General features: G+C 56.6%; 49 protein-coding genes, 1 tRNA gene, 1 pseudogene and 1 riboswitch (2 of these 52 running past the window's edge). Of the genes and pseudogenes, 20 read left to right on the forward strand and 31 right to left on the reverse strand.

Translation table 11 applies throughout. The annotated features are described in order from the left end of the window. From O4G22_RS09550 to O4G22_RS09565, 5 genes and pseudogenes are all read right to left on the reverse strand, one after another. Positions 1–739: the 5' portion of a class II aldolase/adducin family protein gene (locus O4G22_RS09550; RefSeq protein ID WP_306701640.1), read on the reverse strand. Its footprint begins 77 nt before the window's first position; the window shows 739 of its 816 coding nt (coding positions 1–739); its start codon is at positions 737–739; its stop codon lies beyond the left edge, outside the window. A gap of 19 nt (positions 740–758) precedes the next feature. Then, complete coding sequence (fucK, locus tag O4G22_RS09555) at positions 759–2,183, reverse strand: L-fuculokinase (protein WP_306701641.1); 1,425 nt, start codon at positions 2,181–2,183, stop codon at positions 759–761. A gap of 24 nt (positions 2,184–2,207) precedes the next feature. Further along, entirely contained in the window at positions 2,208–2,468 is a 261-nt protein-coding gene (locus O4G22_RS11575; RefSeq protein WP_430538344.1) for a four helix bundle protein, read from the reverse strand. Positions 2,469–2,612: 144 nt separating this feature from the next. Further along, complete coding sequence (locus tag O4G22_RS09560; RefSeq protein ID WP_094137113.1) at positions 2,613–4,391, reverse strand: L-fucose isomerase; 1,779 nt, start codon at positions 4,389–4,391, stop codon at positions 2,613–2,615. Positions 4,392–4,969: 578 nt separating this feature from the next. Beyond that, positions 4,970–6,346: pseudogene (locus O4G22_RS09565) on the reverse strand (sugar MFS transporter); the annotation flags it as partial. Positions 6,347–6,535: 189 nt separating this feature from the next. Between O4G22_RS09565 and O4G22_RS09570 the strand changes: the two are divergent. Together O4G22_RS09570 and O4G22_RS09575 are read left to right on the forward strand one after the other, a co-directional pair. Further along, the gene (locus O4G22_RS09570) at positions 6,536–7,048 is read left to right on the forward strand and encodes a hypothetical protein (RefSeq protein WP_306701643.1); all 513 of its coding nucleotides are present in this window, start codon (positions 6,536–6,538) and stop codon (positions 7,046–7,048) included. 146 nt (positions 7,049–7,194) lie between these two features. Then, a complete protein-coding gene (locus tag O4G22_RS09575) occupies positions 7,195–9,243 on the forward strand; it encodes a sialidase family protein (protein ID WP_306701644.1) in 2,049 nt (682 codons plus the stop codon). Between the two features lie 208 nt (positions 9,244–9,451). On the opposite strand, the gene O4G22_RS09580 is transcribed toward O4G22_RS09575, so the two are convergent. Then, on the reverse strand, positions 9,452–10,045 hold the full coding sequence (locus tag O4G22_RS09580; protein WP_290488754.1) for an RNA polymerase sigma factor: 594 nt from the start codon (positions 10,043–10,045) through the stop codon (positions 9,452–9,454). Positions 10,046–10,493: 448 nt separating this feature from the next. Then, positions 10,494–10,613: riboswitch (TPP riboswitch) on the forward strand. A gap of 65 nt (positions 10,614–10,678) precedes the next feature. On the opposite strand from O4G22_RS09580, the gene thiC reads away from it, so the two are divergent. The 5 genes from thiC to O4G22_RS09605 all read left to right on the forward strand — a co-directional run bounded on the left by thiC (position 10,679) and on the right by O4G22_RS09605 (position 16,131). Continuing rightward, on the forward strand, positions 10,679–12,502 hold the full coding sequence (gene thiC, locus O4G22_RS09585) for a phosphomethylpyrimidine synthase ThiC (protein ID WP_306701645.1): 1,824 nt from the start codon (positions 10,679–10,681) through the stop codon (positions 12,500–12,502). 86 nt (positions 12,503–12,588) lie between these two features. Continuing rightward, a complete protein-coding gene (locus O4G22_RS09590; RefSeq protein WP_306701646.1) occupies positions 12,589–13,533 on the forward strand; it encodes a thioredoxin family protein in 945 nt (314 codons plus the stop codon). A gap of 91 nt (positions 13,534–13,624) precedes the next feature. Further along, on the forward strand, positions 13,625–14,236 hold the full coding sequence (locus O4G22_RS09595; RefSeq protein WP_295979581.1) for an RNA polymerase sigma factor: 612 nt from the start codon (positions 13,625–13,627) through the stop codon (positions 14,234–14,236). A 15-nt stretch (positions 14,237–14,251) separates the two neighbouring features. Beyond that, a complete protein-coding gene (locus tag O4G22_RS09600) occupies positions 14,252–14,923 on the forward strand; it encodes a hypothetical protein (RefSeq protein ID WP_306701647.1) in 672 nt (223 codons plus the stop codon). 254 nt (positions 14,924–15,177) lie between these two features. Beyond that, on the forward strand, positions 15,178–16,131 hold the full coding sequence (locus O4G22_RS09605) for a PDZ domain-containing protein (protein WP_295979586.1): 954 nt from the start codon (positions 15,178–15,180) through the stop codon (positions 16,129–16,131). 133 nt (positions 16,132–16,264) lie between these two features. On the opposite strand, the gene dgt is transcribed toward O4G22_RS09605, so the two are convergent. The 3 genes from dgt to O4G22_RS09620 all read right to left on the reverse strand — a co-directional run bounded on the left by dgt (position 16,265) and on the right by O4G22_RS09620 (position 19,081). Continuing rightward, positions 16,265–17,593 (reverse strand): dGTP triphosphohydrolase, encoded by a 1,329-nt coding sequence (gene dgt, locus O4G22_RS09610; RefSeq protein WP_128155186.1) that lies wholly within the window; start codon positions 17,591–17,593, stop codon positions 16,265–16,267. 399 nt (positions 17,594–17,992) lie between these two features. Next, entirely contained in the window at positions 17,993–18,850 is an 858-nt protein-coding gene (locus O4G22_RS09615) for an EamA family transporter (protein WP_306701648.1), read from the reverse strand. Positions 18,851–19,006: 156 nt separating this feature from the next. After that, positions 19,007–19,081: transfer RNA gene (locus O4G22_RS09620), tRNA-Val, on the reverse strand. A 209-nt stretch (positions 19,082–19,290) separates the two neighbouring features. On the opposite strand from O4G22_RS09620, the gene alr reads away from it, so the two are divergent. Further along, entirely contained in the window at positions 19,291–20,394 is a 1,104-nt protein-coding gene (gene alr / locus O4G22_RS09625) for an alanine racemase (RefSeq protein ID WP_094137102.1), read from the forward strand. 138 nt (positions 20,395–20,532) lie between these two features. Here the strand turns inward: alr and O4G22_RS09630 are convergent, their stop codons facing one another. The 13 genes from O4G22_RS09630 to O4G22_RS09690 form a co-directional block, all read right to left on the reverse strand. Beyond that, positions 20,533–21,540 (reverse strand): ABC transporter ATP-binding protein, encoded by a 1,008-nt coding sequence (locus tag O4G22_RS09630; protein WP_306701649.1) that lies wholly within the window; start codon positions 21,538–21,540, stop codon positions 20,533–20,535. A gap of 19 nt (positions 21,541–21,559) precedes the next feature. Then, the gene (locus O4G22_RS09635) at positions 21,560–22,537 is read right to left on the reverse strand and encodes an ABC transporter ATP-binding protein (protein WP_306701650.1); all 978 of its coding nucleotides are present in this window, start codon (positions 22,535–22,537) and stop codon (positions 21,560–21,562) included. A gap of 3 nt (positions 22,538–22,540) precedes the next feature. Next, positions 22,541–24,790, reverse strand: a complete 2,250-nt coding sequence (locus O4G22_RS09640; protein WP_306701651.1) for an extracellular solute-binding protein — start codon at positions 24,788–24,790, stop codon at positions 22,541–22,543. Between the two features lie 24 nt (positions 24,791–24,814). Further along, complete coding sequence (locus tag O4G22_RS09645) at positions 24,815–25,807, reverse strand: ABC transporter permease subunit (RefSeq protein ID WP_306713980.1); 993 nt, start codon at positions 25,805–25,807, stop codon at positions 24,815–24,817. Next, positions 25,807–26,421 (reverse strand): hypothetical protein, encoded by a 615-nt coding sequence (locus O4G22_RS09650; RefSeq protein WP_306713878.1) that lies wholly within the window; start codon positions 26,419–26,421, stop codon positions 25,807–25,809. Before O4G22_RS09650 ends, O4G22_RS09645 begins: the two co-directional genes overlap by 1 nt. Before the next feature lie 5 nt (positions 26,422–26,426). After that, positions 26,427–27,815 (reverse strand): ABC transporter permease, encoded by a 1,389-nt coding sequence (locus O4G22_RS09655; RefSeq protein ID WP_306701653.1) that lies wholly within the window; start codon positions 27,813–27,815, stop codon positions 26,427–26,429. A 173-nt stretch (positions 27,816–27,988) separates the two neighbouring features. Continuing rightward, positions 27,989–28,726: a metallophosphoesterase family protein gene (locus O4G22_RS09660; protein WP_094137133.1), complete on the reverse strand. Its 738-nt coding sequence runs from the start codon at positions 28,724–28,726 to the stop codon at positions 27,989–27,991. Between the two features lie 124 nt (positions 28,727–28,850). After that, positions 28,851–29,726 carry a hypothetical protein gene (locus O4G22_RS09665; RefSeq protein WP_306701654.1) on the reverse strand — a complete coding sequence of 292 codons (876 nt, stop codon included), beginning with the start codon at positions 29,724–29,726 and terminating at the stop codon, positions 28,851–28,853. Between the two features lie 19 nt (positions 29,727–29,745). Further along, positions 29,746–30,663, reverse strand: coding sequence for a 2-dehydropantoate 2-reductase (locus O4G22_RS09670; protein ID WP_102735849.1), 918 nt, complete (start codon positions 30,661–30,663; stop codon positions 29,746–29,748). A 26-nt stretch (positions 30,664–30,689) separates the two neighbouring features. Beyond that, positions 30,690–32,312 (reverse strand): formate--tetrahydrofolate ligase, encoded by a 1,623-nt coding sequence (locus O4G22_RS09675; protein WP_306701655.1) that lies wholly within the window; start codon positions 32,310–32,312, stop codon positions 30,690–30,692. A 188-nt stretch (positions 32,313–32,500) separates the two neighbouring features. Further along, positions 32,501–33,100, reverse strand: a complete 600-nt coding sequence (locus O4G22_RS09680) for a DUF1287 domain-containing protein (protein ID WP_306701656.1) — start codon at positions 33,098–33,100, stop codon at positions 32,501–32,503. Positions 33,101–33,130: 30 nt separating this feature from the next. Further along, entirely contained in the window at positions 33,131–34,387 is a 1,257-nt protein-coding gene (gene purD / locus O4G22_RS09685; RefSeq protein ID WP_094137130.1) for a phosphoribosylamine--glycine ligase, read from the reverse strand. A gap of 232 nt (positions 34,388–34,619) precedes the next feature. Continuing rightward, on the reverse strand, positions 34,620–35,123 hold the full coding sequence (locus tag O4G22_RS09690; RefSeq protein ID WP_290488718.1) for a single-stranded DNA-binding protein: 504 nt from the start codon (positions 35,121–35,123) through the stop codon (positions 34,620–34,622). 191 nt (positions 35,124–35,314) lie between these two features. Between O4G22_RS09690 and O4G22_RS09695 the strand changes: the two genes are divergently transcribed. Genes O4G22_RS09695 through def form a run of 4 tightly spaced genes read left to right on the forward strand, consistent with a single transcriptional unit; the run spans position 35,315 to position 38,219 of the window. Beyond that, positions 35,315–36,532, forward strand: coding sequence for a hypothetical protein (locus O4G22_RS09695; protein ID WP_306701657.1), 1,218 nt, complete (start codon positions 35,315–35,317; stop codon positions 36,530–36,532). A 38-nt stretch (positions 36,533–36,570) separates the two neighbouring features. Beyond that, positions 36,571–37,203, forward strand: a complete 633-nt coding sequence (locus O4G22_RS09700; RefSeq protein WP_094137089.1) for a MotA/TolQ/ExbB proton channel family protein — start codon at positions 36,571–36,573, stop codon at positions 37,201–37,203. 7 nt (positions 37,204–37,210) lie between these two features. After that, positions 37,211–37,639 (forward strand): ExbD/TolR family protein, encoded by a 429-nt coding sequence (locus tag O4G22_RS09705; protein ID WP_306701658.1) that lies wholly within the window; start codon positions 37,211–37,213, stop codon positions 37,637–37,639. A gap of 31 nt (positions 37,640–37,670) precedes the next feature. Beyond that, complete coding sequence (def, locus tag O4G22_RS09710) at positions 37,671–38,219, forward strand: peptide deformylase (protein WP_094137087.1); 549 nt, start codon at positions 37,671–37,673, stop codon at positions 38,217–38,219. A 162-nt stretch (positions 38,220–38,381) separates the two neighbouring features. Here the strand turns inward: def and O4G22_RS09715 are convergent, their stop codons facing one another. Together O4G22_RS09715 and O4G22_RS09720 are read right to left on the reverse strand one after the other, a co-directional pair. After that, positions 38,382–39,569 (reverse strand): glycoside hydrolase family 57 protein, encoded by a 1,188-nt coding sequence (locus O4G22_RS09715; protein WP_094137085.1) that lies wholly within the window; start codon positions 39,567–39,569, stop codon positions 38,382–38,384. Positions 39,570–39,621: 52 nt separating this feature from the next. Next, positions 39,622–40,920, reverse strand: coding sequence for a glycosyltransferase (locus tag O4G22_RS09720; RefSeq protein WP_290488711.1), 1,299 nt, complete (start codon positions 40,918–40,920; stop codon positions 39,622–39,624). 229 nt (positions 40,921–41,149) lie between these two features. Here O4G22_RS09720 and O4G22_RS09725 point away from each other — a divergent pair, with 229 nt between their 5' ends. Next, on the forward strand, positions 41,150–43,537 hold the full coding sequence (locus O4G22_RS09725; RefSeq protein WP_306701659.1) for a glycoside hydrolase family 31 protein: 2,388 nt from the start codon (positions 41,150–41,152) through the stop codon (positions 43,535–43,537). Positions 43,538–43,577: 40 nt separating this feature from the next. Here O4G22_RS09725 and O4G22_RS09730 read toward each other — a convergent pair whose 3' ends face one another. Further along, positions 43,578–44,591 (reverse strand): chorismate-binding protein, encoded by a 1,014-nt coding sequence (locus O4G22_RS09730; RefSeq protein ID WP_306701660.1) that lies wholly within the window; start codon positions 44,589–44,591, stop codon positions 43,578–43,580. 260 nt (positions 44,592–44,851) lie between these two features. Here O4G22_RS09730 and nrfD point away from each other — a divergent pair, with 260 nt between their 5' ends. The 5 genes from nrfD to O4G22_RS09755 are packed head-to-tail and all read left to right on the forward strand — an operon-like array spanning position 44,852 to position 50,961. Then, the gene (gene nrfD / locus O4G22_RS09735; protein ID WP_306701661.1) at positions 44,852–46,192 is read left to right on the forward strand and encodes an NrfD/PsrC family molybdoenzyme membrane anchor subunit; all 1,341 of its coding nucleotides are present in this window, start codon (positions 44,852–44,854) and stop codon (positions 46,190–46,192) included. Next, positions 46,189–46,749: a quinol:electron acceptor oxidoreductase subunit ActD gene (locus O4G22_RS09740; protein WP_306701662.1), complete on the forward strand. Its 561-nt coding sequence runs from the start codon at positions 46,189–46,191 to the stop codon at positions 46,747–46,749. The genes nrfD and O4G22_RS09740 overlap by 4 nt, the downstream gene beginning before the upstream one ends. Continuing rightward, complete coding sequence (locus tag O4G22_RS09745; protein WP_306701663.1) at positions 46,746–47,408, forward strand: c-type cytochrome; 663 nt, start codon at positions 46,746–46,748, stop codon at positions 47,406–47,408. Before O4G22_RS09740 ends, O4G22_RS09745 begins: the two co-directional genes overlap by 4 nt. Beyond that, a complete protein-coding gene (locus O4G22_RS09750) occupies positions 47,405–48,637 on the forward strand; it encodes a hypothetical protein (RefSeq protein ID WP_306701664.1) in 1,233 nt (410 codons plus the stop codon). Before O4G22_RS09745 ends, O4G22_RS09750 begins: the two co-directional genes overlap by 4 nt. Continuing rightward, a complete protein-coding gene (locus tag O4G22_RS09755; protein WP_306701665.1) occupies positions 48,634–50,961 on the forward strand; it encodes a c-type cytochrome in 2,328 nt (775 codons plus the stop codon). The genes O4G22_RS09750 and O4G22_RS09755 overlap by 4 nt, the downstream gene beginning before the upstream one ends. Positions 50,962–51,105: 144 nt before the next feature. On the opposite strand, the gene icd is transcribed toward O4G22_RS09755, so the two are convergent. The 3 genes from icd to O4G22_RS09770 all read right to left on the reverse strand — a co-directional run bounded on the left by icd (position 51,106) and on the right by O4G22_RS09770 (position 53,494). Beyond that, positions 51,106–52,353 (reverse strand): NADP-dependent isocitrate dehydrogenase, encoded by a 1,248-nt coding sequence (gene icd, locus O4G22_RS09760; RefSeq protein ID WP_288926924.1) that lies wholly within the window; start codon positions 52,351–52,353, stop codon positions 51,106–51,108. 138 nt (positions 52,354–52,491) lie between these two features. Further along, positions 52,492–53,226, reverse strand: coding sequence for a DUF4230 domain-containing protein (locus O4G22_RS09765; protein WP_306701666.1), 735 nt, complete (start codon positions 53,224–53,226; stop codon positions 52,492–52,494). Then, entirely contained in the window at positions 53,207–53,494 is a 288-nt protein-coding gene (locus tag O4G22_RS09770; protein WP_297404192.1) for a YkvA family protein, read from the reverse strand. The genes O4G22_RS09765 and O4G22_RS09770 overlap by 20 nt, the downstream gene beginning before the upstream one ends. Before the next feature lie 413 nt (positions 53,495–53,907). Between O4G22_RS09770 and O4G22_RS09775 the strand changes: the two genes are divergently transcribed. Beyond that, positions 53,908–55,278, forward strand: a complete 1,371-nt coding sequence (locus O4G22_RS09775; RefSeq protein WP_306701667.1) for an MBL fold metallo-hydrolase — start codon at positions 53,908–53,910, stop codon at positions 55,276–55,278. Next, positions 55,275–55,895, forward strand: a complete 621-nt coding sequence (gene tmk, locus O4G22_RS09780) for a dTMP kinase (RefSeq protein ID WP_297406338.1) — start codon at positions 55,275–55,277, stop codon at positions 55,893–55,895. Before O4G22_RS09775 ends, tmk begins: the two co-directional genes overlap by 4 nt. Positions 55,896–55,958: 63 nt before the next feature. Here tmk and queC read toward each other — a convergent pair whose 3' ends face one another. The 3 genes in view from queC to O4G22_RS09795 are tightly spaced (at most 27 nt apart) and all read right to left on the reverse strand, a layout consistent with a single transcriptional unit that may run on beyond the window. Further along, complete coding sequence (gene queC / locus O4G22_RS09785) at positions 55,959–56,630, reverse strand: 7-cyano-7-deazaguanine synthase QueC (RefSeq protein WP_306701668.1); 672 nt, start codon at positions 56,628–56,630, stop codon at positions 55,959–55,961. Between the two features lie 8 nt (positions 56,631–56,638). After that, positions 56,639–57,049: a preQ(1) synthase gene (gene queF / locus O4G22_RS09790; protein ID WP_290488690.1), complete on the reverse strand. Its 411-nt coding sequence runs from the start codon at positions 57,047–57,049 to the stop codon at positions 56,639–56,641. A gap of 27 nt (positions 57,050–57,076) precedes the next feature. Continuing rightward, positions 57,077–57,671, reverse strand: partial view of a mechanosensitive ion channel domain-containing protein gene (locus O4G22_RS09795; RefSeq protein WP_306713879.1) — the 3' end only. 1,862 nt of this gene lie beyond the right edge of the window; the window shows 595 of its 2,457 coding nt (coding positions 1,863–2,457); its start codon lies off the right edge, out of view; its stop codon occupies positions 57,077–57,079.

Consider the following 57,671-nt stretch of genomic DNA (forward strand, 5'->3'; position numbering starts at 1 on the left):
AGCCGATGGATTTGCGAATAGCGAGGAAGTCCGCCACGCCTTCCGGCCCCACCTGGTTCAAAGGCGCTTTGTGCAGGCCGGCCATCAGCACCATGCGGCAGTAGGTGTCCGCATTTTCCATGAACCATTCCGCTTCTTCCACGTCACGTGCTCCGGTAATGACTCCGTGGTTTTCCATGAAAACGACGGTGGACTGTTTGGCAGCTTCCGCCACAGCCCGGGCCGTTTCCAGAGAACCGGGCGTTCCGTAAGGGGCCAGCGGGATATGTCCCAGGAAGATATCCGCTTCCGGATTAATTCCGGAGGGGGGAACCTGTCCGGCAAACAGGAAAGCATTGCAGTGTGGGGGGTGGGCATGAATGCAGGCATTGACTCCCACGGATTTCATCATGGCAATGTGCGTTTTCACCTCGCTGGTGGAGGGGCGTATGCCCGCCTTCTGGCGCGCGTCCATGTCCACCATGCAGATGTCTTCCACAGTCATGAAGCCTTTGGAGCACAGGGTAGGGGAGCAGAGCAGCAGGTTCTGGGCCACGCGCACGGAGATATTGCCCCCGTTGCCGTCCACATATTCCCGGTTCCACAGGCGGCGCCCTATGTCGCACATGCGTTCCTTGATGACCAGAATTTCCGGGGAATGGAAGAATTCATTCACTTCCTCCCGCGTGACGGGGTTGTATTTTTCCCATGGGAACACTTTGTCCGGAAGGGGGGGGGAGATTGACCAGTCTTCTGACATATTGAGATGTAATAGCGTGTTATTGATTGAGATTTTCGTAGGCGGCTTCCTGGGAACCCGGCATGTATGTCCGGTAGGTAATGCCGAAGGCGTCCCGGGCCTGCTCCGGCGTAGAGTACACCCCGGCGCCCGCAAAAGCAAACATGGATGCTCCCAATACCGTACTTTCTGAAACTTCAGAGACTTTTACGGGAATCCGGAGAATGTCCGCCCTTATCTGGGTCCAGACGCTGTTTCTGGCGCCTCCGCCCACCAGGATAAGGAATTCGCTTTTGAACCCGCCCACGGATTCCAAACGGCGCAGACGGGATTTCAGCCGCCAGGTGAGCGCTTCCATGGCGGCGCGGTAGATATGGCCGCGTGTTCTTCCCAGAACTAGGCCGTTGATGGAGCCTTTCCGGTCTCCGGAGGCCAGGAAGTCCGGAATCATGGTTACGCCGTCGCAACCGGGAGGGACGACGGCCGCTTCCGCGTCCATGGCGTCATAGGATTCCCCGTGAAAGCAGGCTGCTTTCACCCATTCGATAATGCCGGAACCCAGCCATTGAAGCCCGGGGTTGAGCAGGCTGGATTCCGCGTCGAATTCCGCTGTGGCGCCGTCCTCATAATCTTCCCGGGTCAGCGTGGCCTGCGCGGAGCGCGCCATCAGGATTTCCCATGTGCCGGAGGAAAGGACGGGCTGGTCCTTTGCCGCGCCGGATCCGAAAATGGCGAACTGGGTGTCATGCCCGGCGGAAATGACGGGAATACCCTCCAGGGCTGGGAGATTCATCGCGTCTGCCGCTTCCGGCGTAAGGTGGCCGATAGTTTCCCCTGCATTCACGATGGCAGGAAAGAGGCTGCGTCTCAGGCCGAGGCGGTTCAAAATAAGTTCGGAAAAATCTCCCGTTTCCAGATCCGTGAGCTGGGAGGTCCCTGCCATGGTCCGGTCTGTCGCCATGATGCCGGTGAGCCTGTACGCCAGCAGGTTGGAGATGAAGAGCCACGCATGGGCTTTTTTCAGAAGTTCCGGGCGGTTTTCCTTGAGCCAGATGAGTTTGTAAATGGTATTGAAGGCAAAGGCCCCCACGCCGGAGATACGGTTAAGTTCCTCTTGCGGGATATATTTGCCGATGTTTTTCATGACCTCCGCTGTGCGGGGGCATTTCCAGGAGATGACTGGATAGAGCAGATTGCCGGCGTCATCCACAAGCGCCCCGTCCACGCCAAAGGTGGTAACCGTGGCGGCCACCACCTGTTTGACATCCAGGCCTTCCAGGGCTTTCACGGCACATTCGGAGAGCTGTTTGAAAATCCGGTCGGCGTCCCAGATATGAAATTCGGGATTTTCCTCACCGGGCAGCGTGGCGTTCGGCTGTGCGGCTTTCCCCACAATGACGCCTTGTTCATTCACAACCATGGCGCGCACGTTAGTCGCGCCGCAGTCCAAGCAAAGGGAGTACATGAGTTAAGAGTTAATCGTGAAAAGTTAATAGGAATCCGGTTGAGCTGTTTTGTTAATAGAAATGAGCATGTTAAGGATTTCTGTGCAGTCCTGGTCGATAAAGAATACTTCCTTTTTCGTCAGGCTTCCGGCGGCATGCGGCAGTTTAAGCCATGTATGCGTCTCGGAACATTCCTTCAGGATATGCGGGTTTTGGGAAAGAAATCCCTTCTGCTGCTTCCATAGACAGCTTCGGATAAATTGGCGGCAATGCCCGTACCGGAACGTATGAGCCGGATGGGCAATTCCCGCTTGCCTCCTGCTTTTTCAAGCGCCTGCATCATTGAATGATGCGGCCCGAGAAAGAAAAGCTTTTAGAGGAAACGAGACTTTCTGCCATGTTTTATCCGAAGCTGTTAACTATTACCTATTAACTGTTGCCTTTCGTTTTCAGTATTTCCCGTACAGCGGGCCGTAGTTGGCGCAGGCGCGGAAATCAGCCCCTTCCGGATCCGCAGTGCCGTGGAGACCCCAGGCGGAGGGGCGGTAGATTTGGTCATCCGGAATGTTATGGGCGTATACGGGAATGCGCAGCATGGAGGCCATCGTCAGGATGTCCGCGCCGATGTGGCCGTAAGTAAAGGCTCCGTGGTTGGCTCCCATGTTGGCCATGACGCTGTACACGTCCGTAAAGGCTCCCTTGCCGGTCAGGCGCGGGGCGAACCAGGTGGTCGGCCAGCCCGGATCGGTGCGTTCGTCCAGGGTTTTGTGCACCTCGGCAGGCAGCTCCACGGACCAGCCTTCCGCCACGATCAGAACGGGGCCGAGCCCCTTGACGATGTTCAGGCGCATCATGGTGACGGGGGCGCCGCCCCTGGTGACGTAATGGACGGAGTAGCCGCCGCCGCGGAAGTATTCCCGGTTGGCCGGGCACCAGACGGCTTGCTCCATCATGGTTTTCGCATCGTCCGGGGTGACGTCCCAGTGTTTTTTCATGACGGGCTGTCCGTCCTTGTCCGTGCAGGCCATGCAGCCGTCCAGGGCGGCGGAGCCGGAATTGATGAGGTGGATGATGCCGTCCTTGGCATGGCCTTCCAGCGTATAACCCGTGACGCGCTTCACGGCTTCCGGGCTCCAGTAGGTGCGAACGTCCGCGAAGACGTTGGCTTGTCCGGTCAGCAGATAGCCGAAGAGGAGGCAGGCGCCGTTGAGAGAGTCATTTTCCGTGGCGAAGGGAAGCGGGGCGCGCGGGCCGTTCCAGTCAAAGGTGGAGTTAAGCAAGGTTTCCGCAATGTCTCCGTTCGGGTAAAAGTCCGTCCAGTGGCGCTGGCCCTGGAAACCGCCGGCAATGGCCTGGTAACCCAGGGATTCTTCTTCGCGGTCGATTTTCTTGAGTTTGGGATTGCCCTGCATCATATCGCGGAAGATCATGGCCATCAGCACGCTTTCCCTGAAGGTTTTGCGGCGTCCGGCTTCGTCCAGCTTCAGGTCCGGGCGGTTTTTGTCCTCGGCGAATTTAAAGACGGAGTCCGCCCATTGCATGGCGAGGTCGAATTCCGCTTCGTCATAAATCTTCTGGTCCATGCGGCGGCGCACTTCCGTCATATCCACGGCCTGTACGCGGATGCCCAGGTAATTTTCCCAGAAAGACTGGTCCACGATGGAACCGGCAATGCCCATGGAGCAGCCGCCGATGGAGAGATAGCCTTTTCCGCGGAGGGTGGCTACGGCGAGGCCGGCGCGGCAGAAGCGCAGGATTTTTTCAGCTACGTCTTCCGGAATGGAAGTGTCCGTGGCGTCCTGCACGTCTTTTCCATAAATGGAGAAAGCCGGGAACCCTTTCTGGTTCAGTCCGGCCAGCGCGGCGGCCAGGTACACGGCGCCGGGCCGTTCCGTGCCGTTGAAGCCCCAGATGGCCTTGGGAGTGAACGGATCCATGTCAAATGTTTCACTGCCGTAGCACCAGCAGGGCGTGACGGCCAGGGAGACGCCGACGTTGTTGGCCTTGAACTTGTCCGCGCAGGCGGCGGCTTCCGCCGGGCCGCCGATACAGGTGTCCGCGATTACGCATTTAACGGGTTCGCCGGAGGCGTGACGGATGTTGGCCTCAATGAGGGCCGCCGCCGCCCTGGCCATGTTCATGGTTTGATCTTCCAGGGATTCCCGAACGCCGAGGCGGCGCCCGTCAATCGTGGGGCGGATTCCGATGGTTGGTAATGCTGTTTTCATATTTTGCGTAGGTGATGTGAAGCTGGTCATGCCCGGGCAGGCTCTTCTTCTTTTTTCAGATGAGTGTTGCGGAAGAAGAAGCCGTAGATTAGTACCACGGCAAAGCAGATGATGGGAATAAAGAAGGATGACCGTACCGCTTTTTCCACAAAGTTTTCCTGGGCCGTCTGGAATTGCTTCATATCCAGGGGGCGGGCAATGAGGTTGTCCAGCACTTCCGCCTGGTTCCCGGAGAGCGTGGAGAGAGCGGGAATCAGGGAGAATTGCTGAATTTGCTGTTCTCTTCCGGCAGGAGCGGGGAGGCGTTCCAGATTGGCTTTGAAAACGGCCAGTTCCTCGGGCTTGAGGGAGGAACAGCCGGGCAGGGATTGGGCCGCCTGCTCAAAAGCTGCCCCTTCCAGGGAGGGAAGGGAAAGGAAAGTTGCCAGGTTTTTCTGGAATTTGCCGGCGGCCCTGGCCTGTTCTTCTCCGTCCGCAGGGTTGGCTTCAGACATCCTGTACAGCGCCAGCATGGCTCCGGATAAGGATTTGCGGGCGTCTGCCGCTTCCGCCTGCGCGATCAGGGGCCGGTTGATGGATTCAAAATAGGCCACCTGGTTTTTTACTGTGGTGTTGTCTATCCAGGACCCCATGTACGGGGTAATGACTGCACCGCCCAGAATGGCCATGATAAGGCCCGCCGCTCCCAGTTTCACTTCAGACCCCAGTCCGCGCAGGGCGATGCCGTAAATAGTGGGGAACATCAGGGACATGCAGCCGGAGATGCCGACCAGCGTCCAGACGGAGATTTCCCTGGGCAGATAGATGGTGCCCAGGCAGCAGAAAATGCCGGCGACGGCGAAAAGGGACATCATGTTGGCCGGGTTAAATTTTTTCATCAGGGCCGTAGTGATGGCGCGGCAGACGATAAACAGGATGATGGAAAAGATATAGTAGTTGGAGGCTGCCGCTTCCTGCATTCCGGGGAAGACAGACATGATGTATTTAATCGTCCACGTCCACACGGCGATCTGCACGCCTACATAGAAAAACTGGGCAGCCACGCCGCAGAAGTAGCGCGGAAGCTTCACCAGCTTCATAAGCTGGCAGCGGTAGTCCGGCATGATGAGCAGGAAGGCGATGGGGCCGATCATCATAATCAGAATTTGCTGCACCATGCTGAATTCGAAAGAGGAATAGTACTGGAACAGGAAGGGGATGAGAATCAGGGCGATGCAGAGGCCCAGGCGGCCTAGTTTGGAGGAAAGGGGCTGCGTGTTTTCCCGGGTGGGCACGTTTTTATCGTCGGATTGGTAACGGCAGAAGAAAAACCAGATTACGGCGGCGATGGCTACCAGGCCCACATAAGGAACGCACACCCAGAAGAGTTCATCGCTGACAATGGCGTTCAGCTGTTCCGGGTCCATAGCTTTGCGGGTGTCCATGTCCGCATCGTTCAAGTGCGCCAAAATGAAATATTTGGCCAGGAAAATACCCGTCAGGGAGCCTATGGGATTGAAGGCCTGGGCGAAGTTCAGACGGCGGACACTCGTTTCCTGGGCCCCCATGGAGAGAACGAAGGGGTTGCAGGTGGTCTCCAAAATGGAGAGGCCTCCGGCCAGCACGAAGATGGCTGCCAGATAGATATCGAAACTTTGCCCGATGGCGGCGGGAATATAGCACAGCGCGCCTATCATGTAGAGCCCCAGTCCGATGAGGACGCCCGCCTTGTAGGAAAATTCCTCCAGAAGGATGGAGGCGAAAATGGCAAGCACCGCGTATGCCCCATAAAAGGAAATTTGAACTCCGGCGGATTCCGAAGCATTGATCATGAATATTTTGCTGAATGCCGGGACCAGGTTGTCCGTCATGTTGTTCAGGAGGCCCCACAGCGCAAAACAGGAGACCAGCATGAAGAACGGCAACCGGTACCGTTGGGGAACGATCGGCACGGTAGAGGTACGGTTGTTATCCATATTGCTTTTGCCAATTTCTCATAAGGACGGCGGTGCGTCAATCTGGAAACCTGAAAGAGTCCAGAAATTATCCAACCTGTTGATAGAAAAAATAAAAGGATGTTTTTTTCGTGGTGATGCCCCGTCAGTGTCCGCAGCAGAAGCTCTTTCTTCTTGACTTGTGTTTTTGCGGCGGCTAGGGACAGAAAGATGAAAAAGAGCATTCTGGCAGTCTGTCTGGGCCTGGCGGGATTCTGGAGCGTTCAGGCTGAAGATTCCCCCATTGCGGATCCGGAAAGGGTAAATGAACAAAGCGATGCGAAACTGCTTTCAGGGGAATTGTTGTCGGATCATGTGGCGGAAGCGGAGTTTACGGGAATGATTCACCGGAAATGCATGTTTCTTACTTCCCTGTGTCCGGACAAGTGCGACCACGCCAAGGATTTCGCCGTTTTCCGGATCGTCAAGTACCTGGATTACCGGAAGCCGGGCAAGTACGGCGATGAAAAGCAGGAGCAGCTGATGGTGGACGTTAATCCGGCACACAAGCCCCTTCTGCAGGGCGCGGATGTTTTGAAGAAGATATCCGCCCTCAAACCGGGGGACAAGGTGGTTCTTCACTGGGCCCATTACTATATGCACCGGAACTCCAGTTCTTTCCCGGAACGCCCCGTGATTTCCGTGGAGCCGGCGGCTCTTTCCGAAGGAAAAACGGGAAAATAAGGACTGGTCTTTCTTCAGGCTGTTCAAGCGGGGCTGGACGCAACGGAAAGCCGTGTGTTAGAAAACGGACCGGCAAATGGCGCTGCTCCGGGCAAGATTGGCCTGATGAGCGGCGTATATATCCAGCGAAACACACCATAAATACGATGCGTTTATCTTTGAATACATTAACGGGGGTAGCCCTTTTGTGCGCCTTGGGGCTGTCTGTTCCCGCTGCTCTTGGTACGGAAAGCTTTGAGCAGGCCAAACAAGGCAGGTTCACGTCTCTTCCCACCAAATACGGCCCCATGTCCTGCGGGGACGGCGTGGCGGAAATCGGGAGAGGAGGAAAATCCGGGAAATCTTCCCTGCGAATGTTCGGCGGGCAGGATACCGAATTGAAACTGGACTTGAAGGATATTCCTTCCAGAGAAGTCCGGTTGTCTGCTTGGGCGGAGCGATGGACCGGACAGGCCCCTTTTGAATTTTCCATTGTGGCCATAGGGCCGAAGGGAGAGAAGAAGATTTATGACGGCAAGGATATCAGGACGGGCGGGTTTCATACCAAGATAAAAGCCAGTGTTCCCGCCGGAACGCGTTCCCTGCTGTTCAGGCTTACTTCTCCGGAGAATAAGGGAATGAAGCTGGACGATTTGTTCATCGTTCCCTGTATTCCCATGAAGGTGAATCCTCAGGTGGAGATGGCCTCTTCCGCCTATCCGGTGATGGTGCGCATCCCGTGCAACCCTGTTCTTTCCCTGAATGTCCGGACGGACGGCTGCCTTAATCCCCAGTTCCTGACAGCCGTCAATCTGGATTTTACGGGTACGACGAAGCTTTCCGACATTGCATCCGTGACCGTCATACGGGGGGAAGAGGAGCCCCACGTTCATCATGGGGAAGAGCCGTTTCCGAAAGACTCTTCCCAGGTTCTTGGCACGGTAAAGCTTGCCGGTTCCACGAGACCCCAGATTTCTGTGAAGGGGAACATGGAGCTGGAGCCCGGAGACAATTACCTGTGGGCTTGCGTGACGATGAAAGAAGGTGCCTCCTTGGACGGCAGGGTGGTGGTGCGTCCGGCCAGCCTTGTGGCGGGCAATAAACTGGTGAAGGTTGCCAATGCGGCTCCCGTAGCGCAGCGCATCGGCGCGGCCGTAGTCAGGCATGGGGATTTCAACTCCAAATTTTACCGTATTCCCGGGCTGGCCCGTTCCAAGAAGGGAACTCTGCTGGCCGTGTACGATATCCGGTACAATCATGCCGGAGACCTGCCTGCCAACATTGACGTGGGCGTAAGCCGTTCCGCGGACGGAGGCCGTACCTGGTCTGACGTCAAGATCGCCATTGATGATTCCAGGATTGACCCTTCTCTGGGGGCTACCAAAGGCGTAGGGGATCCGGCCATTCTGGTGGATGAAAAGACGGGGCGCATCTGGGTGGCCGCCATATGGAGCCACAGGCATTCCATCTGGGGCAGCAAGTCCGGAGACAATTCCCCGGAGGCCTGCGGACAGCTGGTGCTGGCCTACAGCGATGACGATGGCCTGACCTGGTCCAAGCCGATTAATATTACGGAACAGACCAAGAACAAGGATTGGCGCATTTTGTTCAATGGCCCCGGCAACGGCATTTGCATGAAAGACGGCACGCTGGTTTTCGCCGCCCAGTATTGGGACGGCAAGGGGGTGCCGTGGTCCACCATTGTTTATTCCAAAGACCGGGGGAAAACCTGGCACTGCGGCACGGGCGTCAACCAGCAGACGACGGAAGCCCAGGTGATTGAGCTGGAAGACGGTTCCATCATGATCAACGCCCGGTGCAACTGGGGCGGTTCCCGCGTAGTGGGCGTTACGAAGGACCTGGGCCAGACCTGGGAAAAACACCCCACCAACCGCACTTCCCAGCTGAAGGAGCCGGTCTGTCAGGGCAGCCTGCTTGCCGTGGACGGCGTGCCGGGGGCGGGCAGAGTGGTTCTGTTTTCCAATCCCAATACCACATCCGGTCGTTCCCACATGACGCTGAAAGCCTCTACGGATGACGCCGGTTCATGGCCGGAAGACAAGTGGCTCCTTTACGATGCCCGCAAAGGCTGGGGGTATTCCTGCCTGGCGCCGGTGGACAAGAACCATGTGGGCGTGCTGTACGAATCCCAGGGAGCGCTGAATTTCCTGAAAATTCCCTACAAGGATGTTCTTAACGCCAAAAATGCGCGCTGATTCCGTTTCCCGGTAACATGTTGAACGGGCCGTTTCCTCTGGAGAACGGCCCGTTTTTTGTTCCGGGTGTGTTTTTGTGAAAGGAGCTGGCCGCCGGGCTCCGGGAGATTATTTGCCGCTAAAGGCGGAAAACCGTGCAGGAAACGGCTCATCTCCCTCTGACGGGAAAGCTGGCAGTGCATTGTTAATTTTTTGAAAGACGAAATTGTCAGGATAAAAAGGAAGCAAGAGCTTCCTTCAGCATGTTTCTGGCGCGGAACAGCAGGCTTTTGGTAGCGGGAACCGTCATATCCAGCACTCTGGCTATTTCCTCATAGGGCATGTTTTCGAAACGGCGCAATTGAACGGCCAGCCGCGCCTTTTCCGGCAGGGCTGCGATTGCCGCGTCCACGGCTTGCCGGAGTTCCGTATGCTCCAGCGCTTCGTCCGGGGCCTGGGAAGGTTCCAGAAATACGGCCATTCCTCCTTCCTCCTCCATGGCGTCTGCGGAGGTGGTAGGCTTGCGTTTCTGGCGGCGCACTTCATTGAACACCAGATTGCGCAGGATGGTGAACATCCAGGTGGTAAACCGTGCGGAAGGTTCGTAATTCCCGGCTCCCTTCCAGATGCGGATGAATACCTGCTGGGCGATGTCCTCTGTCTCCGGACCGTTGTTCAACATGCGGGCCACAGCCGCATATACGGAATTCTGGTGTTTGCGGACCAGCATTTCCATGGCGGAAGCGTCGCCATTCCTGACCCTCAGCATCAGCTTGGCATCTTCGTCTGGTTCCGCAGGCGGCATGTCTTGTGCTTCGTCCATGAAATACCCTTCTATAAACCCCGTGTCCGGTGAAAGGTTGCGGCCGGCAGGGCGTATTCCAGAAAAAAGTTTATCCTGTCTTTACATGGCTGACGAGATGAAAACAGGTCTTTCTTTTTTCGCACAGGGGTCTGGTAAAACTTTTGCTCTTTTCGAAGCCCGGAAAATATTCACGCTTTTGAAGAAGCGGGGCCGGGGCGTTGATGGATTCCTTCCATGCCCGCCGATTTGACAAGGGCGGAAGGGGATTGTCAGGGGGGGCGGAATGCCTTCCGGAAGATCGATTCAACTGGATTGACGCGTGCCAGAAGGAACGTTCCCCCGGAGGGAGGGGGGCTTCCCCGTGTTGATTTCCGGGAGGAATGGCGTCCGTCCCTTTGGCGCTCCGGTTTCACCACGCCGGGCTGGAAAACGCTTGGATGGAGAGAAAGTCCATGTTATTCTTTTTCCAGTTCGGCAGGGGTGCCCAAATAAAGGCTGAGATTGCGGGAACGGCATGCTGTTTCCGCAGAACCCTTCAAACCTGATGCGAATAATTCCGCCGCAGGGAGTTCGATGGAACGGGCTTGTCCCGTTTTTCGGGGAGGTTTCGTTTCCGCTGTTCCCCTGCCGGAACAGAACAGCACTCATCCCATGAACGATACCTCCAATTTGTCCTATCCCGGTTCCCGCCGCATTTATGTTCCGGGCCGTCTGTACCCGGATGTCCGGGTTCCCATGAGGGAAATCCTTTTGAGCGATACCTTGCTGCCCGACGGCACCTCCCATCCTAATGACCCGGTGCGCGTGTACGATTGCTCCGGCCCCTGGGGGGACGCTGCGTATGAAGGGACTGCAGAGAACGGGCTTCCCCCCCTGCGTGCCGCCTGGATACGGGCCCGCGGGGATGTGAAAGAGGATGAGGGGCAGGAGCGCTCCCTGCGTGCCGCGGGGGAAACGCCTGTGACACAGCGTTATTACGCTCAACAGGGCGTTGTTACGCCGGAAATGGAATTTGTCGCCATCCGGGAAAATTTGGGCAGGGAACAGGTTTTCAAGGCGATATACGACCGCTATCCGAACGCCAAAAGCCGCCCGGACAGGGCTGCGGAAGCCCTGGAAACGCTTACCATGATGCCGAGGCCGTCCGAATTGGAGGCGCAGGAAGGATTTGGGCCGTCCAGCATGGTGGCCCGCGACCGGCTGGATCACCAGCATGCCCCGGAACGTCGGAAGGGCTGCCGCATGCCAGCTTACTTTACGCCTGAATTCGTTAGGGATGAAATTGCCTCGGGCCGTGCGCTGATTCCCGCCAACATCAATCATCCGGAATGTGAACCGATGGCCATCGGCCGCAATTTCCTGGTAAAAATCAACGCCAACATAGGCAACTCCGCGCTGGGGTCCAGCATTGAGGAGGAGGTGGAAAAGCTGCGCTGGGCCATTCACTGGGGGGCGGATACCGTCATGGACCTGTCCACCGGGAAGAATATCCACGCGACGAGGGAATGGATTTTAAGAAACTCCCCTGTTCCCATCGGGACTGTACCCATTTATCAGGCTCTGGAAAAGGTGGGAGGAAAGGTGGCTGACCTGAGTTGGGAGGTTTTCCGCGATACCCTGCTTGAGCAGGCCCGCCAGGGTGTGGACTATGTGACGGTGCACGCCGCCCTTCTGCTCAGGTTCGTGAACCATACGGCACGGCGCATGACGGGCATCGTTTCCCGCGGCGGTTCCATCATGGCGCAGTGGAGCATGATCCACGAACAGGAAAATTTCCTTTATTCCCACTGGGATGAAATTTGTTCCATTCTGGCGGCTTACGACATTGCCGTCTCCATCGGGGACGGCCTGCGGCCCGGTTCCGTGGCGGACGCCAACGACTTCGCCCAGCTGGCGGAGCTGGAAGTGCAGGGGGATTTGACCATGCGCGCATGGAAGGCGGGCGTGCAGGTCATGAATGAAGGCCCCGGCCACGTTCCCATGCATCTTATTGGAGAAAACATGAGCAAGCAGCTGGAATGGTGCATGGAAGCGCCCTTTTATACGCTGGGGCCGCTGGTAACGGACATCGCCCCCGGTTACGACCATATTACCGGAGCTATCGGGGGGGCGATTATCGGCCAGCTCGGCTGCGCCATGCTTTGCTATGTAACCAGAAAAGAGCATCTGGGGCTTCCGGACAGGGAAGACGTAAGGGAAGGCGTGGTCACCTACAAGCTGGCGGCCCACGCCGCAGACCTGGCGAAGGGGCATCCATCCGCGCAATGGAGGGACAACGCTTTGGCCCAGGCCAGGTTTGAATTCCGCTGGGAGGATCAATTCAATCTTTCTCTGGATCCGCAAAAGGCGCGTTCCTTCCATGACCTGACGCTTCCTCATGCCAACGCCAAAAAAGCCCATTTCTGTTCCATGTGCGGTCCGGATTTTTGCGCCATGCGCCTGAGCCAGGATGTCCGCCGCCGCTCGCAACAGTAGGCGTCTTTGTTCAGGAGTTTCTGATGAAGCCGGTTCTTCTTAAAAAAGAATGACACGCGCAGGGATAATGCTATAGTGCGGTTAACATGAGAAGTTCATTTTTTTCTGCAATTGGCGTTCTTTCCTTGGCCTCCGCTTTGATTTGTTCCGCGTCTTCCTCCTGGGAGACTGATTGGAATAAGGCGTTGGAGAAAGCCGGAAAGAGCGGACAGCCGGTACTGGTTGACTTTACCGGTTCCGACTGGTGCCCCGGATGTATTTATCTGCGCAAGAATATTTTTGACACGGATGCGTTCGCCAAATATGCGGCGGATCATCAATTCGTGCTGCTGGAGCTGGATTTTCCCAAGACCGCCGGGAAAATGCCTCCGGAACAGCTTAAATTCCATGAAGATCTGATGCGCCGTTACGGCGTTTCCTCATTCCCGACTGTTTTGCTGATGGAAGGGAATGGCGCTCCTTATGCTAAAATAATGAGTGCGACCAGGACGCCGGAGGAATATCTGAAGAAACTGGAGGCTGCCGGAGAAACGAGGAAGAAGTTGAAAGAGGCTGTGGCGGCGGCCCTGCCGCTGAAAGGAAAGGAAAAACTGGAGCAGCTTGTTAAGGCCCTGAACGTGCTTCCGGAAGATTTGCAGCCTTTTCAGAAGGAGTTGATTGCAGAAATTTCCGTCTTGGACCCGGAAGATAAATACGGATTCTCGGGGAAGTCTGAAAAGGCTGCAACCATGGAGAAGCAACGGCTTATGTGGGAGCAATTCTGCCGGAAATATTCGGGAAAATTCTCTGCGGCAGATATGCTCGCCGCCCGTAAGGAAGCATTGAATATGCTGGAAAATAAAGACATGCTCCCTCCGATTCGTCTGGAAATCGCCAAATATATCAGCGATGGGTATGCCTTGGAACGTAATTTCCCCAAGGTTCTGGAATACTTGAAAATTGCCCGGGATGCCGATCCGGAATCACAGGCGGCCAAAAAGCTGGAACCATGGATTGAAAACATGCGGAAATTTGTCAATCAGGAGAAGTAGAAGTTGTCCGGAAAGGCATGGCGGCCTTCTGCGGGAGGCTGCCATGCCTTTCCGTTTTTTATTTTAAACAAAAAAATGGGGCTGTTGCGCTATGGCTGATGAAGGGAACGAATATGCAGAAATGAATACGCCGGCCTATGTCAGAAAAGAGGAGGTGATCGAGGGAGAAAGCAGCCATTTGCTGAGTTGGGATGAGTGGCTGCGGGAACATGCTGCCCAGTTGCTGTTGTTTGCCCGCCAGCAGTCCCGCTCACCGGAAGATGCGGAGGACATACTTCAGGATGCCCTGATACGCCTGGCGCGCAAGGAGGCCTCCGGGGAATTTGTGGGAGGGCAGGAGGCGTGGCTCTCCTATGTCTTTGCCTCCATCCGGCGTCTGGCGGTGGATTATGGCCGCAAATCCGACCGCCGTCAGAAAAGGGAAGATGAGGCCTGCGCCGCTGAACAGGATGAGGATGTTTATGCGGACCCCTGGTTTTCCAGCGCTGCGGCGGATGAGGAACTCAAACAATTCATGGAAACGCAGCTCAGGAAGCTCCCTCCCAAGTTCTCTGAAGTCATTGTCCTGAAAATATGGGGAGAGCAAACTTTTCAGCAAATTGCGGAAACGCTGGAAATCTCACAGAATACGGCGGCGAGCCGGTACCGTTACGGGATTGACTTGCTCCGCAGGGCTTTAAGAAATAAAAAGAATCAATTCTAACGCCGTTCCGCCCTTATGAAACATGAGACAACATCATCTGCCGCAGGGGAGGAAGGCGGCGGTACTGCCGCCCTGCAGCCCCTTCCCGTATCTGATGAACTGATTTCCCGGCTGGCCGGAAAGTGTGAGGAAATCTTCCCTTTGAACAACCGTTTCCGCCGCGATGAAATCTCCGATGATGAAATTCATGAGATGGAATCCCTCTTGAAACGTCTTCAGCCCTCTCCGGCAAGAGTCCTGTTCAGGGAGCAGTGCTGTGCCCTGATGTGCGCGGAATCCGAACATGAGATGGAAACCCGGTTGAAAAGGCTTTCCGCTTCTTCCATGCTGGAATTTTCCGTCTGTAAAATGGCGCAAGCCATGAATTGCGCCAGTGATGAGAAACGGGAAAAAGCGTTGAACATCTCCCTGTGGCGGCGTTTTGCCTGTATTTCCGGCATTTCTGCGGCTGCCGCTGTGGGGGCTGTCATGCTGGTTCAACATGCACTGGCGCCTTCCGGCGGAACGGTGGCTGCCGGAAATGCCGGGGAAGCCTCCACGGAAAAGGCTGAAACGCCTGTAATTCCCGGTGAAAAGCGGGAATTGCTCCGGATGCCCACCATTTTTGAACTGCAGGGAGGGGATGAGCGTGTGCCTGTGATTGCTCCTGCCGTTATCCGCAGGATTCTTCCTGAAAAGGAATACTAAGAAAGTGCGGTGCATGCATCTCGCCGGAATGGGCGATCTGTTGCGGCCTTCAGGTTTTTCTTGGTAGGGAGGAAAGAAGCCCGGCTGGCGTCATGGTGATAAGAAGCCGGAAAATCAGCGGTTTTATCCCAAGGGGAGAATCTTTTATTTTGGAGATATGGTATTCTCCGATATTCTGCGGCGTGGGAAGGAAGAAAAAATGCACGAATTTTGAACATTGTATGGACAGATGTTGTATATTATCCCACATGGATATGAAACCCTGTATCTTTCTGACATTGGGATTGCTGGCAGGTTCGGGCTCCGGATATTCCATTGACCGGCCCGCAGGAAGTACGGATAACCTTCAGCCGCCTCCTCTGACGCCATACACGCATCAGGTCAGGCCTCTCCCCTCTTCCAAACCGGCCAGACTGGGAATTGTTCCGGGCACGGTGCCTCAAGCGCTTGTTGCCCAGCTGGAACTGAGCGGATTCCCCGGAGTGCTGGTGACCAAAGTGATGCCGGACAGCCCCGCGGCCAGGGCCGGGCTTCTGGAAAATGACGTCATCGTCAAGCTGGGGGATGTTTCCCTGTCCGGTCCGCAATCCGTGACGGAAGCCCTGTCTGAAAAGGCTCCCGGAGACAGGATTACAGCGGTATTCTACCGGAAAGGAAAGCGGGAGACTGCTGAAATTACCCTGGATGGGGGAACGCTTTCCGCTGAAGAAATATTGGCGGCTCAGGGGGATCCCCGCACGCAGCCGCACGCAGTTCCCTCCGTTCGGCGTCAGGCGGCGCCTTTTTCCGGAATGTCTGCACGGCCTCATCTTTCTCAGCGTATTCTGGATATTCAGCAGATGATGGATGAGTTTTTGGGAGATTCCGCCATGGATGATTCCCGGATGGACGACATCATCGGCCGGATGAACCTGACTCCCGGCGCGGCGCAGATGCTTCGGAGCTTGCAGGGCCTTCACCAAATGCCTATGCCTCCCATGGGCAAGGTCTCCGGAGGAGGCCAGAGCACGTCTTCCGTCCGGATGTCGGATGCCAACGGGACTATCGTGGTTTCTTCCAATTCCCGGACGGGAACCACAGTTCATGTGACGGACTCCGCAGGGAAAGTTCTGTATTCCGGTCCCTACAATACGCAGGAGGAAAAAGCCGCTGTACCGGAAGCCGTCAGGGAACGTTTGAAAAACATAGAAACCAATTTCTGCTTTTAACGATTTCATGAAATAGCGGGGAAATCCGGATTCATGGAATTAACGGCAGCTGCCCCGTATGGGGCAGCTTTTTTATTCAGTGAAAGGGAGGGGAATTCTGCAATCCGGCCACAAGCCGGCTTGCCGGAAGGAGCTACAGAATTCCGGTCAACTTCCGGTAAGTCTCCAGGGCAAAGGAATCCGTCATGCCGGAAATATAATCAAGCATATGCGCCAGGCGCGCAGCCTCCCCTCCGTTATTTTGGGGCACGTCGGTGCCCTGAAGCATGATGGCGATTTTTTGGGATTGTCCGGAGGACGGATGGTTCACCCATTCCATAAAGAAGTCGATCAATTCGCCCAGAACCTTGTACCCCATGGCTTCCACCTCAATAACCTCCCTGGCGCGGTACACATTCTTGATGGCGTACTGGTACAGGCCGTTCAGCGGGGCGGACAATTCCGAGCTGTCTATCAGGGATTGTTCCATCCTTCCTTGCAGCAGATCTTCCTCGTGGTTCACGAAACTGTCCACAGCGGATTGAATGCTTTTTCCGATGGCGATCGCGCGCATGTAATGGATGCAGGAATCTTTTTCCTTCTTTTCTTCCAGCTCCCGGACATAACGGAGCTGGGATTCCGTCAGGAAAGGACTGAATAAATCCCTGGTGGGAGCAAAATCCAGAAGGCCGGAAAAGTACCCGTCCTCAATATCCGCGATGCGGTAACAAATATCATCCGCAGCCTCCATTAAATACGCCAGGGGATGGCGGCTCCAGCAAAGATGGGCTGCATCAGGTGTGGAACGCGGGATCAGACCCAGATGGCCAGCCATGAAAGAAGCCGCTTCCCTTTCCTGTTCCCCGATGCCGAATTTTTTGCATTCAAGTTTGTTGGCCGCAACTATGCTGCCTTTCTTGACGGCGGCGGAATAGGATTGCGTACAGGGATATTTCATAAAGGCACCCAAAACGGCTGCCGTCAGTTTCAGGCCGCTGCCCTCCATCGGATCACCTGTACGTGTCAGGATGCGGAATCCCTGGGCATTACCTTCAAAAGGCAGCTCCAGGCCGTGCCGTTTCAGGGCGGTTTCAATGGCGTCTTCTCCGGAATGGCCGAAGGGCGGATTGCCGATGTCATGGGCCAGGCAGGCGGTAGAAACAATGGTGGCAACATCGGAAGGCATGATAGGAGCAGGCAGGGAACCCTTTTGGGCCAGCCACTCCCCCGCCAGCATGCCGAGGGAGGAACCGATGTGGGCTACCTCCAGGCTGTGGGTCAGGCGGGTGCGGACGTAATCATTGCGGCCTAGGGGAAAAACCTGTGTCTTGTCCTGAAGGCGGCGGAACGCGCTGGAAAACAGAATGCGGCCGTAATCCCGGTCATAATTGCTGCGGTTTTTCTGCGGAGACGCCGTGCTCCGATGCCTGGACCCCCAGCGCGCGTCCGACAAAAGCTGCTGCCAATTCATCATCCCTGACATGGTAAAGAAATGCTACAGGGGAATGCCCGGCTGGAACAGAAGAAAATAGAGAGGGCATTCAATAGGTCAGCGTCAGTCCCGCTCCAATTGCAGGAGCGCCTTGCCGTCCGTGTCAATGCGCGCGTCCGCAATCAGGAGCGTGGGCAGCGTGTGCCGGGCGCGCAGTTTTTTTTGGTGAATCTGGCGTAACATGTCGCGTTCTCCGGCCGCCGGGCGGCGGCAAGCAGCACAAAAATGGAGGAAAATGGGAGCCGCGTTTGAATATGAAGGGGGAAAAGCACTGCCTGAAAAGACCTGCTCCTTGAATTTTCCGTTAAAATGGAACGGATGTGATGTGTTATGCTTTTCCCGGGGCTGGGCTGAATCGGGCATGCGGTCCGGAATATAGGCGTCTGGAATTTATTCCTGCGCAGTTTTTTTGAAGGGGATGGGGGCGATCAGGAAAGAGGACAGGATAAGCAGGCAGCCGATGAACAGCAGGAACATGTTGGGATGCTCCCTGAACAGAAGAAGGGAAGTCAGGGCCGCCAGGGGAATTTTAAGATTGTTCATAACCGCCAGCTTCACGGGAGTTACCCGCCGAGCGCCGTAATTCCAGAGGAAAAAACAGACTCCTGAAGCGATGATCCCCAAATAGGCCAGCAGCCACCATTGCACGGCGGAAATCCCCTGCCAGCAGGACAACCCTGACGGCAGGCCGGAGGGTAACGTGACCAGCAGAGCGCCTGCATAGGCATAGGCGAAGCAGGAAGCTTCACTTCTCCCGAACCGGGAATTTTTCAAGGAAATGTAGGCTATTTGACCTGCCGCGAAGCAGAGATTGGAAAGCTGGACAAGAACAATTCCTGTAAACACCCCGTTACCGGCGGAATATCCTTTCCAAAGGATGCCCGCTCCTCCTATGGCCGCAAGAATAGCCGCCGCCAGATGGAGCGGCGGAAGCTGTTTTTTCATCAGACCGTTAATCAGAACCACATAAATCGGCGTGGTGGCTGTAAAAAGGGCAACCTGGTGGGAAGGCAGATAGTGAAAGGCCGCGATATAGCAAAGATACATTCCTCCGAACTGGACGGCGCCTATGCCCATCATCACCAAGGCATGACTGAAAGGAACCCTCCGGACGAAGGGGAGGAAAACGGCAAGCGAGCCGGCCATGCGCGCCATCGCGACAAAGCTGGCAGGGAGGCCGGACAGGCAGTTTCCCAAAAGTCCGAATGACAACGCCCAGATGAAAGACGTGAGCAGCAACGCAGACATGCGGGCGGAGCATACGGAGAAAGGAAAACCAAGTCAATGCCCACGGCGCAGAGCACATAGTCGGGGACATGCAAGATTACCCAAAAAACGGGGTGAGATAATGCTCCTAAACATAAAAACACCCCGGAATATTGAATTCCGGGGTGTTTAGGAAAATGGTACGCGGTACTGGTTTCGAACCAGTGACCCCATGCGTGTGAAGCATGTGCTCTACCACTGAGCTAACCGCGCATTTGCAGTGCGGAGGGAATATATCGTTCGTGCCGGGGATTGGCAAGGAGTTTTTTGAAATCGGGTGAAAAAGGATTTCGCTTTTCCGCCGTCAACAAGTTCCCGGAGGAATGACCGGCGTACTGTCTTCTTCGAGGAACGTTTGGAAAAGTGGAAAGGTGGCTTAATTCCGGCTTGTACAGCATCAACCGTCTTCCTACACTCCGGGCATGAGTTGCACAAGCCCTCCCAGAGCATGGGCCCAGATTGATACGAATGCGCTGAGACACAATTTGAATGTCGTCCGTCGCGTCATGCCGGATCACCGTCTGATGGCTATTGTTAAGGCGGAGGCTTATGGGCACGGTCTGGAAGGGGTGGTGAAGGCCTTGGATGGCGAAGATTGCGCTTTTTTTGGCGTTGCCACGGTGGCGGAGGCCTGCCGGGTGAGGGATGCCGGGGCAACAACATGCCCGTTTATTCTCGGCCCCTGTTTTGCGGGGGAGCGGGAGGAAATTGTGCAGAACGGCTGGCGCGCCGCTCTTTCCAGCCTGGAAGAGGCGGAGCATTTCAATTCCCTGGGCGCCCTTTACGGCAAAACCGTCCATGTTCATTTGGGCGTGGATACCGGCATGGGGCGCAGCGGTTTTTTACCGAGCGAATTGCACGGCCTGACGGATAAACTCAAACAGTTCAGTTATCTGGATCTGGAGGGCGTGTTTTCCCATTTATCCGCAGCTTCCGACGATATTTCCTTCACCCACGGGCAGATCAGCGGCTTTACGGAGGCCGTAAACGAACTTTCCCAAGGCCACCGGTACAGGTTCCGGCACCTGTGCAGCAGCGCCGCTGTGTTTAATTACAAGGTTCCCTGCGCCAACATGGTGAGGCTGGGCAGAATCCTGTACGGGTATTCCCCCATGCCGTCTCCCTATAATAAGGAGCTGCGGCCTACCATGACCCTGTACAGCCGCATTACTCTGATACGCACGCTGCCGGGAAATCACGGCGTTTCCTACAACCACTGTTATATAACGAAGGGGAGCACGAAGGTGGCCACTATCGGCATCGGCTATGCGGACGGCTATCTTCAATACCTGTCCAACCAGGGAGCGAGGGTGTATATCAATGGCCAGTACTGTCCTGTTTTGGGCCGTGTGACGATGGACCAGATCATGGTGGACGTTACCTATATGGACCATGTGGAGACCGGAGACCTGGTGGAAATCATGGGGCCAAATGTAAGCTGGGAGGAGTTGACGCGCCGCGCCAATACCATTCCCAGCAACGTACTGACCAGCATCAGCGCCCGCGTGCCCCGGATTTACGTGTAGGAGGATGCCGGCTGTCAGCTGAAACGGTGCGGATGCCAGGCGATTGGGAGCTGTTGCCCGCCACCCGGAGAAAATCAGGGGGTTTGTTTGCGGATATATTTTTCCCCGGCGGGCACGGATAAACGTTTTACCGTACTTTTACCGCTGGCGGATCCTATTCCAGTCTTCCGGCTCCAGAGCGCAGGGATCAGGGGCTACCCAGTGGCCCGGTTCTATTTCCACAGGGGTAAGGTCCGCGCCCACCGTCTCCGGATAGGAGGGGTGCTGGATGCGGTGGCCGAAAGCAGAACCGAGCGGAGGATTGATGGGGGAGGGAACGTCTCCCGGCAGGGGCTGGTGCTTGTTGGCCCTGGCAGGGTCCGGTTCCGGAATAGCGTCCAGAAGAGCCTTGGTGTAAGCGTGTTTGGGGGCTTGGTAGATGGTTTCCGCATCTGACATTTCCACGATTTTACCCAGATACATGACTGCCACGCGGTCGGAGATGTGTTTGACGACCGCCAGATCATGGGCAATGAACAGGTAAGAGAGCTTGCGTTCCTCCTGAAGCTCCAGCAGCAGGTTGAGAACCTGGGACTGGACGGATACGTCAAGGGCGGAAACAGGTTCGTCCAGAATAATGAGGCTGGGATTCAATGTCAGGGCGCGGGCGATGCCGATGCGCTGGCGTTGCCCGCCTGAGAATTCAAAGGGGAAGCGGTCAATAGCGCTGTCCGGCAATCCTACGCGGTCCAGCAGGCCGCGCACCCATTCCCGGCGCGCGGCGGGTGTGCCCATGCGGTGGATGACGAAGGGTTCCGCTACGATTTGACCGATGGACTGCCGCTGATTGAGGGATTCCGCAGGATCCTGGAAAACCATCTGGATGTGCGGGCGCAGAGGCCTCATTTTGCGCTGGGAAAGTCTGGCGATATTGTTGCCGTTGAACCGGATGGAGCCCCCGGTGGGTTTCAGCAGGCGGACAATGCTTTTGCCGATGGTGGATTTTCCGCAGCCGGATTCCCCCACCAGGCCCAGCGTTTCCCCCGGGTAAATATGGAAGGAAACGTCGTCCACAGCCTTGACCCATCCCGCTTGCCGCAGGAAGATTCCGGAGCGGACGGGAAAGTACATCTTCAAATTGTTTACTTGCAAGAGTGGTTCCGGCATGGCTGGGAGAAAAAAGAAGTTAAAGGTTAGTGCAGCGGGGGCAGGCTTCCACGAAGTGGTCCGGGGATATTTCCACGAGGGGAGGGCGTTCCGTAAGTTCTTCCGCGGGCACGCCCTGCCTTTGGCAGAAGCGGCATCCGGGAACGAAATCCGCAATGGAGGCCACCTGGCCGGGAATGGTGGGCAGTTTGGTTTTCCGCACGGAACTTAGCTGAGGGATGGAGGCCAGCAGTCCCTTGGTGTAAGCATGGCGAGGGTTGGCAAAAAGTTCCCGGACAGGGGCCTTTTCCACCACGCGGCCAGCGTACATGACGACTACGGAGTCACAGCTTTGTGCGATGACGCCCAGGTCATGTGTAATGAGGATGGAGGATGACCCCATTTCCGCCTGAAGATCCTTGAGTAGGGAGAGGATTTGAGCCTGAACGGTGACATCCAGGGCCGTGGTCGGTTCATCCGCAATGATGAGTTCCGGATGGCAGGCCAGGGCAATGGCTATGACGACGCGCTGGCGCATGCCGCCGGAGAGCTGATGAGGAAATTCGTCCACACGCTGTTCCGGAGCGGGGATGCGGACGCGCTGCAGGAGCTGGATGGCTGCATCCCGGGCTTCCCTGGTGTTCATTCCCCGGTGGAGCATCAGGGATTCCCCAATTTGCCTGCCGATGCTGTGTACGGGATTGAGCGCCGTCATTGGTTCCTGGAAAATGACGCCGATATGGCGGCCGCGGATGCCGTGCATGTCCGTCTCTTTTGCCTGAACCAGGTCGCGGCCCTTGAACAGAATTTGCCCGTCCAGAATTTTCCCCATGGGCTGGGGTAGCAGCCGGACGATGGACATGGCTGTAACGCTTTTTCCGCAGCCTGATTCCCCCACGATGCCTACGCAGGTGCCTTTGGGGACGGTGAAGCTGACGCCGTCCACCGCTTTCAACAGGCCGGATTCCGTTTCGAAGCCGGTGACCAGGTTCTTGATTTCCAACAGGGGATCGCTCATGTGTTATTTTTCCGTAGCAGAAGGTTCCAGAAGGGCGCCGTTTTCCGGGATGACAGGAACAGACGGCAGCCTGCCGCTGCCATTTTTGTTATCCAGGCTTTCAATGGAGTCCATGTAGCGGTACTGGTCATACACGGCATCCACTTCCTCGAATGTTTTTCCTTCCCGCTTGGCGTCCAGCGTCTCCTTTTTAATATCGTTATCCACCCAGTACAGATAACTTTCCATGGGGTCAAATACGACGGGGTGGCAGAATTGCGTAGTCGCGCTGTTCGGCCATTTGACCCAGCGCCAGTAGCCCAGCCTGATGAATTCCGTGGTCCAGCAGGGAACCCACAGGGCTTCGTCATCAATTTTCTGCTGCACTTTCCACGTGGCTTTTTGGAGTTCGTCTTCCGTGGCGGCATTTGTTTCTGCGTCCAGCAGCTTGTCCATTTCCTTGTCCGCGTAAGCGCAGATGTTGTTGGTATAGGTAAGAAGGCCTCCACGTTCGTCATAGGCGTACCGGGAGTGGAATCCCTGCTCGTTCATCGGATGGGGGGGAGTGAATCCCCATGCCATAAAGGAGGCCTGGGCGCGTTTTTCCATGATTTTGCGGAAAGCTACGGTGGAGTCCAGAGGGTCAAGCTGGATTTCCAGGCCGCACTTGCGCGCGTCTTCCTTCAGCTTGCCCAGGGTGGAAGCCAGGGAAGGAGACGAATTGGGGAAGGTGATGGCTGCGGTGAGCCGGGTGCCGTCCGGCTTGCGGAGGATGCCGTCCGGGCAGGGGATGGTGTAGCCCGCCTTGGCGAAATAAGCGCGGGCCTGTTCCGGGGAATAGGGGCGCGCCTTGATATAAGGGTTGGTGAATTTGCCGAAACCTGAATTGTAGGAATTGAGCCGCTGGTAGTCTCCGCGGAAGGTAATGTCAATAATGTTCTGGATATTAAGCGCGTGCTGGAACCCCCGGCGAACATGGAGGTCATTGAAGGGGGCCTTGGAGGTATTCAGAAAGACTCCGTAAGGAGGGCGGGGGTAAATGGTGTAAAATGTGCTGCGGTTGATGTAGCCGTTGTGAACCTCCGGTATTTCCATGCGTTCGTGCCACAGTTCCGGTTTGGTGATGTTCAAAACGTCCAGCTCTCCGATGCGGAAGAGTTCGATGGCCTTGGAAGGTTCCGCAATGAAGTTGTACACGATTTGATCCACATTATACATGTATTTCGTGAATTTTTTGTCCCTGGCCCACCAGTCCGCCACGCGTTGGAGCGTTACCTGACGGCCGCGGATGATGCCGTCCGGCTTGACAACGTAAGCGCCCGTGGTAGGCGGTACGCGCCACTGGTAGCGTTCCACGTAGTTGGGGCCGAACTCGCAGTAAAAGTGCGGAGGGGAAGGAATGAACAGCGTGCAGTAGTACGGGAGCAGAGGTTTGGCGAAGGGGAGCGTGATTGAAAAGCGGCTGTCGTCGTAAATGGTGATGTTGGAAGCGTTCTGGTAGAAAAAGTTGTTATAGAACACATCCCGACTGTATTCCGAAGTGCGGATGTACATGTTCACCAGGAGGTCGATGGCCTTTACCTTGGCTCCGTCCGTATAGCGGGCATCCGGATCCAGTTCAAAGTAAACAGTGCGCCTGTCTGGGGATTCCGCCCATTTATGAGCGATTCCCGGAATGATTTTTCCCGTAACCGGATGGATGGAAACGAGGCCGATGATGATTTCATCATACAGGGGGCCGCGGAAGCCGCTGTTGCTGTTCGGGCCGTTGGGCCGGAATGTGTCCGGATAGGAGCCGGGGGCCCACTGGCGCAGCACGCCTCCTTTTTTGGCATTCGGATCTCCTATCTCCGGATTGTCCAGTCCATCTTCCCATTTCAGGTCTTGGGGAATGTCCGCCGGGGTTTTGAATTTAATGTAGTCGCCTTCCGTCTGCCTGCGGTGAATGACGGACAGGGCTGCTTCATCCGCAATAAGTTTGCTTTGCAGTTTTTCCCTGACTTTAGAATCTTCCTCCTTGAAAAATTTGTCCCGGAGTTCCCGTATTTCCTTTTGCTTGGCGGCTTCCTCACGGGCCAGGCGGTCATTGATCTGTTTGTTCCATCGTTCCGGGAAGGAATCAAATCCCGGAGGGAGCGTGCCGAAAGGCACGTTTGGCTGCCAGCCTGCCCCCTGGGATTGGGAGGAATCCTTGCAACCGGCTCCGGCTGTCAGCAAAAGAGACAGCATCACGGAAGAAAGGATGGAGCGGAAGATGGTGGACAGCTTGAGCATAGGGAATGGCAAAACAGGAGTCTTTTATTTATAAGTAGTGAATTTTTTAGGGTCAAAGGCTTCGCGGACAGCCTCTCCGATAAAGGTGACGAGCAGGAGGGTAATCACCAGGGCGGAAAAGGCGGAGGTGACCACCCAGCTGGCAGAAAGATCCGCCAGTCCGTCATTGAGCAGGCGCCCCCAGCTGGCGTATGTGTCAGGAAGGCCGAAGCCCAGATAATCCAGGGAAGCCAGAGCCAAAATGAGGGCGGAAACGCTGAACGGAACCAGAGTGACCAGAATGGCGACCAGGTTGGGCAGGATATGGACGAAAAGAATACGGCTGGTGGAAGCCCCAAGCACGCGGGCCGCCGCTACGTAGTCGCGCGCTTTTTCCTTCATGGTGGAGGTTCTGAGCTGGTAGGTCATGGACATCCACCCGAACATGATGAGAAGGCTGATGATCAGGAACATGCCTTTCATGTGAAGGGGAACCATATCTGAAATAATCATGATGATGAAAAGGAAGGGAACCTGGGAGAAGATTTCAATGAGGCGCTGCATGCCGAGGTCAAACATGCCGCCGAAGTATCCCATCATCATTCCAAAGGTGATGCCGATAAAATATACGATAGGCAGGTAGAAGAGTGCGGCTTTCATATTTACCTGGAGGCCTCCGTACAGATAAGCCAGAATGTCCGCCCCCTGGGTATTGGTGCCAAGCAGGTGGCCCCCCTTGAGGGGCGGGGAGGGGTGGTAGAAGATACGGCTGATTTTATGTTCATCCGTCTGTTTCAGGAATTCTTCCTTGGTGCCGGGGCCGCTGTAATGTTCCGCCACAATGTTGTTGTTTTCATATGTGGCGCTGTACACCTCCGTTCTGTCTTCCAGCCAGCCGGTGGCCCGGTCCACTTTCTTTCCCTTGCGGAATTTGTAGCTGATGTGGGGAAGGGCTTCTTCATCCTTATGCAAACGGGAGGCCAAACCGGAATACGGCTTGCCGCCGGGCTCGCAGACGAGGCCGTCTTCATTCACCATCAAAGCTTCCGAACCGGGTTGGTGGAATCTCCCGTGGGATCGTATGGAACCAGAGGCATGATGACGAGGGAAGGTTTTCCTGGCTGGCCTGCCTGTTTTTTCAGTTCGCGGTAGTTGGCTTCCGCATCCGCAAAATCTCCGGTCTGGCCAAAGGTAGAACCCTTGTATACTTTGCGCATAATGGCCGGAAAGTACCAGGAGCCGTCCTGAACGACAAGGAGGGCACGCTTGCCTACCAGGCACTGGTCCATACAGGCCAATAGCGTCAATACAAGCAAAATGAGGAGGGATACGTAGCCGCGGGAGATGCTTTTAAAACGCTGGAGGCGGCGCTTGGTGATCGGCGTTGGATGGAACCTCCGGGGGCCTTTCAGCATGAGCCAGAAACCGAGGCCTCCCATGACCAGCACGCAAACCCAGCCGAACCACAGGAATTTCCCTTGAGGCGTCAGAAGGCCGCTGTTGTTTTGGTCCGTACAGACGATGTTGAGCATGCTCATTTCCCGCGAGACGGTGAAGGGCCAGCTTAACGTGGGCAGGAGCAGCCCGCACAGCTCTCCCGCGGCAGTAAGCACCGCCAGGATGACCAAAAGGTATGCCAGTTTTCTAACCATGTGTATTATTCAAATTTGATGCGCGGGTCTACCGCGGCCACGATGATATCGGAGAGAAGGTTGCCCAGCACCATCAGGAAGGAGGTAAGCAGCAACGTACCCATGATCAGGGCGTAATCCTTGTCCATCAGAGCCTGGTAACTCAGCATCCCGAACCCCTGGATATCGAAAACCTTTTCCACCAGCATGGAGCCGGCCACAATCAGACTGATGAGGTTGCCCAGAGTGGAAGCAATGGGTATAAAGGAGTTGCGGAAGGCATGCTTGATGACGGCCCCTCTGAAACTCACGCCCTTGGCCATGGCCGTCCTGATATAGTCCGCGGAAAGGTTATCCATCAGGTTGTTTTTCATCATCATGGTGGTGATGGCAAAGGAGCTGACTACATAGCAAATCAGGGGAAGCACCGTATGGTGCAGCAGGTCTCCGGCCTGTTGCCAGAACCCCATGTCCGCAAAGTCCGGAGACGTCAGCCCGCAGAGCGGAAACCATTCCAGCCGAGCGCCCAGATACACCACCAGTACGGCGCCCAAAGCAAATCCAGGCACGGAGTATCCCAGGAAAATCAGGACGGAAGAGATGTTGTCCACCAGGCTTTTATGGCGGATGGCCTTTACTACCCCAAGGGGAATGCAGACGGAATAAGTAATAATGGCGCTCAGGATGCCGAAGTACAGGGAAACGGGAATGCGTTCCTTGATCATGTCCCATACGGGTTCATTGTACTTAAACGAATTGCCCATAGTGCCCTGGAGCAGCCCGTCAAAACTGGTCTTGTACATAACGGCCCGCCACGCATAGCCCCGGGCCTTGTCGCGGACGGCCTCCGTATTATCCGTCTGCCTCATGCGGCGTGCCCAGCGTTCGGCGCGGTCCATGGGGGATTCTATATCCACGGTCCAGCCTTCTGAAGAGGCTTTCCGGGACGGCGTGCCGGAAAAGAAAGCATCTTTCACGCTGCCGGAATCCTTGTCCTGGCGAACGACGACGACTTGTTCTCCTGTTTCATTCAGGTTGATCCGTGTATGCGTATCGGAAATACCGGAATATTCATCCTCCTTGTCTTCCTCTCCCGCTCCGCCGATTTCCCCAAATTCCTCACGGGAAATGAAAATCTTTTTGGGCAGGACGCCCAGCCATTGCAGATAAGCCGTGATGATAGGCTCCTGCAGGCTGTACTGCTCTTCCAGCCGCTCCATATCCGCTTCACTCAGGTTATTGTCGCCGCGCTGGGAGCCGGCTTTCTGTCCGGACAGGGCGCTCATGCTTTGCTGCTGCATCATCTGCTCAATGGGACCTCCCGGAACAAAACGGGTTATGCAAAAGACGAGAAACGTAACCCCCAGGAGCGTCAAGGGCATGAGAAGGAGTCGTCTGATGATATAGGTCTTCATTCGTCGCGCTGAACTCTACCGGTTTGTGGAAGGTGAGGCAAGTAGCAATACAAATTTGTGAGCCTTTGCTAACATGAAGCATGGCCCTGTTCTTCTTAAGATGAAAGGGAAACAATAAAATACGGCAAATTCCCATTCATATTCCTGAATGGCCTTTCGAGAGGCGGGGAATATTACATTCCTTCTCCCAGCCGGCGCGCCAGCATGTCCGGAAGGCCGGCAGCCAGAATGCGTCTTTGGGCCTCCTCTACATCGTATTCCACGCGGCGCTGGTAGTACACCATGCTGTCTTCGTCAAAAACGCCGTAGGCGGCGCGGGGATCGCCGTCTCTGGGCTGGCCCACGGAACCCACATTAATCAGATATTTGTTAGTTTTAAGAAGCTGAATATCCCCGGATTCATATTCATGGATGCTTCCTTCATGGCGGATAAATGTGCGGGGAACGTGCGTGTGTCCGTTAAAGCACAGGAATTGATTGTCACGCAGCATATTGACGCTGTGGGTGGCCGTATCTACATTCGTGACATAAGCCCAGGAGTTGGGTTTGTCCTGTGTGGCGTGCACCAGAACGATTTCATTAGGGAGAATGCGCTGGAAAGGAGCGCGGCGAAGCCACTTTTTCTGTTCTTCGGAAAGTTGCTGCCGCGTCCACATCAGGGCATTGTACGCCACAGGGTTCATTCCCGCCGGATTGTTTTCTCTAATGGCTTCCTCATCATGATTGCCGCGCACGGTGGGAATCTGGAGGCTGCGGATGAATTCAAGGCATTCGGACGGATTAGCGTTATAGCCCACAACATCTCCCAGGCAGTAAACGGCGTTGCACTGAAGCTGTTCTATATCTTTCATTACTGCTTCCAGAGCGGGCAGATTGGCATGGATGTCACTAATCAGGGCTATTCTACTCATGGTATTGCAAGCAAAGAGCATAGCACTTTGGGCAGGTTTTGCCAAGCGCGTTTGCTCACAGGAAATCATGGTTGCGGCACAGGGTCCCGTCCCTCCCATGTACCCTTATTTGCGTCTGTTTACTTTACTCGCCTTTTGCCGGAGGCAAGGATTCCAGGGCTTCTCTCAGCCCGTCTACCGGATACTTCAGGGAATTGGACAGATGGCTGGTCATCAGGTCACGGGCGATCTCATCCGTAGGAAACAGTTCCCGGAAGGGAATGCGCTCCTTTTCCGGTATGTTCAGCCTGTTTTCCAGAACAAAAATATTACTCACCAGGCTGGGGGTCCTGTTGCGGGGATCCTTGAATAACTCCCGGCCCAGTTCCAGAGCTTCTCTGGATTTGGAAGGAACACGGACGAGCGCATAAAATTCTTTGCGGGCCGTAAGGGGAGGCGCTCCCAAATCCCGTGCCTTGCGGTAGGCTTCCGCCGCCTTTTCAAAGTCCGGCTGCCGGTAGGTATCGCTGTACATGTTGCCCAGCAGGGATTGAAGGTACCAGCTGTCAGGATTGGCGTTGATGCCTTTTTCCAGGAAGCGGCGCCCCTTTTGAATGTATTTGCGGAAGCCTTCCCGGCGTTCCATGGGAGAAAGACGTTTATTGTCCAGATAACTGGAGGAAGCGTTATTGCCCAAATGCCACGATCCGTTGTCCCAGTAGAAATCGGAGTGCGGAGCGAGAGCGGTAACCTGGTTGTAGCGGCGTTCCAGGTTGGCCCAGTCGGAAATCAGGAAACAGTCGAAAGCTTCCATGCTCAGCACGGCCGCTACCAGGGAGCGCAACCCTCCCAGGGAGACCATGGCGAGTTGTTGTTCCAGATAATCGGAAGAGGAAAACTCTGCCGGATTATCCAGCAGCCCCGCCGCCTTTTCCTGTTCCAGAATATGATTCTGCAAAGGCAGGCGGATCATGCCGAAGCCCAGCAGGGCAATGATGAAAATGACGATGGTCTTCAGCATGATTCGCAATTGGTTCGGGCTAATTCATGTTCAGGCGCTTGCGGATGGCCTTGTCCAGAAGTTCCCATTCCGGCACGGAGGCTCCGGCTTGCCGGGCCTTGGAGAGAGGGTCTCCCCAGATAGCCGTGTATTCAACGGGGCGGCCTTCGTTGTAGTCCACGGCGCTGGACGGAATGAAAGCCCCCATGGTTTCCGTACGGGAAAGGTGGAATTCAACCAAATCTTCCGGCAGGGCGTAGCCGCGGGCTTTGGCTGCCTGCACCACTTCCTCCATGATGCGGCGCGCCCGCATGACGTTTTCCGGGTTTTGGTAAAGTTCCGCAATGCTGATGCCTCCCAGAGCAAGGCAAAGTCCGTTAAACGGGATGTTCCAGACGAGTTTGTACCACTGGATTTGCTCTGCGGCGTCGAAGGCGCGCGTTTTGATGCCGGCATTGGCAAACAGCTCGGAGAGTTCCCTGGCTTTTTCAGTCCCTTCCGGAGTGGGGATGAAGGGGGCAAATTGGATATTGCCCCCTTCCAGATGGTTGACATGGCCCGGTTTTTCCCGCATGGCGCAGATGAAGCACAGGCCCACATAGATACGGTCCGCCGGGATGATGCGGGCAATTTCCTCCGCATTCCCCATGCCGTTCTGAAGTGTAACAACAGTCGTATCCGGTCCCATCAACGGGGGAAGGGCTCTGGAAAATCCGGCGTTTGCCGTGCTTTTCCATGCAACTACAACGAGGTCTACCGGACCGACTTCCTCCGTATCCCGGTAAACGTTGATGTGAGGCAGAGAGATGTCCCCATGCAGGCTTTTCACCTGAAGGCCGTGTTCTTTCAGATAGCCGTATTCCGAACGTACGATGAAGGATACGTCCTGGCCAGATTCCTGGAGCCTGGCTCCGTAATAGCAGCCCAGGGCTCCGGCTCCCAGAATGGCGATTTTCATGGCGTGCGGCGCGTTTGGTGATATTTTCAGAGTCCCTGGACGTTGCCCTTGTCGTCCAGATAGATGTGCATGGCGTTCGGTGAGACGGGAAGGGCGGGCATGCGCATGATTTCCCCGCAGAGGGCCACCAGGAAGCCGGCTCCGTTGGCGATTTCAAAGTCGCGCACGGTGATGGTGAAGCCGGTGGGGCGTCCTCGTAGGCGCCCGTTGTCGGAAAGCGAGTTCTGGGTTTTTGCCATGCAGACGGGAAGGTCCGTCAGGCGGCTGGCTTCAAACTGGGCCAGTTTCTTTTTGGCGGCAGCCGTCAATTCCACACCGTCCGCCCCGTAAATGTTGCGGGCAATGATGTTGAGTTTTTCTTCCACCGGCAGGGCGGATTCATAGAGAGGCTTGAAGGGAGCGGAGTGTTTGTCCGAAGCTTCCACTACCATTTGGGCCAGGTCTTTTCCTCCTTCTCCTCCCTGGGAGAAGATGTCCGCAATGGCGCAGGGAATACCGCGTTCCGCACAGTGTTTCACGATGGCGTCCAGTTCTTCCCGGGAGTCGTCAAAGAATTTGTTGACGGCAACCACGACGGGGCGTTTGTAGTGGGCGGCTGCGTCCAGATGTGCATCCAGGTTGGCAAGGCCTTTTTTCAACGCGTCCACGTCCGTGTTTTTCAGATCCGCCAGGGCAGTGCCCCCGTGCATCTTCAGCGCGCGCGCCGTAGCTACGATGACAATGGCCGCCGGATCCAGTCCGGACTGGCGGCATTTGATATCCAGGAATTTCTCTGCACCCAGGTCAAACGCGAATCCGGCTTCCGTGACGGCATAGTCCCCAAAATGCAGGGCCATCCTGGTGGCCAGCACGGAGTTGCAGCCGTGGGCAATGTTGGCAAACGGGCCGCCGTGCAGGAAACAGGGCACTCCTTCCACGGATTGAACCAGATTGGGCATCAGGGCGTCTTTCAGCAGGGCCATGACGGAACCGGTAATGCCCAGTTCCCTTGCGAACACGGGTTTGTCATCCGTGGTGAATCCGATCACGATGCGGTTGATGCGTTCCTCCATGTCCTTGTAGGAAGTGGCAAGGCACAGGCACGCCATGATTTCCGAAGCCGGGGTGATATCGAAGCCTGTTTCCCGGGGGAACCCCTGTTTGTTGAGCCCCACGATGATGGAACGCAGGGAACGGTCGTTCATGTCCATGACCCGCTTCCATATGACTTTGCGTTCGTCAATGTTCAGCGTGTGGAAGAACATGGCGTTGTCAATGATGGCGCTGATGAGGTTGTGGGCGGATGTGATGGCGTGGAAGTCCCCTGTGAAATGCATGTTGATTTCCTCTGCCGGCGTCAGGGAGCTTTTGCCGCCTCCGGTAGCTCCGCCCTTGCGGCCGAACACCGGCCCCATGGAAGGTTGCCGGAGCGCCAGGCAGACTTTTTTGCCGATGGCCTGCAATCCCTGCGCCAAGCCGATGGAAACGGTTGTTTTGCCTTCTCCGGAGGGAGTGGGAGTGATGGCGGATACCAGGATGAGTTTGCCGGGGGCTGCCGGCCTGTCCAATACGTCCAGAGAAATTTTGGCCTTGTTGCGGCCGAAGGGGATGACGTCTTTTTCATCGACGCCCAGCTTGTTGATACAGTCGGAGAATGCAGGTGTAGCCATGCGCACATGATGACGGAAGCCCCCTCTTTTGGCAAGAAGGTTCATGGGCATTCCGGGCCGGATGAATCAATGAGGCGGCAAGAACCGTCTTCTGCCTGTTCCACGGCTTTCCTTGGATGACCCGCGCAACTCCGGGAAAATATCCTGAAATGCCCGTGATGGCAGGTTGTGCTAAGACGGGGTAAGAATCAGGGGTGCGCTTTCTGTTTCCCTTCAGCCAGCACGGGACGGTAATGGCCCGTGATGGTGTGGGAGAACAGAAAGTCTTCTTCCTGCGTTCCGGAGCCGACATTATGAATGATCAGCGGCGTGCCTTCCTTCGTTTTCCGGTCGGAAACGATGCCAATGTGGGGAATACTATCGGACAGGTTCCATGTAACCAGGTCACCGGGCTTGTAGTGCGCCGCGTTTTCCGTAATGGGAACGGCCCAGCCTTTTCTGGCAAAGAAGGTACGAAGATTAGGGACCCGGCGGTGGTCAATGCTGCGGTCCGTCGTTTTCAACCCCCATATTTTAGGGTATTTGGAAAAGTGGGCCTTCATGTCCTCATGCACGGCTTTTTGAAGGTCCAGGCTGAAAGCCCTCATGGCGCGGATGACTACGTCCGTGCATACTCCCATTTCGAGGGGAACATCCCCGTTGGGGTAGGGGATGGATTGATAGTCTCCATTGTAGGAAACCGTCACTCCTACCTGTTCACGCGCCTTGGCGGCCAACGCGGCGTTGTCCGCCATCAGGCATGCGGAGCAGGAAAGAAACAGGAAGGAGAGAAGGGCTGCCGGTTTCATGGGGCAGACGGGGAGGAAAGAGATGGAAAATCAGACGAAGCTGGCAAAGCCGATGTCCGGCCGGCGTTGCATGCCGTCAAATTGAATCTTTTTAATTTCGTTGTGGGCGCGCTGGCGCGCTTCGGAGAGAGTGTCCCCCTGTGCCACGACGGCCAGGACGCGGCCTCCGTTGGTTTCATAACAGTTTTTGTCCGCATTCCATTTGGTGCCGGCGTGGTAAACGGAAGCATTTGAAATATCGTCCAGTCCCTGAATAGCGTCGCCGGAATGGGAGGTCTCCGGATATCCTTTGGAGGCCAGTACACAACAGACGCTCCAGCCGTTTTGGAAGGAAATTTCTTCCGGCGTAAATTCTCCCTTGGCCCCATGCAGGCAGAAGGAGGCCAAGTCTCCGGAGAGCAGGGGCATGACAGCCTGGCATTCCGGATCGCCGAAGCGGCAGTTGTATTCAATGACTTTGGGGCCGTTTGGGGTCAGCATCAGGCCGAAGTACAGGAACCCCCGGTAGGGCAGTCCGTCTTTTTTCAGCCCGGCTACCGTCGGGGCCACGATTTCCTTTTCAATGCGTTCCAGCATTTCCGGCTCCACCAGCCGGCGGGAGGCCACCGCTCCCATGCCGCCCGTGTTGGGACCCGCATCGCCTTCCTTGAGGCGCTTGTAGTCCCGTGCCGGGCAGAGAATAAGATAATGGTCGTCCACCAGAGCGCCGAAGATGGAGACTTCCGGCCCGGTAAGGAATTCTTCCACCAGCAGCCGCCCTTCACCAAAGCGCCTGTCCGTAAATACTTCTTTCAGGAAAGAGTCGGCTTCCTCCTTGCTCATGCAGACGGCTACGCCCTTTCCGGCGGCCAGGCCGTCAAATTTCAGCACGGTAGGATAGGTGTTTCCGATGAATTGCCGGGCTTCCTCCAATGTGGCCGCTACGCGGGCCTGCCCGGTAGGGATGTTGTGGCGGAGCAGAAAGTCCTTGGCAAATTCTTTGCTGGCTTCCAGCTGGGCGCTTTCTTTTACCGGTCCCCAGCAGGGGATGCCCGCACGGGTGCAGGCATTGGCCAGGCCTTCATCCTTGACCAGATAGCTTTCCTCCCCGGCAACGCAGAGATCCATTTTATTGGAAACCATCCAGTCGATCAGCGAGGGGAGATCCCTGGCCGGGATGGGGGTAGCCAGACGGTTGATGGCGTCACTCCCCGGGAAACAGAACATTTCCGGTGCGGAGGGAGATTCCTTGAGCGCCTTGACCAGTGCATGTTCTCGTCCACCTTTTCCAATAACGGCTATTTTCATACGCCGCCAGTATGCCGGGACGGACTGGTTTTGCCAAGCTGAAATGAACGGTGAGGCTTTTCCTTTTGTCCGGTTGTTCCCGTGCTTTTTCTCCATTGCCGGGAATGAGGCTGTATCCCTTTTTCCCTTCACAGCACGGCGTTGCCGTTTGTTCATGGGGAAGGTGATGATAAAAAAGACCGCCTGACCCGGAGGAAAGGCGGCCTGTAAAAAGAAAAGGAGGTATTTGCGTTTAGAACGGGATTTCGTCGTCCATGTCTCCAAAGTCGTTGGACGGTTGATTGGAGGAGGGCATGGGGGGCGGGTTGTAGTTCTGGGCCGGGCGGGATTGTCCGTAGTTATTGGAACGGGGAGCATTCTGGTACTGCTGGCGCGGTGCTCCGCCCATATCGCCGCCTTCACCGCCGCGTGGGAAGAGCTGGATGTTTTCTCCAATCACGCGCAGCTTGGTGCGTTTCTGCCCGGAGGCCTTGTCTTCCCAGGAATCCAGTTGCAGGCGTCCTTCCACAAAGACTCCGCGGCCCTTGCTGAGATAGTTGCCGGCGACTTCCGCCTGGCGGTTCCAAAGGGTAACGTCCACGAAAGTGGTTTCTTCCTGGCGTTCGCTGTTGTCGCCTGCGTAGTAACGGTTGATGGCAAGGCGAATGTCCGTAACGGCGGTTCCTTTGGGAGTGTAGCGCAGTTCGGGATCAGCGGTAAGGTTGCCCATTAAGAAGACTTTGTTGAGATTGGCCATATAAGATGGGTGTTAACGAGGTGTATGGTATATAAGATAAGGGCCTTGCCGTTTATGGCAAGGCATGTGTTTGGTCGCTAGCAAGTATGATCCTGCACATGGTTTTGTGCAATACTAAATTACGGAATCGTCCTTCATCATGTCTCCTTTCTACATTGCATTCGTCATGGAACCGTGAAAACTTTACCTCCATGAGTTTCAGGCAACGGCGGCGAAACGGACTGTTCCGGGTTTCCTGGAGCACATGCCTGTTGCTGTCTGTGCTGGCGCACCTGTTTTTGCTGGCGGGGAGCTGTCTGGTTCCTGAAGAATGGCTGGCTTCCCCACGTCCGGCTGAAGCGGAGCGGAGGAAAGTGGCTGTAAGCGCGCGCATGGTAAAGAAAGTGGAACCTCAACTGGAGGGCCGGAAACAAGAGCCAGCGGAATATCTGCCCGCTGTCGTGAAGACCAATGAGGAGCAGGAAAGCGCCACCAGGCCGGAAGCTCCCAAATTCCAAAGCGACAGAAACACGCGGGCGGAAGGCGGCCGGAAGGATCCGGACGGCGACAGGGACATGCCCGCCCAGGATGGCGTGGAACGGGAAAACGGAGAGATTGTCCTTTTTAACCAGGAAAGGCAGGAAGGGGATTTAAGCCATGAATGGGACGGCAACAAAAATGCCTCCCCCGGAGCTTCCTCCAATGTTCCCTACCAGCCTCTGGAACCGTCCATGCCGTCTGCCGGGCATCCCGATTCCCTGGCCCGTTCTACCGTCAAAAAGGGTATTCCTGGCAAATCGGAAGAGGAAAAAACGGCCCAGCAAAACGTCCGTCATACACAGGAGAGGGCCATGCAGCTTCCCCATGCGGTAGTGTTGCCCAGACCCGGAGATTCGGAGAAGCCGGACCCGCTTGAAGAACTGGCCAGGAGCATCGCGAAAGGAGCGGACAATCCTCCCCTGAATCTTCCTGATCTGGGTTTGGTGCCCAATACGAAACCGGTTCAGAAACAGCCCCTGTATGATCCCATGTTTAATGCGGAAAGCCAGCCCGGCTTCAAGACTCATGAGAGGAAGACCAGGCAGACCGGCAAATTCAGCTTTGGCCGCCGTCCGACATTGGATGTGGAAGCTACGCCTATGGGAACGTACCAGGCGATCGTTTACCGGGCCATCGGGGAACAGTGGTACCGTCAGTGCGATTTGAACCGCGACCTGATTGTTACCGGAACCGTGCGCATCCGCATCCTGATTAACAAGAATGGCAAGGTTTCCTCCATGAGGCAGACTTCCCGCGTGGGAGCCAGCGAGGTGCAGAAGTCCTTTACCTTTCTTGCCATCAAACTCGCCAGGCTTCCTGCGATGCCCCCGGAGGTCAGGAATATGCTTGTGGGGGATTCTTTGGAAATGTATTTCGATTTCAATTTTTAACAACCTACCATTCTACAACAAATACCATTCACAGATATATGATGATGAACTTGATTAAGGACTGCATTACATTCTTCCAGGCAGGCGGCGTTTTCATGTACCCGCTGGCGGCCTGTTCCGTTCTTCTTATTGCGGCCGTTATTTACCGCATGTTCAATATGAAGAAGAGTTTTATTTGCCCTGCCGCGCTGACCAGGGCCGTGGAGCAATACACCCGCGGTGCCGTGGAGCGCAATGAATTGGAGAGAATTGCCGCGGACTCGGATTCCGTGGAGGGCCGCCTGGTGCTGGATGCGTTGAATTCCCCGCTGGAGGATGAAGCCTCCCTGAAGGAGATGATCCAGGTGAAAGCCCGCAAGGAATTCGTAACGCTTCAGGCGGGCCTGCCCCTGCTGGACATGATTGTGATGATCGCCCCCATGTTCGGCATCCTGGGAACCGCCAGCGGCCTGGTGCAGATTTTCAGCGTTTTCGGAATGGATGATAGTCACGGCATGATCGCTCAGGGGATTGCCCAGGCGCTGAATACAACGATTGCCGGGCTCGCCATCGCTACTCCGGCCGTGATTGCCCATGTTTATTATTCCCGCAAGTTGGAGCGCATTTCCGCCTCCATGGAAGTTTTGCTGACGGGACTGGTTTCCTTCCGCTGCCATCATTCCCAACGCTGACAAGGCCATGCAGTTTTACCGCAAGAAAGCAAGGAGCATGGGGGTACCCATCGTCCCCATGATTGACATATTGACCATTCTGCTGATTTTTTTCATTGTCCATACGCAGTGGAAGAAGCCGCAGTCCCTGCTTAAAATAGATGTACCCGGTGCGGAATTCATGGAAGGGGAGACTTCTTCCGAACAGAGGGCCGTTCTGGCCGTGACGGGGACATCCGCCATTTCCCTGAATGGAAGGCTGGTGGAGATGAATGAACTGGCTGCTGTCCTGGAGGCCTTGAAAAAGGAAAATCCGGGCGTCAAATTGCAACTTGACGTGGATAAAAAAGCAGAGTTCGGCGTCATTGTCGGCATTTGGGATGCGCTGACGTCTGTGGGTATTGACGCAGGGGAGGTTCCTGCCAGAATAGAAATCAACAAGTCCGGCGCACGGTAAGCGCCTTAACAATATATTATCCCCCCTCCCGATGTTATTGGAAATAGCGCAGTATGGAAATCCGGTATTGAAGGAAAAATGCCGCCCCGTAGAACATTTTGACGACAGCCTGAAAACGCTGGCGGAGAACATGCTGGAAACCATGTACGCCGCAGAGGGCATCGGCCTGGCAGCTCCCCAGGTGAGCATTCCCATGCAACTGGTGGTGATTGATATCCCGAAGGAGGAAGAGTCCGTCACCTGGCTTAAAGTGAACGGAGAGGACAAGGAACTTTCCGACATTATGCCCTTGATGTTTACCAATCCCGTTCTGGAACCTTACGGCCCCATGCATCCTTTTCATGAAGGCTGCCTGAGCGTGATGAAGATACGCGCTTCCGTCGTGAGGCCGGACTTTGTCAAGGCTACGGTGCTTCTGATTGACGGAAGAGAAATAACGATTGACTGCAACGGCCTTCTGGCCAGATGCCTGCAGCATGAATGCGACCATTTGAACGGCATCCTTTTTGTGGAGCGCGTTTCTTCCGCACAGAAGATTACCCTGCGCAACAAATTGAAGCGTCTGGCGTTGGGATATTAAACTTCCCGTGAAGCTCCTCAGGCCTTTATGGCATCCAAAAGAGGCGGGCAGGGAAGACCGCATTCCGGAACCACACAATTTTTGCAACCGGGAATCATCCTATGATGTTTCCGGCAAACAGGCTGCAATCCACCCGGATTTTCAGTATTCGGAAAAAAGAGGTCAGGACGCTTTTTCCGAATTTGACTGAACCGTTTTCCCGGATTCCCTTTTGACGCGTATTTGCAGATCCGCCAAGGCGTTCATGTAGTAAATGTATGCGTCAAAGGCGGATGCATACGGCGTGAAGGAATTTTCCTTCTGCATGTAGTGGAAGTGGTCCGCACTTTGAAGTTTGCGCCAAACGTGGGTGAGATCCTTGTCATGGGCCGCCTTGACCGGTTTTTCCAGACGGTAGATTTTGCGGAGGGCTTCATCCTGCATGACGTTTCCGTTCCAATGGGACATGGTTCCAAAAGTGGAGCAGGTCATTTCCTGGGTGCATTCACAGACGGAAACGGGTTTGATTTCCCGCGCCACTTCGGACGGAGTCATGAACCGGTTGCCGGCGTCTACGCAGGCAAGAATCATCGTCCGCCAGAATTCGAAGACGCCTGTAGCGTCAGACTGGCGTTCACCCAGCGTTTCATAATCCATGGACAGGGTAGTGACGCTTCCCTGCTGGTGCGTCAGCCAATCCGCGAACGTAGTGGGGGAAAGAGGGTATTCCGACCATTCCGGATCAGTCCGCATGATTGCCAGGTCATTGGAGAGTTCCCGGTTGCGGAAGATGGTGGTGGTGTTATACACCCAGGGGGCCAGGAAGACTTCATTGCTGGTGAATCCCTTGAGCATGGCCGGGTTGCCGTCCGCCATGATGCCCTTGAAGCCGAGCGTTTCCGCCTGTGCCGCAATGGCATTGGAGTACAGCATGCCGGTATTCATCAGGACGTCCGATTCCTGATGGAAGAGTTTTTTGAGGAGTTCCCGGTGTTCTTCAATCTGTTCGGCAAATTCCTGAGGAGAGTAAACAGAGGCCAGGGAGTTGTAGTAAGGCATTGCCAGAAAGTCCACGCATCCGGTTTCCGCCAGATCCTTGAAAGCGGCAATCAGATCCGGCCTGTGGTACAGGGCCTGTTCCAGAATGACTCCGCTGAGCGCCAGCCCAAAACGGAATTTACCCCCGGTTAGTTCAATAAGCTGTTTCATCAGCCGGGTTGCCGGGAAGTAACAGCGTTCCGCCACTGTGCTGAGCACGCGGGCATTCAGATCATCATCTTCATAAAAGGCGTGTTCTCCAATTTTGAAGAAGTCATAATGAATCAGCCGGTTAGGCTGATGAGCCACGAAAGTGAGGGAAATGTTGCTCATGGACGGAGGGGGGAGAGGGCTGAGAGTTATTAAATAGGGTAAAAAGGCGTTTTTAGCGGTTCAGCACATGTTCATAGACCCGGATGACCTTGTCCGCGGCGGCGTCCCAGGTGGAGGCCTTGATGTCCTCCGTGCTCTGTTCCACTACTTTCCGGTACAGTTCCTCATCCGTGCAGAGATGGACGATATGCTCCGCCATCTTGTTGACGTCCCAGAAGTCCGCTTTCAGGGCTCCCTTCATGACTTCCGCTACGCCGGACTGCTTGGAAATCACGGCGGGGATGTTGAATTGGGCCGCTTCCAGCGCAGAAAGGCCGAATGGCTCCGATACGGAAGGCATGCAGTAGATGTCCGTGATGGAGAGGAGTTCATTGACTTTGTCCTTGTTCAGGAAACCGGTGAAGTGGAATTTGTCGCCCACGCCCTTGAAAGCTCCGGATTCAATCAACTGGCGGAGTTTTTCTCCCGTGCCGGCCATAACGAAGCGGACGTCGTCCGTTTGTTCCAGAACCTTGGCGGCAATCTGAAGGAAGAATCCCGGGCCTTTCTGCGCCGTCAGGCGCCCCAGGAACAGCACGAGTTTTTCCGGGAATTTCTTCTTGCCTTTGAAAACTTTGACCGGATCCGCTCCGTTGTGAATGGGAAATATCTTATGGGGGTCAATGGCATAGTGCCCGCTGGCGATGGTCCCCGTGTATTTGCTGACCGGGATAACGGCATCCGCCTGTTCCATGCCGAATTTTTCAATGTCGTAAATCCAGCCGCGGGCATCCGCTCCGGCCCGGTCAAACTGGGAAGCGTGCAGATGCACCACCAGGGGCTTGCCCGTGGCTTTTTTCACTTCCACGCCAGCCAGGTAGGTCAGCCAGTCGTGGGCGTGGATAATGTCGAAATCCTGCTGGAGGGCGACTTTTACCGCTATTTTTGAGAATTGAATGACTTTCAGGGCCAGATCTCCGGCGTAGAGGTCTTCCTTGTTTCTAAACAGCTGGAGGTCGGCTTCATGAGTTTTGGAGAAGGTGATGCGGCCTTCCTTGGTGAACTTCACTACTCCGGAGCTTCCTTCCACGGTAGTATAGGGATCCAGTTCAATGGGGGCGTGCTCCACCAGGGCGAAGCTGTCATAGGAATATTTCCGGTCCACTTGTTCCACTTCCCGGTAGGAGACGTTATTGAGACCGGTGAGCTGGAATCCGTCAAAAAGAACGGAAGGATCGGCCTTGGGAACGATTACCCTTAAATCCACTTTTTTTGCCAGCGCCTTGGAAAGACCCAGGCAGGCAATGCCCAGCCCTCCGTTAACCAGGGGCGGGAATTCCCATCCTAATGTAAGAACTCGAATTGTGCTCATCGGTTGATGTGGTTTGTCGGTGTCGGGAAGGGTACGGACTCGTGCCGTGTTGTGCACCAACGCAATAAAACCAGATTTTTCATGTTCGGTCTAGATTATTATGAATAATTTTACTCTAATAATGAAAAGAAAAGCGCTGCATTAGTTCAATCTTGCGTTCGTCATGAAATTGATTTAGTCTGGACTGAACGCTTTTGATTCTCTCTTCCGCCCGGCTTCGATGTGCACCGTGTCCAATATCCCTGAACGACGAAAAAAAACTCCTCTCCGGGGGCGTTTCGTCAAATGGGAGTACACGAATGCGGTTTCCAAAATAACTCTCAGCGTGTGTCTTGCTGATGCCGGAATTGTCCGGGTAACGTACTTCCCCGGGGCAGTGCCGGAAGATGAGCCAAGTTATGCCGTCAGCCCGGGTTATTCCGCCCCGGGAGCGGAAATCCGTGAGTATGACGAGTCCGGAGCGCATGTCGTTGAAACGTCCCTGCTTCGCATCCGCATCCGCCCGGAAGAGCAAAAGGTGGATTTTTACGATATTGCCACGGATGAGCCCCTGCTGACGGATGAGGGCGGCTTTGGCCGGGAGAGCAAGGACTGGACCGGAGACGCCCGGGTATGGATACGGAAAAATCTTCAGGAAACGGAGCATTTTTTCGGGCTTGGAGACAAGCCGTGCGCCTTGAACCTGAGAGGCAAGTATTTCTCCATGTGGGGAGCGGACCATTATGATTTTCATGAGGAATCGGATCCCCTTTACAAAAGTATTCCCTTTTTCCTCAGTTTGCGGGAGAGGAAGGCGTACGGCCTGCTGTTTGACAACACGTGCCGTTCGTTCTTCGACTTCGGCGCGGCGGATGAAAAGGTTCTTTCTTTTGGGGCCTCCGGAGGCCTGATGAATTATTATTTCATTTACGACCGCAGCCCGCTGGACATCATCTCCGCTTATACGCGCCTTACCGGTACGCCTGAATTGCCGCCTTTGTGGGCGTTGGGGTACCATCAGTCCAAGTGGAGCTATTATCCGGACAAGGCCGTGTACAACCTGGTGGAACGCTTCCGGAGCCTGGGCATTCCGTGCGATGCCGTGCATCTGGACCATCATTACATGGAACGAAAAGAGGGGTTTACGTGGGACAGGCAGAATTTTCCCAACGCGGAAGGAATGGTTCGCGCCCTGGAGAAGGACGGTGTGAAGACGGTCCTGATTGTCAATCCCGGCGTGAAGGTCAACCCCGCCAATCCGGTCTGGAAAGAGGGGATGGAACGCAATTATTTCTGCCGCCGGTCGGAAGGCAATTTATTGTCGGAGGAAGTATGGCCGGGGCTTTGCAATTTCCCGGATTTTACGGCTCCGGCCGTACGCGGCTGGTGGGCGGGCCTGTTCAGCCGGGATATTGGGAAAATTGGCGTGCGAGGCCTCTGGAACGATATGAACGAACCTGTCGTTTTTCCGGACCGCACTTTCCCGATGGATACGCGGCATGAATATGACGGCATGCCCTGTTCCCATGAGAAGGCCCATAACATTTACGGGCAGTGCATGGCGGAAGCCTCCTGGCTGGGCATGAAGCGTCATGCTCCGGACCGGCGCCCCTTCCTGCTGTCCCGGTCCGGTTTTGCCGGGCTGCAGCGTTTTGCCGCCACATGGACAGGGGACAACCGGTCCAACTGGGAACATTTGAAGCTGGCCAATTTCCAGTGCCAGCGGCTTGCGGCTTCCGGCATTTCCTTCGCGGGAGCGGATGCGGGGGGATTCATGGGGCATCCCACGCCGGAATTATTTTGCCGCTGGATGCAGATGGCTTCTTTCCACGGTTTTTTCCGCAATCATTCCTCCGGGGAGTTCGGCGGTCAGGAACCATGGATGTTTGGACAGGAAGTCACCTCTTGCGTGAAAGCCGCCATAGAGGGCCGCTACCGCCTGCTTCCCTATATCTATACACAGTTCCGCCGGTACGCGGAGACGGGCATGCCCGTGCTGCGTTCCCTGGCCCTGCAATGTTTTACCAACAAGGACACCTACTGGCGGGGGGCGGAGTACTTCTTCGGCGACCATCTGTACGTCGTTCCCATTCATGAGCCGCAGGAAGGCGGACGGTTTCTCTACATTCCGGAGGGCGTCTGGTATTCCTATCACACGGACAGCCTGATGGAGGACACCGGAAAGGATGTCTGGGTGAAATGCCCTCTTTCTTTCCTGCCCGTGTATGTCCGCGGAGGGGCGGTAGTCCCCCATTGGCCGGTGCAGCAATATGCAGGGGAACTGCCTCGCCCGCCGCTGACGCTGGATGTATGGTGGGCGCCGGAAGGGGAGGTGGCCTCCCATTTGTATGAGGATGCAGGGGACGGGTATGCATACCGGAACGGGGAATGCGCCGTGCATGAGTTCCTTTACCGCGGCGGCTCCAATTCCCTGGAGCTGGACTGGAACTGCGAGGGAGATCCCTGTGCATTCCATGAGTCCGCAGAAGTGGTTTTGCACGGCTTGCCTGCGGGTATTTCCGTCAGCGCATGCATGGACGGCGTTCCTTGCCGCAGCGTAACGAGGGAAGGCCGGGTATGGAGGATACCGGTGAAGGATAAATTTGATGCGCTTTCCGTTTGCTGGACGACGGAATGATGTTTTTGCCGTTAAGGGCGGGAGGCGCCCGGCGGATTTGTCATGGAAGGCGGAAACTGCGCCTGACCGTATCCCTCTTCAGTTTCAGCTCCCGCCATTCATGCGTCAGGGTGGAGGATGCCACGACGCCACCCCCGGCGCAGAGGGAGAGCTTTTGCCCCTGCCAGTACAGGGAGCGGATGCCTACCAGGCAGAAGAAGTCTCCGTCATCCAGAAACCCGAACGGAGCGCCGAAACGAAGCGGACAGCGCAGGCGTGAACGCCAGTCGTCCAGCTGGGCGAGCGTTTTCTCCGTGCGGGGCTGGGATCCCAGGGCGGGGGTGGGGTGGAGCAGCCGTATCCAGTGGGCCGGAGTGTGCTGTTCGTCCGATTCCAGCGTGAGGTAGGTGACGAAGTGGATCAGGGTGCCGAGGTTCAGCACGCTGCGGGCCGTTCTGGTGACGCTGCCGCAGGGGGACAGGCGGGAAAGAATGCTGCCCGCCACGATTTCATGCTCGCGGATTTCCTTGTCGTCGTTGATGAAGACCCCCACATCTTCCGGACGGGCCGTTCCTGCCAGGGCCATTGTCTCCAGGAGGCGGCCCTGTTGGCGGAACAGTGTTTCCGGAGTGGTTCCGCAGAATCCTTCCCGTTCCGTCCACCAGGCGTAGGGATAGTGGGACGGAGAGCTGTTAATGGCCCGCGGTATGAGTTCCCGGGGGGTGTGTGGCGGCTGCATTTCCCCGAACTGAGGCATCGCCGGAACGCTTTTCACCAATTGCCCGGTGGCGATTTGTTCCATTATTTCCGCAAAAACCTGCGCGTACGCGTCCGGAGACGGTTCCGACCACCGGATTTCCGGAGCGGGCGGCAGGGGGCTTTCCTCCGGTGAAAGAGAAAGAAGGGCTGCCGGTATTTTCCATGGCCGCGGATCGTCCAGACGGAATGTATCAACATAAAAGGCGGGGCCGGAATCCGGTGGTTCCACTGATTCCCGGAAAGGCCCGGTTCCGAGCAGAAGGCCGCGGGAAGGGTGCTTGATCAGGGCTCCGGAAGTCAGCGTTTTTATGTCCATGCGCCATTCATGTTAAAATGCCGTGGCCGGGAATTCCAGCTATTTGAATGTTTGTGAAAGTGCGGATGAAGCGGGGGTAACGGTTCCCATGGGCCTTTTCCCTGCCGCTGAAGAAGCAGGAGGGTGGCTTATCTTTCCCTGCCCGAAGGGAATTCTGCCTCTGTTTCCTGAAGCCGTGCGCCATGTCACGTGCGTTCCCCTTTTGAATTGACGGGAAAAAGCGCTCAAGTAAGCTTTAACGAGCTTGCGTCCCTATGCAGATGATGAACAGACCAGCACCAGCAGTTCCCTCCGCCGATATTCCGGTAGAGGCTATGCTGGCAGAGGTGCGGAAGCCGCCGGGGCCTGTCTGGTGGAGCGTGTTTCTCGCCAGCGCATTGCTGGCGGCGTGGGGCATCGGGTGGAGTTCCTGGCGCATTGCTGCAGAGGGGGCAGGCGTGCTGGGGGTGAATAATAACGTGGTATGGGGGCTGGACATTGTGCATTTTGTTTTCTGGATAGGCCTGGGGCATGCGGGCACCCTGATTTCCGCCGTCCTGCTGCTGACGCGCCAGTCATGGAGAAGCCCGATTGCGCGCGGAGCGGAACAGATGACCCTGTGCGCGGTCATCTGCGCCGCCGTCTTCCCTGTAGTGCACGTAGGGCGTGTCTGGATGGCGTGGATGGCTTCCCCCCTGCCGGAAGTGAGCGGAATTTGGCCGGATATGGCCTCTCCTTTGATGTGGGATGTCATGGCCGTCAGCACCTATTTTCTTCTTTCCCTGTTGTACTGGTATATCGGCCTGGTGCCGGATTTCGCGCTACTGAGGGACTGCTGCAAGGGGCGTCTGAGGCGCCGTTACGGGTGGCTGGCGCTGGGCTGGCAGGGTACGGGGCGCCAGTGGCGCGCCTATGAAAAGGCCAGTCTGCTTTTTGCGGTTATTCTGACTCCGCTCGTGGTATCCGTTCATTCCGTGGTGAGTTTCGATTTTTCCGTAACTCAGGTGCCGGGGTGGCACCTGAGCATTTTCCCGCCCTATTTCGTAGGAGGGGCCATCCTCAGCGGTATGGCGATGGTTCAGCTGATTCTGCTGGGGGTGAGCCGTCTGATGGCCGGCAGCGGCATTCGCCAGGCCGTTACTCCGGCCATTCTGGATTTAAGTTCCCGGTTGGTGCTGGCCCTGAGCCTGGTGATGGGGGCCATGTATTTGTGGGAGCATCTGGCCGCTATTCTGAATGGAGGCGCTCCGGAGCCGTTTCCGGGCAGAAATCCCGTGAATGCCGTGTTCATCATCGTCATGGTTGCCGGGAACGTGGCGCTGCCCCAGTTGTTCTGGTTCCGCCCTCTGCGAACCAACCGCCGGGTGATTGCCGCCGTGGCTCTGGGAGTGCTTGCGGGCATGTGGATGGAACGTTTCTGGATTGTCGTGAATTCCCTGAAGGCCTCTCTGCTTGCCGCCAACATCGGAGATTATTTCCCAAGCGTGACGGATTTGGCTATGATGGCCGGGAGCGTGGGGCTGTTTATGGCCCTGTATATGGCGCTGGTGCGTGTGGCTCCGTTCTTTTCCCTGTGCGACGTGCGGGAACAGCAATCCCTGAACAAGGAGGGCGGGGCATGAAGAAGGCCGTCATTTCCGGCTGGGTGCTTTCCTTCGGTTCGGAGAAGGCGCTTCTTCAGGCCGTCCGCATGCTGGTGAAGGAGGAAAATTTGCGCTGGGAAGTTTGCGCCCCTTATCCTTGCGCCGCCGTCCGGCTTGCCAACAGACACGCCGGGAGGGCCGTGGGCGCAGGCATCCGGCTGTGGGCCGCTGCGGGCGGCGTCTGCGGGTTTCTGGCCGTGGCCCTGTGGCTTTACTGGACGCAGTTCTGCGCGGATCCCCTTGTGACCCAGGGCAGGGTGCAGGGCTGGGACAACTGGCCCGCATACGTTCCGCCCCTGTTTGAGGGTACTTTGCTGGGGGCCGGATTGCTGACCGCCGCCGGATTCCTGAGGGGGGCTCTTCTTCCGAAGTGGCATGACTGGGCGTTCGAGTGTGATTTTTTCAGGACGGATGAGCACGGAAACGGGTACTTTATTCTGCTGGAAGGTGGATGCGAAGAGCGTTCCGCCGCCCTGGTTGAGGCCCTGAATCCGGATGCCCGCGAGCATGTTCATGGGAAAGGAGGCTGGCCATGAGAGGCGGCATTATGGCGGCAGCCACCCTGGTTCTGCTGGGAGCGTTCTGGTTTCTGGCGGGAGACGACGATGGGAGAAATGCCGCTCCCCGTCTGTTTGACAATATGAATGAACGCCCTCTGGCGGATGCCCAGCAGGTGGGGATGCCTTCTGCCCCCGCAGGCCGGAAAACCCGTCTGACGCCCCCCCATTCCGTGGCGCAGTCCCTGGGCATCGTCGGAACGGCTTGGAAACGGGAAGGCGACCGGGATTCCTTTGCTGCGGAAGGTTCCTATTTTTCCTCCGGCCGCATGCAGGGCGGAGAGGAGGATTCCATGCCTCTGGAACTGGGCGGCATCTCCCGCAGCCGCGACGTGCAGGCGGAGGGGCGTGCGCTTTATCTGGCGCACTGCGCCGTTTGTCATGGAAAGGACGGAGACGGACGCGGCAGCATGGCCGCTTATGACACCTATCCGCAAATAGGCTCCTTCCGGGATGAAAAGTACGCTTCCTATTCCCCAGGAAAAATGTTCAGGAGCATTCGGTCGGGGCAGGGGAACATGCCCGCTTTCGGAAACATTCTCACGGCGCGGGAAATCTGGTGTCTGGCGGCGTTTGTCCGCCATTTGCAAGCGCCGCCGGAAGAACCGGCCGTTAAACGGAAGGAACAGCATCCATGAACAGCAATACATCTTCAACAGGCAGGGAACGCCGGGATCGTCCGGCATTCGGCTGGGCCGGGCGTTCCGCAGCCCTCTCCCTGTGGATACTTTTCGTTCTATTGTGGTGCGTGCTGATGCGCCAGTCTTTTACGGCCATGCCCTGGGACGACATGACGGTTGCCGGGGAAAGGCTGCAGGAATTGAGAAGGCCGTTCGCCGCTGCCGGAATGGCCGCAGGCGTTTTCGGCTCCGGCCTCTGTCTGGGGTGCCTGTTCTGGCTCTGCCTGTCTTCACTGACGGGTTCCGGCTGGGGGATCGCGCTGAGAAGGGTGCTGGCGGCGGGGTGTTGGGGGTTTTTACCCGGTGTTCTGGTATTGGCTGGAACGGTCGGCTGCCTGACTACCGTGATTTTTCCGGAAGCGGCCCGCTACTGGGGGGTAGCGGATGTTTCCTCTCCCGGCGTCCAGGCCTTTGGCGTTCTTGATTTGGCTGACTTCTCATGGTGGAACCCTGCATGGCTGTACGTGCGCGTGGGGGGCGTTGCGGCGCTTTCCTGGAGCTTGGCCCAGGTATGGGAAACGCTGGTTGCGGAAAAAAATGTCTGGCAGCCTTCCTTCCGCCGGGGCTCTGCCGCCTTTTGCATGATCGTGACGGTGATGATGCTGGGCCTGCTGGGGGTGGACATGCTGGGAGGGACGGGGAAGAACGTTCTTTCCATGTTCCCCGTATACATGATTGCATATGTTCTGCTGGCGTCCCTGGCGTTCGCTGTGTTGTCCGCCGTGCTCCTGAAGCGGCTGGACGGAGGGAAGAAGCTGCCCTGGCCCCGCCTGGGAGGCATGCTGACGGCCATGGTTCTGGTGAAAGCCTATATTGTATATTCGCAGTACATGATTACCTGGTACGCCTCCATTCCGGCTGAAATGTCCTTTTATGAAGACGCCGCTTCTTCCGGCTGGTCCGGGATGTTGGCCGCGGCTCTCATTCTTCAGCTTTTGCTTCCTTTCCTCATATTGCTGTTTCCCGCGTTGAGACGCCGTCCGTCCGCTTTGGGCGCCGTATGCGCCGGAGTGCTGTTGGGCTCCCTGCTGGAAGCGTGCTGGATGTTCGGCTCAGGCCTTGGGCTGAACCCTGCCGCGTGGAAGGCATGGCTTCCGTTCGTCCTGCTCCTGGTGGGAATGGGCCTGATCTGCTGTTTTTCCTTCCTGGGGGCCTTGAGCGTCCGCAGGGTATTTCCCAAACCATGATGAACCGTACCCCCGCCGTTTTTTTTCTGTTTCTCCGCCGTCCGGGAGAGTTTTTCCCCTTGTTCTGGCTGGCAGGTGCTTTCATGCTGGGTTTCCTGTGGTCGCTGGCGTACGCCTCCGGTCTGGTGGAGGAAGGGCCTTTGCCGTGGCCGGCCGGCCGTCTCATGTTCGCATTCTACGGCATGCTGGTGTACGGCTGGGCCCTCCCCGTCCTGTTTTCTGTTGCGGCGGGAAGCGGGGGCCGGTGGAGGAAACCCGCAGAATGGCTCTGGCATGCCTGCGTCGCGCTGGGGGTGGCGACCATTGCCGCGGGGAATGGGAGCGGCGTGCTCCTGATGCCTTTTGACTGGTGGGTCTGTCCGGTTTTCGCTTTCCTTTCCGCAGGGGCGGCGTGTCTCGCATGGTTCCGGCCGTTTCCGTGGCCTGTACGGCTGTTGTTCAGTTCTTCCGCCGGGTGCGTGGCTGCGGCCCTTCTGGTGCTGGGATATACGCAGGGATTATCCATGAATGGCCTGCTGGATGTTTCCGCCCTGGGGGGGAGCCTGTCCTGCGGGCTGATGTTTGCTGCCCTGGGAGCGGCGGCGCTCCGGCTGGATATGGGGCAAGGGGGGACAGTTGGAATTCTGTCCGTCTGGATGGCCCTGGTTCTGGCGGCGGCGCCGGTGATCGGAGGGCTGGGGGGGCTTCAGGGGGTTCCCGTGCCGTGGATGTTGGTGGAGGCCGGTACCGTCTGGTGTTGGTGCGCCGTTCTTCCCGCCGTTGTGGCGGCGGCGCTTTTTTGGATGAAATCCGGTACGAAGACAGGAATATGGATGAAGACCGGGGTTTCCCTGCTTGCCTTGCTGGCGGCATGGAACGTGTTTGTTGCAGGTGCGCCGGAGCTGATGCAGTTTTCCCTGTCTGCGTGGCATGAGCCGGAATTATGGATTCTGCCGGGGGCCGGAGTGTTGATGATGGCAGGGGGGAAGGCTCCCGGACGTTTCCCTGCGGCATGGCGGCTACTGGGCGCAGGCGTCTGCGGCGTGTTTCTGGCGTATGCCGTAGGCGTGCTTGCCGTCCTGGATGTTCAGGCTTTTCCTGAGGCGCGTCGTGCGGAGCTGATGAGCGGCTGGGTGGGCATGGCTGCCTGCGTCCACGCCGTTGCCATGGCTTTTTGCCTGGCGGGCAGCCTCTGCCTGTGGCGGCCTGTGGAAGAGGAAGACGGAAGCCGGGAGCCGGAACCTCCGTTTTTGCCGCGCTTCTTCTTCATTTCAGCCGTTGCGGCGGTTGTGGCGCTGGCTGCTGCTGCGGCCGTTTTCCTGCATGCTCCGCCTCCGGATTCCATGGAGGTCAGGAGACCCGTTCAGGATGCGGCTGGCGCCGGTATTTATGCCGCGGAGGGGTGTGCCCTGTGCCATACCCAGATTATCCGGCGTTCCCTGTCCGGAAAAGACTGGCAGACGGCAATTGACCGCGGGACGGATCCGGATTTCCCCTACCGGGTTAGTGAGCCGGAAGACATGGATGCCGAATTCAACAGGGAAGGAGCGCCGCAGGTAGGTGTAGCGGCGGTTGGGCCGGATTTAAGCAATGCTGCGGAGTATATCACAGGCAGGCTGGAATATGAGGATGCCGTGTCCGGCGGCACGCGCCGCGCCGCGCAGGCGCGGGAATGGCTGGCCCTGCATCTTTACAACCCGCGGGAAATGCAGTTCAACAAGCCCTGGACTGTGTGTCCGGCCATGCCCGGACTGTTTGAGGAACGCCCCGTAGAAGGGAATGCTCCTTCCCCGGAGGCCCTCCCCGTCCGGATGGAACCGGGCCGGGAACTGATTCCCACGGAACGGGGGAAGCATCTGCTGAACTACCTGGCTTCCCTCCGAAGGGTGGAGCCTTCCCGGAAACGCGACCGTATTCATTCTTCCCCGGGAATGTCCCATATTCACCCGGATTATGCCGCCCATCCTCCCGCCGTGGACATGGAACGCCTGAAAAAAGCACGCGCCGCTGCCGTCATGGAAAAGGGGAAAGGCGTGTATCTCTCCAAATGCGCCATTTGCCACGGCAACGACGGCCTGGGAGACAGGGTAACCTATCCTCCCCTGGCTGGCTCCGAATGGCTGAAAGAAAAGCCTGATGCGGAAATCGTCAGGATCATCCTCCAGGGGCTGACCGGCCCCATCACGGTGAATGGCAAGGCATGGGATTCCACCATGCTGCCGCCCGGCATCACGAATTCCCGGGATCTGGCCAACCTCCTCACATTCCTGCGCCGCCAGTTCGGAGGCGTGGAAGGAGCGGCCTATACGCCGGAACAGATGGACGCCATTCGCCGGGAGCTGTGACGGTCCGGACTTTCGATAGCCGCTTCATGACTGTTCTGAAAGAAGAGGAGAGAGACAGGGGGGCTGGGGGCCGCTGCAACAAAAAAGACTGCCCTCCGAACCATATGCCGGAAGGCAGCCTGATGAAAGAGGTTTGGGAAAAGGTCAGCTCAGGGCTTCCACCAGCTTGTCCCCGTAGGCGGAGCAGGTAAGTTCCGTGGAACCGGGAATCATTTCCGCAAGGTCGAACGTGACCGTTTTTTCGGAAATTACCCGGTCGATGGCCTGAATCAGCAGGTCGGCGGCTTCCGTCCAGCCCATGTAGCGCAACATCATCTCCGCAGACAGGATGACGGAGCTGGGGTTGGCTTTGTTCAGTCCGGCCAGTTTCGGCCCGGTGCCGTGCGTAGCTTCAAAAATGGAATGCCCCGTCAGGTAGTTGATGTTGCCTCCTGGGGCGATTCCGATGCCGCCGACCTGCGCCGCCAGGGCGTCGGAGATGTAATCCCCGTTCAGATTCAGCGTGGCTACCACGTCGAAGTTTTCCGGATGGAGAAGAATTTCCTGAAGGAAGGCGTCTGCAATGCAATCCTTGATCACGATTCCGTTGGGAAGCTTCAGCCAGGGGCCGTCCCCTATGGGGAGGGCGCCGTATTCCCGCCGTGCGACATCATATCCCCAGTCACGGAAGCCGCCTTCCGTGAATTTCATGATGTTGCCCTTATGCACCAGCGTGACGCTTTTCCTTCCGTTTTTCACGGCATAGTCAATGGCGGCGCGCACCAGGCGCTCCGTGCCTTCACGGGAAACGGGCTTGATGCCGAAGCCGGAGCTTTCCGGGAAACGCACCTTTTTCATGCGGTCCGGGAAAATGCGGCTCATGGTATCAAAAAACAGCTTGGCGTCCTCCGTGCCTTCCTTGAATTCGATTCCGGCGTAGATGTCTTCCGTGTTTTCGCGGAAAACGACCATGTCCACTTTTTCCGGAGCTTTGACGGGAGTTTCAATGCCGTTGAAATAGCGCACGGGACGCAGGCAGACAAACAGATCCAGATCCTGCCGCAGCGTGACGTTCAGGCTGCGGATGCCTCCGCCCACCGGAGTGGTGAGGGGGCCTTTGATGCCGATGAGGTACGTGCGGAAAGCTTCCACCGTTTCATTCGGAAGCCAGGTGCCCAGGTTGTCAAAAGATTTCTGCCCGGCAAAAACTTCATACCATGCGATGGAACGCCTGCCCTGATAAGCCTTGGCTACGGCTGCGTCAATGACACGGGAGGCCGCCGCCCATATCTCAGGACCGGTTCCATCACCGATGATAAAAGGAATGACGGGCCTGTCCGGAACGCAAAGCCTGCCGTTCTGCATGGTGACGGCTGCACCGTCCGCGGGAGGGGTGAATGTTAAATTGGCCATGACGTGCGTTCCTTTATAGGACGCAGCCCGGTTTGGCAAGATAAAAGAGCGGAATGGGGAACTGTGCTTCGTGGAGCTTTGCCGGCTCCTGAAGCAACCGGACTTGGAAATGTTTTCCTCCTACCCCATGCGCATGTCTCAGAACCAGCGGTCCTTCCCGGAAGGTTCTTCCGGCTGACCGGCTTCTTCCCGGAGGCGTTTGAGGAAATTTTCTTCAGCCTGATGTTTCAAGCCACTCTCCATGATATGCTTCCGGGCGTTTTCGTTCAGCTGGTTGACGGCAATGGCGGCATCTTCGGAAGTCAGCCTGTTCCAGATGCCGGCGTCGTCCTTCACAATGCGCAGGGAACCCTCCACCATCTCGCAGGAAATCAGCGTTCCATGAAGGCCCTCCGCCGTAATGGGGCCTTTGTTTCCTGCGGGAATGATAATCCGAAGAGGTTCGGGCCCTTCCAGATTGATGCCCCCATGGGCGCGGTAGGCCGCTTTCAGAATCAGCGTTTTCCTGCTCCACCACCAGGTGGTGGAGTAACGGTATTCATATTCAAAAGTCCGTTCCACGGTAACCAGATTGGCCACTTTTTCATCCTTCTGCACAATCAGGGCCACGCCGCCGTGGTTGGAGGAAAAACCCTTATTGATCAGGGTGAGGCCCGCTTCCCTGCCGGCGTCAATCAGTTTTTCCGCTACAGCCATCGGCTTTTCCACCGGGGCGGTGATGCAGGAGCGCACACCCCAGAACAATACGGCCAGCACACCGATCAGAACGGCTCCCCTGGCCAGGGCGACGACAGCGGGGGAATGGAAAAAGGTGGTGGAGGAACCGCTCATGAGATGTTGCGCGTAGCGGAATTCAGGATTCCGGATCTTCATGGGAGCCATCTTCCCTGATGGGAGGCATGAACAGGGCCAGGAAAGTGAAAGCGATGACGGTCAGGTCGTCTATTTGTCCAAATCCGGGAATGAAATCCGGAATCAAGTCAATGGGGGAAAAAGCGTAGAGAGCGGTCAGGATGAGGAGAACAATCTTGCGTTTGGTGAAAAGGCGCGGTTCTCCTTCCCGGCTGCGGAAGTAATTGACAGCTCTGACCAGGAGTTGTTGCCTGGAGCCGTTGGGTGGAATGGGAAACCTGTTTTTCATGGGGCTGCAGGGGGGGAATTTGCCGTAAATGGAAGGGTTACTCTTCCGTCATTATCTCATGCGCCCCCGGCTGCGTCCAGAGCAATTACCGGCTTCCCTTCGGGTGTGTGTTTTCTTACGCTTTAAGAGGATGCAGCGTTTGCGGCGATTGCGCTGTGCGGGTATCCCTTTTCCCTGCATTGTCATCGGCAAGAGGAAGGGAAGAGGACAGGCGCCGGGAAACGCGGAAGAAACCGGAACATTTGTCTTGTCCCTGCCGTTTTCCGAGTCTGTTCCCACCAGCCGCGACAACGTTCCGCAGGGTAGAAGATAGCGTCTTCCCCATCTGCCCGCGTTCCTTTCCCGGAAGAGGAATGCCCGGGCTTGCGGCATTGACACGGCGGGAGGCACGGGGTACTCTCCTGCGGCATATAATGATCAGTTTCACCAATATCAGCGGAGCCGAGGAAATTGGGGCCAATTGCTATTTGCTTGAGATGGACGGCACCAGGATCGTGCTTGACAGCGGGATGCACCCCAAGAAGGAGGGGAAGGCGGCCATGCCGGACTTTGATTCCCTGGAACCTAATTCCGTGGAAGCCGTTTTTTTAAGCCATTCCCACCTGGACCATCTGGGGACGCTGCCCGTGCTTCAGGAGAAACAGCCTGCGGCGGAGGTGTTCATGACGCCCGCTGCGGCAGCCCTGTCTGAAGTGATGCTGCACAATTCCGTGAATGTGATGAGCGCCAAGAGGCTGGACCTGGGCATTGTGGAGTATCCTTTTTTCACCCATAACGATCTGGACAGATTGAGCGACGCCTGGAATGCCAAATCCTGCAACGAAGTGTTCCGCGTGGGCTTTCGTCAGAACGTGCTGGCCACGTTTTATGATGCCGGGCACATCCTGGGGTCTGCCGGCGTGATGCTGGAGAGCGAGAGCGGCCATACCGTATTTTACACGGGGGACGTGCAGTTTGAGGACCAGAGCATGATTCCCGGGGCTGATTTTCCGGAATCCGGCGTAGATACGCTGGTGATGGAGTGCACGCGCGGCGGTTTCCAGCGCAGCGCCCACTATTCCAGGCCGGAAGAGATGGTGAGGTTCGGGAAAGCGATTGCGGAGACGCTGGAGCGCGGCGGCGCCGTACTGATTCCGGTATTCGCCATCGGCAAGAGCCAGGAGATGCTGTTCAATATCCACCGTTTCAAGCAAATGGGGGTGATTCCCGCCAATACTCCCGTGTATTTCGGCGGTCTGAGCGCGAAAGTTTCCCTGTTGTACGACCGTTTTGCCGGGTCAACGCGCAGGCATGACCATGAATTTAAACTGAAGGATGAGATTCAGACCGTGCCCCTTCCGCGCAAGGGAAAAGCTCCGCTGGTGTGTTCCCCGGGGAATATTTACGTGGTGTCCAGCGGCATGATGACGGAAAACACGCTTTCCAACGTTATGGCAGAACAGGTTCTTCCCCAGGAGAAGAATGCTATTTTGTTCGTAGGATATGCGGATCCTGATTCTCCCGCGGGCCTGTTGAAGGCAACGCCTGAAGGGGAACTGGTGAAAATGCGGCCCAAGGGGCAGCCGGTGCGCCGCAAGTGCACCGTGGACTGTTTTGATTTTTCCGGGCATGCCACCCGGGATGCCTTGGTCAATTATGCCGTGAAGCTGAATCCCAGGCAGGTGGTTCTGGTGCACGGGGACCCGGATGCCGTGGAGTGGATGCGCCATACGTTATCCGCCAAAATGCCGGATTCTACTATCGTCGTTCCTGAGCCGGGGCGCCGCTACACTTTTGAGCCATGAGTTTTACAGGAGAAAGAAAGGGGAGGCTGGTCGTCTTTGAAGGCATTGACGGCACGGGCAAGTCCACCCACATCGGCCACTTGCGGAAGTATCTGGAGGGGAAGGGGCTGGAAGTGGTGCAGAGTTTTGAGCCCACGCGCGGCCGGTGGGGCCGGATGCTCCGGGATTCCGCCGTGACCGGACGCCTTTCCGCAGAGGAGGAAGTGGCCCTGTTCCTGAAAGACAGGAGGGAACATGTAAAGACGCTGATTGCTCCCGCATTGGCGCGGGGGGCATGGGTTCTGCTGGATCGCTACTATCTTTCCATGATGGCTTACCAGGGCGCGCGCGGCATAGACCCGCAGGCCATCCGCGCCGCCAATGAAGAGTTTGCCCCGGTGCCGGATGCCGTGGTCTGGCTGGATATTCCCGTTTCCGTGGCATTGGAACGCATCGGAAACCGCGGGGAACGCGACGCTTTTGAGACGGAAGAGGGTCTGGCGGCCTGCCGCAGCGTGTTTGCTTCCGTCCATGCTCCCTGGATGCTCCGCGTAGAAGCGGACGCCGGAGAGGAAGAAGTGGCGGCAAGAGTGCGGAGGTCTCTTTCCGCGCGTTTTCCCGATGTCATTGAAGCATAGGCGCATCCCTCCGGCCGGATGCCGGGGATTTTCCCTTGGCGGGTCATTACCGGCATTTAACTGCTATTTCGCAGGCGCATAAGCCGTTGGATCCGGAATCCCGGCTTCCCTGAAGGCTTCCCGGCGTTCCATGCAGGTGGAACAGACGCCGCAGTGGACGGCTCCGCCCTTGTAGCAGGAGTAGGTGCGGGAAAAGTCCACGCCCAAATCCTGGCCCATGGCAGCGATGCCGCCCTTGGACATGTGGATGAAAGGGCGCAGGATGCCCAGGCCGGCGTAGGTTCCCAGGCGAATGGCCTGCGTCATGGCGGCCATGAATTCCTCCCGGCAGTCCGGATAGATGCTATGGTCACCGGAATGGGCCGCAATGACGAGCTGCTGCGCTCCGCAGCTTTCCGCAACTCCGGCGGCGATGGACAGGAAGATGCCGTTGCGGAAGGGGACGACGGTCTGTTTCATCAGTTCTTCATCATAGGAACCGTCCGGAATATCGTCCGCGCCGGAGAGGAGGGCGGATTTCAAATGGGAGGAGATGGAGGAGATGTCAATCACGCGGTGCTCTATGCCCAGGCTGGCGGCCTGCCAGGCAGCGCATTCCAGTTCCCGTTCCGCGTGGTTGGAGGCATAGTCAAAGCTGAGGGCCACCCGGACGCGGTGGTTCCTGTGCGCCCAGTGCAGGGCTACGCTGGAGTCCAGTCCCCCGCTGAGCAGTACGGCTGTTTCCATCTTGTCCATGGTCTGGATTAAAGAGGGCGGTTTTCCGGATTGTGTTCGGCTGTTGCGGTCAGCTGGATGCCGCCGCGGGGGGAGAAACGTCCTTCCACCTTCAGCCACCGCGGGGAAATGGCGGCCACCAGATCATCCGTGATGCGGTTGACGATTTGTTCGTTGAAAGCCGGGTAGTTGCGGTAGGAGGCCAGATAGTATTTGAGGGATTTGGTTTCCACGCATTTTTCCGCGGGAACGTAGGTGATCGTCAGGCGGCAGGAATCCGGTTGCCCGGTAACGGGGCAGAGGGAGGAAAATTCATGGGTGTCCAGCGTGATGGTGTAGGGACGCGTGCCGCGGTTGGGGAAGGATTCCAGCCTGGCGTCGTCAGGGCTGGTGAAGAAGGAGCTTTGAGAGCCTAATAGAGTCAGATGGTCGTCGGACATGGTTGTTGTAGTATGGTAATGGATGGTTCAGGCCCCCTGGACGGGGGCGCCTTTTTCCAGGACGGGTTCTTCGCCGGGGAATTCTTTCACGTACAGGTCCTGTTGAGGGAACGGGATGGAAATGCCGTGTTCGTTGAACGCATTATAGATGTGTTCCCGCACGGAGGAAAGACTGGAGGATTTTGTCATGACGGGAACCCATACCCATACGCCCAGATTGACGGCACTGTCTCCGAAATTGTCCAGCACCACGCTGGTTTTTTTGACCTTGGAAAGGAAGGGCAGGGAAGACAGCGTTTCCAGAATGATTTTACGCGCCCTTTCCACGTCCGTTCCATAGGAAATGCCCACTTCCACCTTCACGCATTCGAATTTATGGTTGCGGGTCATGTTGCGGAAGTTCTTGTTAAAGAGCTGGGAGTTCTGGAAGGCGATGATAGAGCCGTCCAGCGTCTCGATCATGGTGGAGCGGTAGCCCAGGGAGGAGACGCGGCCCCGGTAGCCGTCGCATTCAATCATGTCGCCCTGGCGCAGGCGCCCCAGCATCAGGGAGAGGCCGCAGATGATATTCTCAATGGTGTCTTTCAGGGCAAAGCCGATGCCCATGCTCAAGCCTCCCATG

This window comes from Akkermansia muciniphila (genome assembly GCF_030848305.1).
Classification (GTDB): Bacteria; Verrucomicrobiota; Verrucomicrobiia; order Verrucomicrobiales; family Akkermansiaceae; genus Akkermansia; species Akkermansia muciniphila_A.

Bases quoted from the DNA above. Each gene is read 5' to 3' on its own strand.
- O4G22_RS09600 (WP_306701647.1), top strand. From the start codon at position 14,252: ATGAAACATGAGACAACATCATCTGCCGCAGGGGAGGAAGGCGGCGGT.
- O4G22_RS09595 (WP_295979581.1), top strand. From the start codon at position 13,625: ATGGCTGATGAAGGGAACGAATATGCAGAAATGAATACGCCGGCCTAT.
- O4G22_RS09755 (WP_306701665.1), top strand. From the start codon at position 48,634: ATGATGAACCGTACCCCCGCCGTTTTTTTTCTGTTTCTCCGCCGTCCG.
- alr (WP_094137102.1), top strand. From the start codon at position 19,291: ATGAGTTGCACAAGCCCTCCCAGAGCATGGGCCCAGATTGATACGAAT.
- O4G22_RS09690 (WP_290488718.1), bottom strand. From the start codon at position 35,123: ATGGCCAATCTCAACAAAGTCTTCTTAATGGGCAACCTTACCGCTGAT.
- fucK (WP_306701641.1), bottom strand. From the start codon at position 2,183: ATGTACTCCCTTTGCTTGGACTGCGGCGCGACTAACGTGCGCGCCATG.
- O4G22_RS09580 (WP_290488754.1), bottom strand. From the start codon at position 10,045: ATGGACGAAGCACAAGACATGCCGCCTGCGGAACCAGACGAAGATGCC.
- O4G22_RS09590 (WP_306701646.1), top strand. From the start codon at position 12,589: ATGAGAAGTTCATTTTTTTCTGCAATTGGCGTTCTTTCCTTGGCCTCC.
- icd (WP_288926924.1), bottom strand. From the start codon at position 52,353: ATGGCCAATTTAACATTCACCCCTCCCGCGGACGGTGCAGCCGTCACC.
- O4G22_RS09770 (WP_297404192.1), bottom strand. From the start codon at position 53,494: ATGAAAAACAGGTTTCCCATTCCACCCAACGGCTCCAGGCAACAACTC.
- O4G22_RS09720 (WP_290488711.1), bottom strand. From the start codon at position 40,920: ATGAGCACAATTCGAGTTCTTACATTAGGATGGGAATTCCCGCCCCTG.
- O4G22_RS09575 (WP_306701644.1), top strand. From the start codon at position 7,195: ATGCGTTTATCTTTGAATACATTAACGGGGGTAGCCCTTTTGTGCGCC.
- O4G22_RS09570 (WP_306701643.1), top strand. From the start codon at position 6,536: ATGAAAAAGAGCATTCTGGCAGTCTGTCTGGGCCTGGCGGGATTCTGG.
- tmk (WP_297406338.1), top strand. From the start codon at position 55,275: ATGAGTTTTACAGGAGAAAGAAAGGGGAGGCTGGTCGTCTTTGAAGGC.
- O4G22_RS09615 (WP_306701648.1), bottom strand. From the start codon at position 18,850: ATGTCTGCGTTGCTGCTCACGTCTTTCATCTGGGCGTTGTCATTCGGA.
- O4G22_RS09730 (WP_306701660.1), bottom strand. From the start codon at position 44,591: ATGGACATAAAAACGCTGACTTCCGGAGCCCTGATCAAGCACCCTTCC.
- O4G22_RS09765 (WP_306701666.1), bottom strand. From the start codon at position 53,226: ATGAAGATCCGGAATCCTGAATTCCGCTACGCGCAACATCTCATGAGC.
- purD (WP_094137130.1), bottom strand. From the start codon at position 34,387: ATGAAAATAGCCGTTATTGGAAAAGGTGGACGAGAACATGCACTGGTC.
- queF (WP_290488690.1), bottom strand. From the start codon at position 57,049: ATGTCCGACGACCATCTGACTCTATTAGGCTCTCAAAGCTCCTTCTTC.
- dgt (WP_128155186.1), bottom strand. From the start codon at position 17,593: ATGTCAGGGATGATGAATTGGCAGCAGCTTTTGTCGGACGCGCGCTGG.
- nrfD (WP_306701661.1), top strand. From the start codon at position 44,852: ATGATGAACAGACCAGCACCAGCAGTTCCCTCCGCCGATATTCCGGTA.
- O4G22_RS09640 (WP_306701651.1), bottom strand. From the start codon at position 24,790: ATGCTCAAGCTGTCCACCATCTTCCGCTCCATCCTTTCTTCCGTGATG.
- O4G22_RS09670 (WP_102735849.1), bottom strand. From the start codon at position 30,663: ATGAAAATCGCCATTCTGGGAGCCGGAGCCCTGGGCTGCTATTACGGA.
- O4G22_RS09700 (WP_094137089.1), top strand. From the start codon at position 36,571: ATGATGATGAACTTGATTAAGGACTGCATTACATTCTTCCAGGCAGGC.
- O4G22_RS09560 (WP_094137113.1), bottom strand. From the start codon at position 4,391: ATGAAAACAGCATTACCAACCATCGGAATCCGCCCCACGATTGACGGG.
- O4G22_RS09635 (WP_306701650.1), bottom strand. From the start codon at position 22,537: ATGAGCGATCCCCTGTTGGAAATCAAGAACCTGGTCACCGGCTTCGAA.
- O4G22_RS09745 (WP_306701663.1), top strand. From the start codon at position 46,746: ATGAGAGGCGGCATTATGGCGGCAGCCACCCTGGTTCTGCTGGGAGCG.
- thiC (WP_306701645.1), top strand. From the start codon at position 10,679: ATGAACGATACCTCCAATTTGTCCTATCCCGGTTCCCGCCGCATTTAT.
- O4G22_RS09660 (WP_094137133.1), bottom strand. From the start codon at position 28,726: ATGAGTAGAATAGCCCTGATTAGTGACATCCATGCCAATCTGCCCGCT.
- O4G22_RS09675 (WP_306701655.1), bottom strand. From the start codon at position 32,312: ATGGCTACACCTGCATTCTCCGACTGTATCAACAAGCTGGGCGTCGAT.
- O4G22_RS09750 (WP_306701664.1), top strand. From the start codon at position 47,405: ATGAACAGCAATACATCTTCAACAGGCAGGGAACGCCGGGATCGTCCG.
- O4G22_RS09715 (WP_094137085.1), bottom strand. From the start codon at position 39,569: ATGAGCAACATTTCCCTCACTTTCGTGGCTCATCAGCCTAACCGGCTG.
- O4G22_RS09630 (WP_306701649.1), bottom strand. From the start codon at position 21,540: ATGCCGGAACCACTCTTGCAAGTAAACAATTTGAAGATGTACTTTCCC.
- O4G22_RS09775 (WP_306701667.1), top strand. From the start codon at position 53,908: ATGATCAGTTTCACCAATATCAGCGGAGCCGAGGAAATTGGGGCCAAT.
- queC (WP_306701668.1), bottom strand. From the start codon at position 56,630: ATGGACAAGATGGAAACAGCCGTACTGCTCAGCGGGGGACTGGACTCC.
- O4G22_RS09705 (WP_306701658.1), top strand. From the start codon at position 37,211: ATGCAGTTTTACCGCAAGAAAGCAAGGAGCATGGGGGTACCCATCGTC.
- O4G22_RS09680 (WP_306701656.1), bottom strand. From the start codon at position 33,100: ATGAAACCGGCAGCCCTTCTCTCCTTCCTGTTTCTTTCCTGCTCCGCA.
- O4G22_RS09645 (WP_306713980.1), bottom strand. From the start codon at position 25,807: ATGGTGAATGAAGACGGCCTCGTCTGCGAGCCCGGCGGCAAGCCGTAT.
- O4G22_RS09665 (WP_306701654.1), bottom strand. From the start codon at position 29,726: ATGCTGAAGACCATCGTCATTTTCATCATTGCCCTGCTGGGCTTCGGC.
- O4G22_RS09740 (WP_306701662.1), top strand. From the start codon at position 46,189: ATGAAGAAGGCCGTCATTTCCGGCTGGGTGCTTTCCTTCGGTTCGGAG.
- O4G22_RS09605 (WP_295979586.1), top strand. From the start codon at position 15,178: ATGAAACCCTGTATCTTTCTGACATTGGGATTGCTGGCAGGTTCGGGC.
- O4G22_RS09650 (WP_306713878.1), bottom strand. From the start codon at position 26,421: ATGGTTAGAAAACTGGCATACCTTTTGGTCATCCTGGCGGTGCTTACT.
- O4G22_RS09655 (WP_306701653.1), bottom strand. From the start codon at position 27,815: ATGAAGACCTATATCATCAGACGACTCCTTCTCATGCCCTTGACGCTC.
- def (WP_094137087.1), top strand. From the start codon at position 37,671: ATGTTATTGGAAATAGCGCAGTATGGAAATCCGGTATTGAAGGAAAAA.
- O4G22_RS09695 (WP_306701657.1), top strand. From the start codon at position 35,315: ATGAGTTTCAGGCAACGGCGGCGAAACGGACTGTTCCGGGTTTCCTGG.